Annotated in this window: 38 protein-coding genes and 1 pseudogene; 10 read left to right on the plus strand and 29 right to left on the minus strand. The window is 68.8% G+C overall.

The window, feature by feature from the left end; translation table 11 throughout:
• Both BB334_RS10525 and BB334_RS10530 read left to right on the plus strand, forming a co-directional pair.
• Window positions 1-647 (plus strand): polysaccharide deacetylase family protein (locus tag BB334_RS10525; RefSeq protein ID WP_198531228.1); only part of this gene is annotated, 647 nt, incomplete at its 5' end.
• Window positions 648-662: 15 nt separating this feature from the next.
• The gene (locus tag BB334_RS10530; protein ID WP_068808278.1) at window positions 663-1,892 is read left to right on the plus strand and encodes a carboxylate--amine ligase; all 1,230 of its coding nucleotides are present in this window, start codon (window positions 663-665) and stop codon (window positions 1,890-1,892) included.
• Here BB334_RS10530 and BB334_RS10535 read toward each other — a convergent pair.
• The 14 genes from BB334_RS10535 to BB334_RS10600 form a co-directional block, all read right to left on the minus strand.
• A complete protein-coding gene (locus BB334_RS10535) occupies window positions 1,872-3,209 on the minus strand; it encodes a putative O-glycosylation ligase, exosortase A system-associated (RefSeq protein WP_068808280.1) in 1,338 nt (445 codons plus the stop codon). The genes BB334_RS10530 and BB334_RS10535 overlap by 21 nt on opposite strands.
• Complete coding sequence (locus BB334_RS10540) at window positions 3,202-4,365, minus strand: glycosyltransferase family 4 protein (RefSeq protein WP_083200393.1); 1,164 nt, start codon at window positions 4,363-4,365, stop codon at window positions 3,202-3,204. Before BB334_RS10540 ends, BB334_RS10535 begins: the two co-directional genes overlap by 8 nt.
• Entirely contained in the window at window positions 4,362-5,603 is a 1,242-nt protein-coding gene (locus tag BB334_RS10545; RefSeq protein WP_068808282.1) for a TIGR03087 family PEP-CTERM/XrtA system glycosyltransferase, read from the minus strand. Before BB334_RS10545 ends, BB334_RS10540 begins: the two co-directional genes overlap by 4 nt.
• Window positions 5,596-6,801, minus strand: a complete 1,206-nt coding sequence (locus BB334_RS10550) for a TIGR04063 family PEP-CTERM/XrtA system glycosyltransferase (protein WP_068808284.1) — start codon at window positions 6,799-6,801, stop codon at window positions 5,596-5,598. The genes BB334_RS10545 and BB334_RS10550 overlap by 8 nt, the downstream gene beginning before the upstream one ends.
• Window positions 6,802-6,806: 5 nt before the next feature.
• Complete coding sequence (locus BB334_RS10555) at window positions 6,807-8,735, minus strand: XrtA/PEP-CTERM system amidotransferase (RefSeq protein ID WP_068808286.1); 1,929 nt, start codon at window positions 8,733-8,735, stop codon at window positions 6,807-6,809.
• Window positions 8,736-8,759: 24 nt separating this feature from the next.
• Window positions 8,760-9,920 carry a TIGR03088 family PEP-CTERM/XrtA system glycosyltransferase gene (locus BB334_RS10560; RefSeq protein ID WP_068808289.1) on the minus strand — a complete coding sequence of 387 codons (1,161 nt, stop codon included), beginning with the start codon at window positions 9,918-9,920 and terminating at the stop codon, window positions 8,760-8,762.
• Window positions 9,917-11,464 (minus strand): exosortase A, encoded by a 1,548-nt coding sequence (gene xrtA / locus BB334_RS10565; RefSeq protein WP_232756716.1) that lies wholly within the window; start codon window positions 11,462-11,464, stop codon window positions 9,917-9,919. Before xrtA ends, BB334_RS10560 begins: the two co-directional genes overlap by 4 nt.
• Before the next feature lie 13 nt (window positions 11,465-11,477).
• Window positions 11,478-12,527 carry a FemAB family XrtA/PEP-CTERM system-associated protein gene (locus BB334_RS10570; protein ID WP_068808293.1) on the minus strand — a complete coding sequence of 350 codons (1,050 nt, stop codon included), beginning with the start codon at window positions 12,525-12,527 and terminating at the stop codon, window positions 11,478-11,480.
• Window positions 12,528-12,549: 22 nt separating this feature from the next.
• Window positions 12,550-13,404 (minus strand): XrtA system polysaccharide deacetylase, encoded by an 855-nt coding sequence (locus BB334_RS10575; RefSeq protein WP_068808297.1) that lies wholly within the window; start codon window positions 13,402-13,404, stop codon window positions 12,550-12,552.
• The gene (locus tag BB334_RS10580) at window positions 13,401-14,480 is read right to left on the minus strand and encodes an XrtA/PEP-CTERM system-associated ATPase (protein WP_068808300.1); all 1,080 of its coding nucleotides are present in this window, start codon (window positions 14,478-14,480) and stop codon (window positions 13,401-13,403) included. The genes BB334_RS10575 and BB334_RS10580 overlap by 4 nt, the downstream gene beginning before the upstream one ends.
• An 11-nt stretch (window positions 14,481-14,491) precedes the next feature.
• A complete protein-coding gene (locus BB334_RS10585; RefSeq protein WP_158014400.1) occupies window positions 14,492-16,057 on the minus strand; it encodes a TIGR03016 family PEP-CTERM system-associated outer membrane protein in 1,566 nt (521 codons plus the stop codon).
• Window positions 16,058-16,085: 28 nt separating this feature from the next.
• Window positions 16,086-17,021 (minus strand): XrtA-associated tyrosine autokinase, encoded by a 936-nt coding sequence (locus BB334_RS10590; RefSeq protein ID WP_068808306.1) that lies wholly within the window; start codon window positions 17,019-17,021, stop codon window positions 16,086-16,088.
• A 12-nt stretch (window positions 17,022-17,033) separates the two neighbouring features.
• Window positions 17,034-18,581 (minus strand): XrtA system polysaccharide chain length determinant, encoded by a 1,548-nt coding sequence (locus BB334_RS10595; RefSeq protein WP_068808309.1) that lies wholly within the window; start codon window positions 18,579-18,581, stop codon window positions 17,034-17,036.
• A gap of 89 nt (window positions 18,582-18,670) precedes the next feature.
• Window positions 18,671-19,249 (minus strand): XrtA/PEP-CTERM system exopolysaccharide export protein, encoded by a 579-nt coding sequence (locus BB334_RS10600; protein ID WP_068808916.1) that lies wholly within the window; start codon window positions 19,247-19,249, stop codon window positions 18,671-18,673.
• A 277-nt stretch (window positions 19,250-19,526) separates the two neighbouring features.
• On the opposite strand from BB334_RS10600, the gene BB334_RS10605 reads away from it, so the two are divergent.
• Both BB334_RS10605 and BB334_RS10610 read left to right on the plus strand, forming a co-directional pair.
• The gene (locus BB334_RS10605) at window positions 19,527-20,297 is read left to right on the plus strand and encodes an N-acyl amino acid synthase FeeM domain-containing protein (protein ID WP_158014401.1); all 771 of its coding nucleotides are present in this window, start codon (window positions 19,527-19,529) and stop codon (window positions 20,295-20,297) included.
• 78 nt (window positions 20,298-20,375) lie between these two features.
• The gene (locus BB334_RS10610) at window positions 20,376-21,782 is read left to right on the plus strand and encodes an MBL fold metallo-hydrolase RNA specificity domain-containing protein (protein ID WP_068808313.1); all 1,407 of its coding nucleotides are present in this window, start codon (window positions 20,376-20,378) and stop codon (window positions 21,780-21,782) included.
• 1 nt (window position 21,783) lies between these two features.
• Here the strand turns inward: BB334_RS10610 and BB334_RS10615 are convergent, their stop codons facing one another.
• Genes BB334_RS10615 through BB334_RS10625 form a run of 3 tightly spaced genes read right to left on the minus strand, consistent with a single transcriptional unit; the run spans window position 21,784 to window position 24,978 of the window.
• Entirely contained in the window at window positions 21,784-23,166 is a 1,383-nt protein-coding gene (locus BB334_RS10615) for a sigma-54-dependent transcriptional regulator (RefSeq protein WP_068808316.1), read from the minus strand.
• Between the two features lie 2 nt (window positions 23,167-23,168).
• Complete coding sequence (locus tag BB334_RS10620) at window positions 23,169-24,728, minus strand: sensor histidine kinase (RefSeq protein WP_068808319.1); 1,560 nt, start codon at window positions 24,726-24,728, stop codon at window positions 23,169-23,171.
• The gene (locus tag BB334_RS10625; RefSeq protein WP_068808322.1) at window positions 24,721-24,978 is read right to left on the minus strand and encodes a PP0621 family protein; all 258 of its coding nucleotides are present in this window, start codon (window positions 24,976-24,978) and stop codon (window positions 24,721-24,723) included. Before BB334_RS10625 ends, BB334_RS10620 begins: the two co-directional genes overlap by 8 nt.
• Window positions 24,979-25,078: 100 nt before the next feature.
• Here BB334_RS10625 and mtnA point away from each other — a divergent pair, with 100 nt between their 5' ends.
• Window positions 25,079-26,155, plus strand: coding sequence for an S-methyl-5-thioribose-1-phosphate isomerase (gene mtnA / locus BB334_RS10630; RefSeq protein ID WP_068808329.1), 1,077 nt, complete (start codon window positions 25,079-25,081; stop codon window positions 26,153-26,155).
• Entirely contained in the window at window positions 26,152-26,808 is a 657-nt protein-coding gene (locus tag BB334_RS10635) for a class II aldolase/adducin family protein (RefSeq protein WP_068808332.1), read from the plus strand. Before mtnA ends, BB334_RS10635 begins: the two co-directional genes overlap by 4 nt.
• 4 nt (window positions 26,809-26,812) lie before the next feature.
• On the opposite strand, the gene BB334_RS10640 is transcribed toward BB334_RS10635, so the two are convergent.
• Together BB334_RS10640 and BB334_RS10645 are read right to left on the minus strand one after the other, a co-directional pair.
• On the minus strand, window positions 26,813-27,679 hold the full coding sequence (locus BB334_RS10640; protein ID WP_068808335.1) for an NAD(P)-dependent oxidoreductase: 867 nt from the start codon (window positions 27,677-27,679) through the stop codon (window positions 26,813-26,815).
• Between the two features lie 11 nt (window positions 27,680-27,690).
• The gene (locus BB334_RS10645; protein ID WP_068808338.1) at window positions 27,691-28,569 is read right to left on the minus strand and encodes an NAD(P)-dependent oxidoreductase; all 879 of its coding nucleotides are present in this window, start codon (window positions 28,567-28,569) and stop codon (window positions 27,691-27,693) included.
• Window positions 28,570-28,661: 92 nt separating this feature from the next.
• Between BB334_RS10645 and ybiB the strand changes: the two genes are divergently transcribed.
• Window positions 28,662-29,579: a DNA-binding protein YbiB gene (gene ybiB, locus BB334_RS10650; protein WP_068808341.1), complete on the plus strand. Its 918-nt coding sequence runs from the start codon at window positions 28,662-28,664 to the stop codon at window positions 29,577-29,579.
• A gap of 19 nt (window positions 29,580-29,598) precedes the next feature.
• On the opposite strand, the gene BB334_RS10655 is transcribed toward ybiB, so the two are convergent.
• Both BB334_RS10655 and BB334_RS10660 read right to left on the minus strand, forming a co-directional pair.
• Window positions 29,599-30,480 carry a pirin family protein gene (locus BB334_RS10655; protein WP_068808344.1) on the minus strand — a complete coding sequence of 294 codons (882 nt, stop codon included), beginning with the start codon at window positions 30,478-30,480 and terminating at the stop codon, window positions 29,599-29,601.
• A 55-nt stretch (window positions 30,481-30,535) separates the two neighbouring features.
• Window positions 30,536-31,135: an FMN-dependent NADH-azoreductase gene (locus BB334_RS10660; RefSeq protein ID WP_068808347.1), complete on the minus strand. Its 600-nt coding sequence runs from the start codon at window positions 31,133-31,135 to the stop codon at window positions 30,536-30,538.
• Window positions 31,136-31,251: 116 nt separating this feature from the next.
• Here BB334_RS10660 and BB334_RS10665 point away from each other — a divergent pair, with 116 nt between their 5' ends.
• A complete protein-coding gene (locus tag BB334_RS10665; protein WP_068808350.1) occupies window positions 31,252-32,148 on the plus strand; it encodes a LysR family transcriptional regulator in 897 nt (298 codons plus the stop codon).
• A gap of 199 nt (window positions 32,149-32,347) precedes the next feature.
• Window positions 32,348-32,851, plus strand: a complete 504-nt coding sequence (locus BB334_RS10670) for a disulfide bond formation protein B (RefSeq protein ID WP_068808353.1) — start codon at window positions 32,348-32,350, stop codon at window positions 32,849-32,851.
• Window positions 32,852-32,870: 19 nt separating this feature from the next.
• Here the strand turns inward: BB334_RS10670 and BB334_RS10675 are convergent, their stop codons facing one another.
• From BB334_RS10675 to BB334_RS10710, 8 genes are all read right to left on the minus strand, one after another.
• Window positions 32,871-33,092, minus strand: a complete 222-nt coding sequence (locus tag BB334_RS10675) for a YgaP family membrane protein (RefSeq protein ID WP_068808356.1) — start codon at window positions 33,090-33,092, stop codon at window positions 32,871-32,873.
• On the minus strand, window positions 33,089-36,355 hold the full coding sequence (locus tag BB334_RS10680) for an efflux RND transporter permease subunit (protein WP_068808359.1): 3,267 nt from the start codon (window positions 36,353-36,355) through the stop codon (window positions 33,089-33,091). Before BB334_RS10680 ends, BB334_RS10675 begins: the two co-directional genes overlap by 4 nt.
• A gap of 15 nt (window positions 36,356-36,370) precedes the next feature.
• On the minus strand, window positions 36,371-37,420 hold the full coding sequence (locus tag BB334_RS10685; protein WP_068808362.1) for an efflux RND transporter periplasmic adaptor subunit: 1,050 nt from the start codon (window positions 37,418-37,420) through the stop codon (window positions 36,371-36,373).
• A 131-nt stretch (window positions 37,421-37,551) separates the two neighbouring features.
• The gene (locus BB334_RS10690; protein ID WP_068808365.1) at window positions 37,552-37,941 is read right to left on the minus strand and encodes a sirohydrochlorin chelatase; all 390 of its coding nucleotides are present in this window, start codon (window positions 37,939-37,941) and stop codon (window positions 37,552-37,554) included.
• Window positions 37,942-37,959: 18 nt separating this feature from the next.
• The gene (locus BB334_RS10695) at window positions 37,960-38,817 is read right to left on the minus strand and encodes a tRNA threonylcarbamoyladenosine dehydratase (protein ID WP_068808368.1); all 858 of its coding nucleotides are present in this window, start codon (window positions 38,815-38,817) and stop codon (window positions 37,960-37,962) included.
• Entirely contained in the window at window positions 38,775-39,740 is a 966-nt protein-coding gene (locus BB334_RS10700; protein WP_068808372.1) for an MBL fold metallo-hydrolase, read from the minus strand. The genes BB334_RS10695 and BB334_RS10700 overlap by 43 nt, the downstream gene beginning before the upstream one ends.
• 81 nt (window positions 39,741-39,821) lie before the next feature.
• A complete protein-coding gene (ssb, locus tag BB334_RS10705) occupies window positions 39,822-40,322 on the minus strand; it encodes a single-stranded DNA-binding protein (RefSeq protein ID WP_068808375.1) in 501 nt (166 codons plus the stop codon).
• A 55-nt stretch (window positions 40,323-40,377) separates the two neighbouring features.
• A complete protein-coding gene (locus tag BB334_RS10710; RefSeq protein ID WP_068808378.1) occupies window positions 40,378-41,562 on the minus strand; it encodes an MFS transporter in 1,185 nt (394 codons plus the stop codon).
• Between the two features lie 128 nt (window positions 41,563-41,690).
• On the opposite strand from BB334_RS10710, the pseudogene BB334_RS18000 reads away from it, so the two are divergent.
• Window positions 41,691-42,257 (plus strand): annotated as a pseudogene (locus BB334_RS18000) (excinuclease ABC subunit UvrA); the annotation flags it as partial.

The following is a 42,257-nucleotide window of genomic DNA, read 5'->3' on the forward strand; positions in this document are numbered from 1 at the left end:
ACAAGCCCTTCAAGCGCCAGCACCTGATCCACTACTCTCGCGAGGAACAGACGGCGCTGATGCGGCGCGGCCTCGCGCTGCTTGCCGAGGCGGGTAACCGTGAGATCACCGCGTTTCGGGCCGGCAGTTTCGCTGCGAACGCCGACACCCTGACTGCCGTCAAGGCATGCGGCCTCGACGTCGATTCCAGCCTCAACATGCTCTATCCGTATTCCGGCGAGGACGTTCGCGCAGAAGGTGATTTCTACTTCCCGCGCGAGCGAGACGGGCTGAAACTGCTGCCAATGACGGTATTTCGCGATGGATGGGGGAGCCTCCGCCATGCGCAGATCGGCGCCTGTGGCGTTGCCGAGCTTTGCCATGCGATCGAGAATTCAGCCGACCGCAATCACCCCTGCTTCACGATCCTCTCCCACAACTTCGAGATGCTTCGCGCCGGCGCAAGCCAGCCGGACCGCGTCGTGGCGGGCCGCTTCGAAAGGCTGTGCCGCTTTCTCGGCGAAAATCGCGACAGCTTCCCGACTGCCGGGCTCCGATCAATGCCCCCACTTCACGACATGCCTCGTGATGCAAGCCTCGCCGACGTGGGCCGACTCGCGACCCTCCGGCGCTTTGCCGGGCAGGCCGCGCGGCGGCTCCCGTTCTGACCCGCAAGGATTTCGATGACCGAAAACTCCCTCCAGACCGATCTGCCCTGCTTCGTCCTCGGGATAGAGACACAGATCGGGGTCGGCGTGATCCGGGAATTGGGCCGCGCCGGTGTTCGCGTCGTCGGCCTCGCCAGCCGCGAACGATCGATCGGAATCGCTTCCCGCTACCTCGAGCGCGCCGTGGTCGTCGGGCACGCACGTAACGACGCACTCGTGCGGCGCATCCGCGCGCTAGGCGAAGAGTACGGCGGTGCGATCCTGCTCGGCATCTCGGAGACCGACCTGAAGTGGCTGATTGAGAACCGGGATGCTTTCGGCCCGGTGAAGGTGATCGCACCCGAAGCCGAGACTTTCGCCCGTGTGCTCGACAAGGCCCGGACCCTCGCGCTGGCCGAAAGCGTGGGGATTCGCGTGCCGCGCACTCGCTCAGCACAGAGCCTGGAGGAATGGGAGGCAGCCTGCGAGGACCTCAACTATCCGGTGGTGGTGAAATGGGCTGATCCGATCGCCGCCATGCCTCTCCTGCATGGCCACGGTCTCACCCTGCAGAAGTTGGAATACGCCGCCGACGCCGCGAGCCTGCGCAGGATCGGCGAGCGCTTCGCGGTGGCTGGGATCTGGCCGCTCATCCAGGAATACTGCCCGGGGCGGGGCCTCGGACAATTCTTCTTCATGCACGAGGGTACGGCGATCCGGCGCTTCCAGCATCTGCGCATCGCAGAGTGGCCGCCCGAGGGCGGCTTCTCGAGCGTGTGCGACGCGGTGCCGCTATCCCGGCATCAGGCGCTTCAGGAGCGCTCGATCGCGCTGCTGCAGGCGATCGGCTGGGAAGGCTGCGCGATGGTGGAGTATCGCCTGGACGACGCCACCGGGGATGCGATGCTGATGGAAATCAACGGCCGCTTCTGGGGAAGTTTTCCGCTCGCGGTCCATGCCGGGGCCGGCTTCGCGAGCCTCTCTTATCACGTACAGGGACTTGGCCGCATGCCGCCATTGCCGCCGCTGAATGACGACCTGCGCTGCCGCATGGTGTCGACCGAGCTCAAGCGTCTGGTTCGGATCGTTCTGCAGCCCGGCCGGATCCGGGATCCCTTCTTCAAGGTCCAGCCTCGCCAGGAGCTCTGGCGCTTCGCCAGCGACTTCTTTCGCCCGAGAACGCGCTACTACCTCTGGGATCGGCGTGATCCCGGGCCGCTGCTCGCCGATCTTCGCAACTACGCCCTACGCCTGTTGAAGCCTTGACGCAGGCGGCGTGGCGAGTCGGTCGCCCACGAACACGGGAATGCCGAGGATCCGGCGCTCCGAATCGCCAGCGAGTTCACGCTGCCAACCCCTGCTCTGCACCCACACCCGGGCGGCGACGGTGAGCGCCATGAGGTTGTAAGGCAGATCGAAGTAAGTGAGGCTGAGGAAGGCGCCTCCCACTGCGAAACCGATCAGGGACACCTGGATCATCGAACCGAGTTGAACGCACCATTCGGTTTCGGGTTGGGCCCGTCCATGCTTGCGTAGCCAGCCGGCGCTCATCCAAGTGGAGATCCACAGGCATATGTAGATGAACAGTCCGGGAAAGCCGTGCTCACCCAGCATGTGGAAATAGATACTGTGGGCGGACACGATCATCGTCGGGTCGGGTGCGTACATGCTGTAGACGAAGGCGTTGTAGATACTGAAGCCCCCCCCGAAGAGGTTCTCCTTGGCAATATTGAACGCCATCCACCACGCGTTGATGCGGCCCATTGCCGAAAGATCCTCCTCGTAGGTCTGCATCGTGCCCATACGCTCCCACCATGTGTCCGGCATGAAGGAGAGAAATACGACCCCACACGACAACAAGATAACCGCGGTTGCGAGCTTGTTCTTCCCCCGCCACCAGAGCAGCGTCAGCATCGCCGTGACGGCGAGCAAGGCGCCCCGCGACTGCGATCCGAGGATCGACGCACCGCAAAGCACCATTGCCGCCGTCATTGCATGCTTCTGCCAAGCCTTCTCCAGCGTAGTCTGCAGGAAGCGGAGCATTGGGACGGTCATGATCAGCGCTACCGCCAGGGAATTGTTCTCTTCCAGATACGAACCCGATGGGCCGCGGACGTGGAACGCGCCTCCGGTGGATAGCGTGAAGATGCCGCCCTTGATGCCGAAGAACGCCACCGAAAGGGTCAGCACCCATGCAAATACCATCATTTCCCGCTTGGTGCGGATCAGCATCAAGGTGACGAGCACCATGAGGTCGATCTTCAGCACCTTTTCCAGCATGCCGAGGCTCGAGGCAGTATCGAAGGCGAACACGGTGGTGATGCACATCCAGCCGATCAGAATCGCCAGCCAGGTCACGGGCGCGCCGATGAAGGGATTTCGCTTTTCCTTCGACGCGAGGAGCCCGACCAGGGTGCACACTGCGATGAACATCGCCACCGGCGCATCGAACATGAAGCCGTATGCCATTCGGTGAGGATTCATGATGCTGATCCAGGTCCACATCATTGCGCCGACGAACGGGTGCCTGAGCGCCATCAGGCCGCCCGGGACGATGATCAGCAACAGGATCAGGTCACGCATTCGAACTCATCCTCGAAGTAATAGGACCACGGCCAGGGCGGGCGACCGACCGGTACACGCGAAGCCACTGTTCGCGAACGGTGGGCCAGGCATACGCGGCCGCGGCCTTCAGGCCGGCATCGCGAAGTCCGGCGGCCAGCGCGGGTTCGCGAAGGACGCGAACCGCGGCCACCCCCATGGCCTCCGCGTCGCCGACCGGCACGAGCAGACCCGACACGCCATTGTCCACGATGTCCGGGATCCCGCCGGCGTCGGTGCTGACCACCGGCACCCCACTGCCGAACGCTTCCAGAATCGAGATCGGCATGTTGTCCACCGTGCTCGGGTTGAGCATGCAGTCGGCCGAGGCGTAGAGCGCCGGGATGTTCGCGTTATCGACACGACCACAGAAATCGACGCTACCCTCGAGCGCCAGCTCGGCAACCAGTGCCTGCAGCCGGCCCAGTTCGGGGCCGCTGCCGGCGACGGTGAGCCGGCCGCCGGCGAATGCCTGCCGAACGATCGCGAAGGCGCGAATCGCGGTGGGGATGTCATAGATCGGCTCGAGGTTGCGAGTGACGATCAGGTGGGGCGCATCGCCGAATGGCGGGCGCTCCACGGCGCTGAAGCGGGACAGGTCGACGATATTGGGAACGATCGTCGCGTCCAGCCCGTGCCGGGCGAACACGCGCTGCAGGAAGCCAGACGGCGTGACACGCGCATTTGCCCTCGCGAGGGTCGCCAGCACATGGCGCGGCGCCCGCGAAAAGAAACGGTCGGCGTTGCCGCCCCGGTAATTGATGATGACGCCGGCGCCCCTCGCGCGGCCGATCCAGGCCGCCGGCGTCGCGAACAGATGCCAGGCCCAGCCGGAGTTGGCGAGGATGTGCATGACGTCCGCCCGTCCCGCCGCGACCCAGAGCCGATACAGATAGGGCAGCAGGCGGAACACCGCGCGCAACACCGGAATCCGGCCGATCCAGCGTGGTCGGTAGGGCGGATTGTGGCGCACGAGCTCCACCACGACCCCGTCCTGACGGAGCAGGCGGACGAGCTGCTCGCACTGGTTCGCCATGCCGCCGGAAGGCGGCGGGAGCGGACCCACGATGCACACCGCAGGCGTATCGGTACGCTCGGATGTGCTTGCGGGAGGGGAGGTAAGGCTCGAAGTCGTCATGCTGCCTGATGGATGTGCCCGGCTGCAGCAGCGCCGGTCGCGAGTAATTCGTCGAGCAGGCCAAGATGCGCCTGCCAGCTGTAGTTCTTCAGCACGCAGTCGCGCGCCAGCTGACCCATATGCTGCCGCCAGAGGCCATCCCCCAGCAAGCGTACGACCCCATTGGCAAACGCCTCCTCGCCCTCCGCGACCACGCACTCGCGACCGTCCTGCGCGGCAAGCCCGACCGCCGGCGCCGCGGACAGGACGACCGGGCGCGCCATCGCCATCGCCTCGAGCACCTTGTTCTGGATGCCGCGCGCGATACGCAGCGGCGCGACGACGACATCGGCGTGCGCGAGGTAGGGGCGCACATCGGGGACCGTACCGGTGACGGTGACGGCCTCCCCGGCCAGGTCGAGCACCGCCGGTGCGGGGTTCATGCCGACGATCCAGAAGCGGACGTCGCCAAGCCGCGCCCGGATCGAGGGCAGGATGTCCTTGGCGAACCAGCTCACTGCGTCGATGTTGGGCCAGTAATCCATCGCGCCGGTAAAGAGAACGACCGGACGGCCGGCCGGATAGGGCGAATCGAACCCGGCACCGGGTGCGAAGTAATCCGCATCGACGCCGTTCTGCATGACGCGGATCCCATCACCGGCTTCAGGCGCCGCGCGCCGGAAAAGGTCGGCCTCGGCCTCGGTCACGAACAGACTGCTGTCCGCCCTGCTCGCTGCGGCACGCTCGAAGGCGAGCAGCCGCGCCCCTTCTCGCCGGTACAACCACGACAGCGGCCAGGGTCGATCGGCAGCGTACTGCGACCACTTGGCGGAATCGACATCGCAGAAATCGACGATCGCACGCTCCAGCCGCAGCGGCGCAAGATACTGCGCCATCGGCCCGGAGAAGGCCACCGCCTGCGCGATGCGCTCGCGGTTGACCGTGGTGCGCACCCACTCGGCGAGCCGGGCGTCGCGGTAGTAGGGAAGACTTAGCGCCTCGCTGCCGAGCAGCGCCGACAGGCTGGCGACGCGTTTGAGCCGGGGGTTCAGCTCGATCGCACACACGTCCTCGCACCACGCCTTCAGCCGCTCCACATGGACGCGGTCGTCGGGGTGATCGACGAAGGTGCCGAGGAACACCCTGTGGTGCCGCGCGAGCTGGCGCAGGATGTTGAACGAGCGCACCTTGTCCCCCTTGTTCGGGGGATAGGGGATGCGGTGCACGAGGTAGAGGATTGGCGGGCGAACGTCAGTCAACGGTAACTCCGGCGAGGCGGCGATAGACCGGCGCATAGTTGGCGACGCTGTTCTTCCAGTTGCGCACCCGCTCGACGAAATCCCGCCCCGCCGAGCGCATCATCGGCCAACGTTCGCGATGCGAGAGCATGTCGCCGATCGCCGCTGCAAGCGCGTCGGCACTGCCCGCCTTGAACAGCTTGCCGGTCTCGCCGTCGCGGATCAGCTCCTTGTGGCCGCCGACGTCGGAGGCCACGAACAGACGCCCCTGCGCCATCGCTTCGAGCGGCTTGAGCGGGGTAACGAGCTCGGTGAGGCGCATCGAGTGACGCGGGTAGGCGAGCAGGTCGATCTGATCGTAGTAGCGGCTCACCTCGCTGTGCGGCACTCGACCGGTGAAGACGATCTTGTCGGCCACGCCGAGCCGCCGCGCCTGTGCCTTGAGGTTCGCGTCCTGCGGACCGCCGCCGACGAGCAGCAGACGCAACTCGGGGCGCTTTTGCAGCAGCGCGGGGAAGGCGTCGAGCAGCAGGTCGAGGCCCTCGTAGGCGTAGAAAGACCCTACGAAGCCGACCGTGGTGCAGCCTTCCAGGCCGAGCTGACGCCTGAGTTCGGGGTCGGGTTCTCCGGAGAGTTGGAAGCCTTCCACATCCACCGCATTCGGAATGACGGTGACCTTTGCCGAGGGAACGCCGCGGGCGACGATGTCCGCGCGCAGGCCTTCGCAGATGGTGAAGGCGTGCGAGACGCGCTTCAACGCCCAGGTTTCCATTGCGCGCGTGGCGCGGTAGCGCAGGCTGCCTTCGGCGGTGCTGCCGTGGTCGACCGCGGCGTCTTCCCAGAAGGCGCGGATCTCGTACACCACCGGAATGCCGAGGCGCTTGCCGACGCGGATCGCCGGGATGACATTGAGCACCGGGGAATGGGCATGCAGCACATCGGGCTTGAGCTCGCGGGCGAGCTGCTCCAGCCGGGCTTCGGTGATGCGCATGAGCCGCAATTCGTTGATCCCCGCCGGGCCGGCCTCGGGCACCGGACAGCGGTAGAAGCGCAGGCCATCGACCTCCTCGACCCAGGTCGCCGTCTCACCCTGCTTGGGCGAGGTCAGGTGGAACGTCTCCCAGCCCAGCGCCCGCTGCTCGCGCAGGATGGCCGCGGTACGGAAGGTGTAGCCGCTGTGCAGTGGGATGGAGTGATCGAGGATATGAAGGATGCGCATGAGGCTCAGGCGTATTCGGTTGCGGCGGGCGACGGCGTGTTTTGACTCTGGTTGTTGCGCAGGAAGGCTTCGAACATCAGCAGGGTCCACAGCGGCGCGCTGTAGTCGCGCGCGCCCGACTCATGGGCGTCGACCAGATGCTGCAGGTAGTTCCGGTTGAAGATGCCGGTGGCGGCGAGGGTCTCGCCCAGCACCGCATCGCGCATCCGCTGCCTGAGCGGACCGCGGAACCAGCGCGCCAGCGGCACGGCAAAGCCCTTCTTCGGCCGGTAAAGCACCTCGTTCGGCAGCAGCGGCTCCATGGATTTCTTGAACAGGTACTTGCCCTCGGCACCCCTTATCTTGAGCGAGGACGGCAGGCTGGCGAGCCATTCGACCAGCGGGTGGTCCATCAGGGGTTCGCGCACCTCGAGCGAGTGCGCCATGCTGGCGCGGTCGACCTTGGTGTTGATGTCACCGACCAGATAAGTATGGAGGTCGAGGTACTGGACGAGCGCGAGCGGGTCGTCGGTTTCCGCATTCGCGGCATGGCGACGGAAGACTTCGAGTGCGTCGTAACCGCCGAGGCGGCGCTGGAAATCGGCCGAGAAAAGCTGCGTACGCATGTCGCCGCGCAGGATCGAGACGCTGTGGAAGTAGGCCTCCACCGAATCGCGCGCGAGCGCCTGGAAGGTGGTCTTGGCGCGGAACACCCGCGGCGCCCAGTCGGCCTTCGGGTAGACGCGGCCGAGCAGGCTGAACAGGGGCTGACGTACGCCGTCCGGCACCTTCTCGCGCAGCCGCTCTTCCATCATGAAGGAACGGTAGCGCCGGTAGCCGCCGAAGCTCTCGTCGCCGCCGTCGCCCGACAAGGCCACCGTGACCTTCTTGCGCGCGAGCTGACACACGCGGTAGGTGGGGATCGCGGAGCTGTCGGCGTAGGGCTCGTCGTAGAGCGCGGCCAGGGTGTCGATGAGGTCGAAGTCGTCGGACTTCACCGTCTCGAGCAGGTGGTTGGTGCGGTAGCGGTCCGCGACCATCTGGGCGAACTCGGACTCGTTGAACTTGGGATCGTCGAAGCCGATCGAGCAGGTGTTGACCGGCGTGTCCGACAGGCCCGCCATGACGGCGACGACCGCGCTCGAATCCACCCCACCGGAGAGGAAAGCGCCAAGCGGCACCTCGGAGATCATGCGCAGGCGCACCGATTCGCGCAGGCGCGCGGTGAGTTCGGCGGTGGCGTCTTCGAGCGAGAGCGGGTTGTCGAGGGTGAAGCGTACGTCCCAGTAACGCTTCGGCTCGGCCAACGGCTCGCCGCGGCGGATGCAGAGGGTCTCGCCGGCGCCGAGCTTCTTCGCGCCGACGAAGATCGTGCGCGGTTCGGCGACGTAGCCGAGGGCGAAGTACTCCTCCACCGCGAGCGGGTCGAGCTCCCGATTGAGCCCGGGGTGCTGCATCAGCACCTTCAGCTCGGAACCGAAGGCGAGCGTGCCGTCGTCGAGCAGCGCGTAGAACAGTGGCTTCACCGCGAGACGGTCGCGCGCCAGGAAGAGGGTGTCGCGATTGCGGTCGTACAGCGCGAAGGCGAACATGCCACGGAAGCGCTGCACGCAGTCTTCGCCCCAGGCCTCCCAGGCATGGACGATGACCTCGGTGTCACTGTGGGTGTGGAAGACGTGGCCGAGCGCCTCGAGCTCCGGCACCAGCTGCTGGAAGTTGTAGATCTCGCCGTTGAACACCACCGCGACCGAGCCGTCCTCGTTGAACAGGGGCTGCTGGCCGGTGGAGAGGTCGATGATCGACAGCCGGCGATGGGCGAGCGCGACGCCGGGTTCGAAATGGAAGCCGCCTTCATCGGGCCCGCGATGGAACTGGACGTCGTTCATCCGCTGCACGAGTTCACGCGAAAAGTCGCGCTTGCCGCGAGTGTCGAAAAGTCCTGCAATGCCGCACATGCGCAAATCCTCGTGTTCGTGTGCTCAGCGCCCGCGACGCACCGCGGCGTCGAGCTGGGACTGATAGAGCGTGGCGTAGCGTTCGATCATGCGATCGAGACTGAAGCCGGCCTCGATGCGCTCGCGTCCCGCCCTGCCCTGCTCGATGCGCTTCACCGGATCGGCGGCGTAGTGCAGCAGGGCGTCGGCGAGCGCTTCGGCGTCGCGCGGCGGCACCAGGGTGCCGGTTTCGTCCTGCACCACCAGTTCGCCGTTACCGCCGACCGCGGTCGCGATCACCGGCAAGCCGCAGGCCATGGCTTCGAGGATGGTGTTGGATATTCCTTCCGACTGGGAAGGTAGCACGAAGACATCGAGGCTACGCATGACGTCCGGCACGTCGCGGCGCTCGCCGGCGAGCCAGATCCGATCGCCGACGCCAGTGCGTGCGATCTCGGCCTCGAGCTCGCGGCGCAAGGGACCGTCGCCGGCGATCACCAGCCGTAGCGGAGCGGCCGCGTCTCCGCCCTTCTCGATCGCGCGCGCGAAGGCGCGCACCAGGGTAAGCTGGTCCTTGACCGCCTGCAGCCGGCCCACGGTGCCGACGATCACCTCGCCGACGCGCTGGAAGGGCGACTCGTGCAGGCCTGGCCGACCGGGCGCGGGGCTGAAGCGGACGCTGTCGACGCCGTTGCAGATGCGCTCGACGCGCGAGGGCGCGACGCCGACGCCGTCGATGAGGTAGCGCTCGATGTGGCCGGAGAGCGCGACGTAGCGGCTGACGAAGGGACGGTAGAGCCGCCGGATCAGCCGGAACTTGCGCCGCTCGCCGTGTGGATCGGAGACATCCCAGCCGTGCTCGCCATGGACGCGCACCGGCACCCTCGCCGCCCACGCCGGCACCACCGCCTCGAGCGCGGCGAGGTTGCGGGTGTGCACGATCGCCGGCCGACGCTCGCGGAACAGGCGATACAAGGCCGGATAGAGCTTGACGCCATGCCCTGGGGGCTTGTGCAGTGAGACCAGCTCGACGTCGGGACGGGTGATGCGCTCGCAGAATGCCGGAACGCAGTCGGTGAGTGCCACGACCATGTGGCGGAAGCGCTCGCCAGGCATCCGATTGATGAGATTGACGACACCGTTCTCGAGACCGCCCACGTCGAATCGGTACAGCACATGCGCAACCAGTGGGCGCGAATCGCTCATCGGCGCGCCTCGACGCCCGCCAGCATCGCCTCGATCGCCGGGGCGAAATCTTCGATGAAGGCTTCCGCGACCACCCGGCCGTCCTCGCCGTACTCCGCTGCGGGAACGGTGATGGCGATCACTGCGGAGTCGTCCTTCCGCGCGGTGAGCCGATCGAGCGCCAGCAAGGCCTTAGCGAGGTAGTCGTTGTTGATCACACGCCCGTTGATCCAGTACCAGCTCAGGACGCGCTGGTGGTTGTCGCCACGCTTCAGGATCGCCTCGCGCACCGGCCCGACCGCAACGCGGGTATCGACCGTGCGCAGACGACGCCAGCCCGAACCCTCGCGCCCGTTGAGGGTGTTACCGAACATCACCATTTCCTCGCCCTGGCGCTGCTCCGCGTAGTAGGCGATGTAGAGCGCAGCCTGCGCGCCGTCGGCACGTCGATAGAGTTGGTACAGCTCGCCACGGTGGCCGCGGAAACTCGGCTGATACGCCAGCGCCTCGCCTTCGACCGCCTGCCAGCCGTCCACGGCCGCAGGTGCGGCGAGCGCCACCGAGAAGGGTTCGACCGGCTTCTGCAGTTGCGACGCCAGCAGGGGAAAGAACGCGATCGCCGCAGCCGCGGACAGCAGCGTGAACCAGCTTCGCGGCGCGACGGGCGCCGGCGATACGGTTGCCGTCGGCGTGGCAGGTGCACCCTCCCGCCAGAAGCTGCCGATCCAGAACATCACGAAGATGACGATGCCGAAGAACACCCAGCCATAGACGATGTGGATGAAGCCTTCGACGAACTCGTTGCCGAAGGTATAGCCGACCATCACGGTGATGTAGGCACGGATCCAGTTGGCGACGATGGGCACCAGCAGCGCGACCAGCATGAACAGCAGGCGGCGCTTGAGGCTGGTGTAGTTCAGGTAGGCGTACAACGAGCCCACCATCAGCGAGGCGACCATGTAGCGCAGGCCGCTGCACGCCTCGACGACCGACCAGCGACCATTGGGCACGACGAAGAACAGGTTTTCCTGAAAGACCGGAATGCCGGTCGCCCTGAGCGCGAACACGGTGAATTCCGCGGTGTAGTGCATCAGCGTCGGCAGCAGGAATTCGCCGACCGGCACGGCAAAGAACAGGAAGAGCAAGGGGAAGGCCAGAACCCGTGCCAGCCGCCAACCGATTGCGGCGACGAAGCTGACGACCAGCAAGGCGGTGAGCGCGAAGTGCGCCAGCGACGCCGCGCTCACGAGCTCGGCGAGGAGCCAGACGAAGCCCGCGGCCGCGATCGCCATCACCATCGCGGGCGCCGGCATCGGGGACAGCCCGCCGACGAGCTCGCGCTTGCGCCAGACCAACCACAGGAAGATCGGCAGCACCACCAGACCGTGGGCGAAGGTATCCGAGCGCCACCAGATGCCGGCCATGTCGGCCGCGGTGGGCCAGTACCAGCCGACCACCCAGACGAAAGTGGCGAGCAAGACCGCGACCACGGCGAGAAAGCCCTGCATCCGCATCCCCTCGAAATTCGTTGCGATGTCCGCCCGCATCACTGCCTCATCCTGCATACCCCGACGCTCCTCAGCCCAAATTTCGGACGATGTGCGGCCCGAGCGTGTTCGCCACGCCGAGCGGCAGCCGCTTCCACAAGGCGATGAAGAGCCGGTACTTGGGGTTCATCGGGTTGTTCTGCGGCACGCCGTCGCGCTTGTAAAGGCGGTATTCGTAGGACAGTGGCTGCGGCTCGAAGCCCCAGTTCTTCTTGAAGCTGTAGGGGCCGGTGCCGACCTTGCTGCGGCCGTAGTCGAACACCTTGCAGCCACGCTCGCAGGCGCGGCGCATGACTTCCCAGTACTTGAAGTCGTTGGCCGCGAACTCGCGCGCGGCGAGGTCGTCGCCCGCATAGTAGGGCAGGATCTCGTCGCGGAAGTAGAAGCTGAGCACGCTCGACAACGGCCGGCCGTCGGCATCGGTGACGGTGAGCACCTCGCAGTCCTCGCCGAAGACTTCGTGCAGGCGGGCGAAGAAGCGCTTGGGCAGCGCCGGCGTGCCGTGGCGGCGCACGTTGTCGGCGTAGAGCGCGAAGAAGCGCTCGACGTCGTCATCAATTTGGGCGACCAACCCGTTCTTGATGCCCTTGCGCACCATCGCGCGCTGCTTGCGCGGGATGGCGAGCATGTTGTCCTCGACCTCGGGCAGGATCTCCTTGCGGAAGGTGACGTAGAGCTCCTGCTGCGGCCAGTCGGCGTGGCGCGGCTGCAGGTTGCGGAACTCGAGGTGCTGCACGCCCAGCCTGCGCGCGAGGGCCTCGGCCTCCGCCTCGAGCAGTGCGACCGCGTCGGGCTCGGCCTCCGGATAGGCGGCAATGCCGCCATACACGCAGAAGGGCAGCGACACCAGCGCGTGACCGAACAGCCAGCTCTTGACCTCGGCGAGCGGCAGCACGGCGACGATCTCGCCGGCGCGCTCGGCGAACAGGTAGAAGGTGCGGTGGCGGAAGATCTCTTCGGTGATACCCTGCCAGGCCGACAGGTGAAAGAAGGTCGCCTGCGGGCAGGCACGCACGAAGGCGTCCCAGCGCACGGCGTCGGCAGGGCTGAAGGTCTTGATCTGAAGCGGCAGTCTGTCCATGCGTTCCTCCACGGCTCCGCGCTCAGGCGGCGTCGCGGAACACTTCGTCCGCGCGGCCCCAGGCGAAATCCGCGAGCAGGCGCTCGAGCCGGCGCTCGGTCCGCTCGAGGTTGATGTAGTGGCGGAAGCGGGTCTTGGCGCTCGCCTCGCGCACCCGCGGCTGCTCGGGATCGATTTCCCACGGGTGGAAGTAGAAGATCGCCGACCGGCCGTCCTCGCGATTGACCTTGGCGATTTGCCAGCGCGACACCTGGTAGGGCAGCAGGCGGAAGAAGCCGCCGCCGCCGGCGGGCCAGTTGCGGCCGAGCCAGCGCATCGTGCTGACCGGGACCTCGACCAGGCCGTTGTCCAGCCGCCAAGGGAAGCGCGGCGCGTCCGGGATGCCGTAGTGGTCGTGCTTGACCGGGTACACGCTCGAGCTGTAGCGGTAACCGGCTTCGGCGATGCAGTCGTGTGCCCACAGGTTGCCCAGGCCGATCGAGAAGCTCGGCGCGCGGTAACCATGAACCGCCTGGCCGCTGATGTCCTCGAGGACCGCCTTGGCGAGCACGATGTCGGCGCTGAAGGCCTCGGGCGTGAGCGCGCTCGCACGCTGGTGGCCGTAGCCGTGGCTCGCGATCTCGTGGCCGGCGTCGGCGATGTGGCGGATCAGCGCCGGATAGCGCTCGGCGAGCCAGCCGAGGGTGAAGAAGGTGGCCTTCGCTTCATGGCGTTCGAGCAGGGCGAGGATGCGCTCGACGTTACGTTCGACGCGGCAGGGCACGCTGTCCCACTTCTCGCGGGGAAAATGCGGCTCGAGGGCGGACACCTGGAAATAGTCCTCCACATCGATGGTGAAGGCGTTGACGATGCGCGATTCCGGCTGCTTGGCGTTCATGAGGTCTTCTCACCCGGCGTGTTCTCTCGGCGGCTGGCCTGCAACACCTGATTGAGGATCTCGAGCGCGGCCGACAGCGAATGCTCGAGCCGCGCGATGCGCGCCTCGATGCGCTGGACGTCGAAGTTCTGGGCCAGGCTGGCGACCTGCGAGGCGAGCTCGGGCGGCAGATCGAGCGGCGGCAGATCGTCGAATTCGGCGAGTGTCTGCATCCGGCGCGCCGCTTGCGCGCTGCCGTTGGCCGGCACGCTCGCGCGCGGCGTGGCGAATTCGTGCTTGAGCTCCTCGACCACCTCGGCCACCGCCGCCTCGTCGATCTCGTGACGGTCGGCGAGGAAGGCGCCGAGCAGCAGCCGGTCGCACAAGGTGTTGATCTTGCGCGGAATGCCGCCGGTGAAGGCGAAGATGGCCTCGAATGCACCGGGGCCGAAGGCGGGATCGCCCTCCCAGCCGACATGGTGCAGGCGGTGCTCGATGTAGGCGCGGGTCTCGTCGGCGTCGAGCGGGCCGAGGTGGTAGGTGGCGATCACGCGCTGGCGCAGCTGCTGCATCGCCTCGCCCTGCATGATGTCGCGGAACTCGGGCTGGCCGACGAGGAAACTCTGCAGCAGGGCGTGGTCCTCGAGCTGGAAGTTCGACAGCATGCGCAGCTCCTCGACCGCCGCGTGGCTGAGGTTCTGCGCCTCGTCCACCACCAGCAGCGCGCGCTTGCCCGCCGCGGTGGTCTTCACCAGGAAGGTTTCCAGCGCGAGCAGCTGCTCGGCCTTGTCGAGATTGCGGGTGGGCAGGCCGAAGGCGGCGGCGACCATGCGCAGCAGGTCGCCCGGTTCGACCTGGGTGCTGACCAGGTGGGCGGCGACCACCTTCGACGCGTCGAGGCTCTCGAGCAGGCTGCGCACGATGGTGGTCTTGCCCGCCCCCACCTCGCCGGTGACGACGATGAAGCCCTCGTTCTGGTGCAGCCCGTACTCGAGATAGGCCATCGCCCGCCGGTGGCCGCGACTGCCGTAGTAGAAAGCCGGGTCGGGGTTGAGCTGGAAGGGCTTGGCGCGAAGCTTGAAGAAGGATTCGTACATCGGTTCTCGGCTCAGAAACGCATCGCCAGCGTCGCGGTGATGGCGTTTTCGGTGAAGTCGTTGAAGCTGGTGCTGCTGTTACCGTCGCTTTCGGTGCGCTGGTGGCTATAGCTCAGTTCGCCCGTCGCGTCCGGACTCAGGCGGGTGACGAAGCCCACCCTCAGCCAGGTCCGGTCGGCCTCGAGATCGCTGAACTGCTCGCTCTCGCTGCCCTCAGCCTTCTCGCGGCTGATTGAGGCATTGATCGCGGAAAGGCCGGAGAGACGGTGCGTCAGGGACAGGGTGAGCGAGCTCGTCCTGACCCTGCCGAAGATCGCGAGCTCGTCCTCCGGCCGGTCGCCGATGAAGCTCCCGCTGAGCGTGTTGAGGCGCTCGCGGTCCGAGTTGTCGTAGGACAGGGTCAGGACGTTGCGCGCGCCGATCAGCGACAGCGCGGCCCGCGCGGCGCGCTCCAGGTAGTAGAGGTTGCTGCGCAGCGGATCGAAGTTGCCGCCGATCGATTCGTACAGTTCCACCAGGCGGCGCCGGCGGTCGGCCTCGTCAGGATAGAGCGCGACGATGACGGGATCGTTGAACAGCGCAAGCAGGTTCTGGAAGCGCGGATCGAGCAGGAAGCCACCGGCCAGCGTCTCGAGGTTGGACTGGATGTCGCGGGTGAAGCTGAGCTGCCAGTGCGAGCTCGGCAGGTATTCGAGGCGCGGCATACGGTGGTTGAACTGCACATCGTAACCGGTACCGAACAGGCGGTCCTCGACGGTGGCGCTGAGCGAGGTGCGGCTGTTCGGCGTCCAGTCGAAGCCGCCGCCGTAGATGCTGCCGCTTTCTTCGTTGCCCGCGTAGTCGTTCCGTTCGTAGCCTGCGATCCCGCGCAGCCGCAGCTCGGGCATCAGGCCGAAGAACACCGTGGCGCGACCGATCTCCTCGAGGGATTCCTCGCTGTTGAGACCGTCGTATTGGGTGTCGGTGCGGGAATAGGCAAGCCCCCAGCCCACCCGGCCGAAGGCGGTCGGATCGGACAGGCCGGCATTCCACTGATCGACCCGCTCTTCGGCCAGCTCGCCGCGCGCGCCGTCATACCACCGCGCGAGGTAACGAGCACTGCCGCGCCCGTTCTCGCCGAAACCGAACTCGATCCGCGGCCCGATCGAGAAGACCCGCTGCTCGTCGTTCTTGTCGGTCGCGAGCGGATCGCCTCGCGAGCGGCCCGAGAAGCTCGAGGTGTTGTCACGGCTGATCGAGGCATCGGCATCGATGAACAGGAAGTTCTCGATCGCCTCGTAAGTCCCGGCCCCGCTCAGTTCGATGAAGCTCTGGCTGCGGTCGCTGTCTCGCGAGGCGAACAGATTGCGGACGCGCTCCAGATTGCGCAGGCGCGCGCTGAATGCGCCGGTGGCGCGCCCGCTTTCGCGCACGACCTCGACCCCGGGCGCGATCTCGAACACCCACTCCGGCCCACCACCGCCGGACGAACCGCCGCTGTCAGTCCAGGTGACACGCGTGTCGAGCGTCGGGGTGAACTCGTTGGTCTGGGCCGAAGCCGTCGCTGCCGCGCTCGCCGCCAGCGCGAACACCAGCACGCGCAGCCGGCTTGGGCGCCGAATGGCCTCAGGCCGCTTCCGAATGCGTCTTGTGGCCATACCCGTATCCGTAGCCGTATCCGTAGTAACTGCCAACGGCCTGCTGCCGACTCTTGTTCAGCATTAGCAGCTTGATCGGGCAGACCTCGATCGTGCCCAGGGCCTGCCGCACCGTGGCGTGTGTAGTGCGTTCGGCCTCGACCACCATCACCACCTGCCCCATGCGGGTGGCGAGCACGCGCGCCTCGGTGGTGACGAGCAGCGGGGGCGAATCGAAGATGATGATCCGGTCGTGGTAGCGACTCGCCATCTGCTCGAGCAGGCGCGCCATCGACTCCGAAGCGAGCAGCTCGGTCGCCCGTACGTGCGGCATCCCCGCCGGCAGGATCGACAGCTTCTCGACGTTGGTCCGCAGCAGCACCTCGCTGAGATCCGACACCTCGCCGGAGAGCACGTCCATCAGGCCGCGCTCCTTCGGCAGGCCGAGTTGCTTCAGCACCGAGGGCTTGGAAACGTCGGCGTCGACCAGCAGCACCGTGAAGTCGAGCTCCATCGCCATGCTCATCGCCAGGTTGATCGCGCTGAAGGTCTTGCCTTCGCCCGGCAGCGAGCTGGTGACCATGATCAGGTTGCCGTTGCGGATCGCCGCCGCCCCGGTCGCGGTGGCGTTGCGCAGCAGGGGCCGCTTGATCACGCGGTATTCCTCGGCGATGGTGCTGCGCGGCTGATCGGGGGTGACCACTCCGCCCATCGCCAGCCGTGCGAGGTCGATGTCGACCTGGCGCGACCGCACCGGGTTGTGGTCCTGGACCTGGACGCGCGGCACCGCCGACGACTGCGCATCCTGGGTGGACCGGCTCTCGGCCTCGACTTCGGCATGGACGGGCGGCAGCTCGGCAGGGCTTTCGCCGGAGGCCTGCTTGAGCTGGTCGAGTCGTTGTACCGCTTTTTCGATAAGGCTCATCGTCGTGCTCCCTTAACCCTGGATCAACTTGATCGCCATCGTGGCGGCAGCCATCGCCGCCACGAACAGCACGACACTCGTGCCGAAGATCATCAGCCCACGCGAACGCTCCCGCACACGCTGCGGCGTCGACAACATGGACACCGTGCCGAGCACCGGCAGCCCCAGGACCTCGCGGAGCACACGGCCGTCGGTGAAGGCCGGCCGCAGCTGGCTGATGAGGAAGGTCAGCGCGAAGCCGGCACCGAGGCCGAGCAGGCCGATGATCGGGATCAGCACCATGCGGTTGGGCTGCGACGGCGCGGTCGGCAGCGCCGGCGGATCGATCACCCGGAAGTCGGCGACGCCGCCACGCGCCCCCATGTCCACCGAGATGTTGGCCTGCTCGCGGCGCTGGACGAGGCTGTCGTAGTTCTGCTTGTGCACCGCATAGTCGCGGTTGAGCTGGGCCATCTCGGCCTCGATCTCGGGCAGGCGTTCGGCCAGCCCGCGCAGGCTGGCGAGGCGCTCGTCATACTCGGCGACGCGGGCGATCAGCGAGGCGACCCGCGCCTCGGACTCGGCGAGCGCGAGCTTCATCTGCTGGAAAACGGGGTTACTGTTGAGGGCGCCGAACTGCGAGCCGCTACCGGCCGCGCGCATCGCCTGCACCTGCTCGAGCTTCTGCGCCTCGAGTTCCTCGATGACGCGCCGCGTGCCGCTGACATCGGGATGCTGTTCGGTGTAGCGCAGCAGCATCTCGTCGAGATTTCGCTTGAGCGTGTCGATGCGCCCGTCGATCTCCGGGATCGAGACGCCGATGGTGGACGACGCCTCGGGCAGCAATACCGGCTCCTCACCCACCAGTTGCCGACGCAGGGAGTCGCGGGAATTCTCGGCCTCGCGCAGCTCGAGCCGCGCCGCCTGGGCCGCCTGGCTCAGCGCGGCGATCTGGCTGACGTAGTCCTTCCCGCCATCGCCGAGCAAGCCCATGTTCCGCAGGCGGAAGTCCTTCAGCCGGTTCTCCGCGTCCGCCAGCTTCTTCTCGTAGCCCGCGATCTGCTCGTCGAGGAAGCGGCGCGCCGACTCGGTGTCCTGCTGCTTGCGCCCCAGGCCGGACTCCACGAACAGCGACACCAGCGACTGCACCACGCGCTGGGCACGCTCGGGCCGAGTGTCGGCATAGGCAAGCGTGAAGAGGTTGTCCCGACCGGTGGAACGGATCTGCAGTTCCTTGCCGAGCGTCGCGATCATCGCCTCGCGCTCCTCGGGGGTTCGCGTCTCGTGGTCGAGGTCGGCCATGGTGATCAGCTTCTCGATGTTGGGCCGGCTGATCAGGGTGCGGCTCAGGACCGCGACCTGCTGATCGACGTTGGGCTGGACCGCCAGGCCGGACATCAGCGGCCGCAGCAGGGACTGGGTGTCCACATAGATCCGCGCCGTCGATTCGTACTTGTCGGGCATGGTCGCGACCACCGCAGTGCCGACGATGCCGATGATCCAGGCCAGCGCCAGCCCCCACCAGCGAAAGCGCCACATGCCTCGGAGGTAGACGACCAACTGCGATACAAGCTCTTCCATGATTGCTTACTCGTGCAGCCGAAGACCCGTCCGCCGCTGGCGCGACGGGCGTCCGGAATTGAGGGAGAGTCCGGGACGACGAGCGTCGGTCAGAACCAGCTCTGCGGGATGATCAGCACGTCGCCCGGCCGCATCTCGACATTGGCCGAGACGTCGCCGCGCTTGACGAGGTCGCGGATGCGGACGCTGTACTGCTTGTTGCCTTCGCCGGTACGCAGGATCGTGGCGCTGTTGCCGTCGGCGAACTCGGTCATGCCGCCGACCGCGATCATCACGTCCAGGAGGGTCATCTTCTGCGTGTAGGGCAGGATCTTCGGATCGGTGGCCTCGCCGACCACGCGGATCTGCTCGCTGTACGGACCGACGAAGTTGGTGACGACGACGGTGACGACCGGTTCGCGAATGAACTTCTCGAGTTCCTTCTCGATGTCGCGCGCGAGCGTGCTGGAGTCCTTGCCGAGCGCCGGAAGGTCCTCGACCAGCGGCGTGGTGATCTTGCCGTCGGGTCGCACCGGCACCGACATCGACAGTTCCGGGTTGCGCCACACCACGATATTTACCGTGTCGCCCGGGCCGATCACGTAGCTGTATTCGGCATCGGACGCGGCAACGGGTGCCGGCGGATAGGAGGAGGCGCAGGCCGAGAGCAGGCTTGCGGCCAGCAACATTGCGCCGATCTGCCCGGATTTTTTCAGCTTGGTTGCCGCCTTCTGTTGCATGGTCGAATCATCCCTGGTTGCGAACTACCGTTATCATAGCGTGAAGATCTGGCTGAAATGCTACGAAGATACACATCGATAAGCTGCGCACAATTACACAAAGGGTTACAGCTAAGCTGACATTACGAAGATAAAGTGCGTCGTCTTTGCAGGAAACTAATTGGTGCATTCAGTTCATGTGAACCTCGCCGGAACCCACCGTTACGACTACCGGAACCCAATGTCGATGAGCAGCTCGACCTCCCACCTTTTCGACCCCCCCTTCCTCACCGACCCTGAAGCCTCGCCTTGGTGCTTCAGTGCGCGCGCGGGCATCCTGCCGCTGGCGCCACGCTCAGGCAGGCTGAACTCGAACTTCAACCTCGAGCGCGACGGCTACCGCATCCTGATCGCGGACGAGAAGCACGAGCTCAAGACGCACATCTCGCGACTGATCGAGCGCATGTACCAATCGCGCGGCCTGATGAGCTATCACACCGAGCTTCCCGAGCACGACGGCCATACGACCATCGTGGCGTGCAAGGACGACCACCCCTTCGCGACCCTGGCGCTGGGGCTCGAAACCGAGGACGGACTGCTCGCCGACGTGCTCTACCGTAAGGAAATCGACGCGGTGCGCGCACGCGGCGGCAGGGTTTGCGAGGTGAGCCGGCTCGCGATGGACCCCGAGCACGCGTCGCAGGAAGTTTTCGGCTCGATGGTACAGGTCCTCTACGTGCTCGTGCGCATGGTCCACCGCCTCACCGACATCTTCATCGAGGTTCACCCGCGGCACGCCGCGTTCTACAAGCGTCTGCTGGGCTGTCGCGTCGCCGGCCCCGAGCGCACCTGCCCCCGGGTGGGCGCCCCCGCGGTGCTGATGCATCTGCCGGGCGCCACGATCGATGCCCTCTTCAGCGACCCGAACGCACGCGACCACGCGACCCGCAGCCTTTACCGCAGCTTTTCGGCGCCGGCGGAGCTCTTCTCCCTGCATCGCCAGCTCGTCGGGCACTGAGCATCGCGCGCGGGCATCCGCGAAGCGATTCGGCATTACGTCATTGGCATCGATGCCAGCCCTTTATATGATGTCGACATGGATACCGACATCGTTCACCACGGCGCCCGCGACGGCGTCACCGGCTCCTGCCATCAGCTCTTCTTCGGCCAGGACAGCCTGCTGATCGACTGCGGCCTGTTCCAGGGCGCGGAGACCTCCCCCGACGGACGCAATGCGGCCGACCAGCTCGAGATCGACTTTCCGGTGGACCGGGTGCGGGCGCTGGTTCTCACCCATGTTCACATCGACCACTGTGGCCGCATCCCATGGCTGCTCGCAGCCGGCTTCAAGGGCCCGATCCTGTGCAGCGAACCGTCCGCCAGGCTGCTGCCGGTGGTGCTCGCCGACGCCTTCGAGATCGGCGTCACGCGCAACCAGGCCGTGGTCGAGCGCTACCTGCGGCTGGTCGAATCCCGCATCCGGCCGCTGCCCTTCAAGACCTGGCACACCGTGCATGCCGACGCCGCGGGCAGTTGCCGCATTCGCCTCCAGCGCGCCGGCCACATCCTCGGCTCCGCCTATGTCGAGTGCGACGTCGCCACCCCGGCAGACGCGGCACCGCGCCGCGTCCTGTTCTCGGGCGACCTCGGCGCGCCCCACTCGCCGCTGCTGCCGGCGCCGAAGCCGGCCTGGCGCGCCGACACCGTGGTGCTCGAGAGCACCTACGGCGACCGCAGCCACGAGAACCGGCGCAGCCGACGCGAGCGGCTGCAGAAGATCGTCGAGCAGGCGCTGGACGATGGCGGAACGGTGATCATCCCCGCCTTCAGCATCGGCCGCACGCAGGAGCTGTTGTACGAATTCGAGGACATCCTGCATCGCCAGCGGCGCAAGCCGGGCAAGTACGCCGCGCGCTGGGAAAAGCTGCCGATCTTCCTCGATTCGCCACTGGCCCAACGCTTCACCATGCTGTACCGCGAGCTGGCGCCCTTCTGGGACGACGAGGCGCGAGCGCGTCTGCGCGCGGGTCGCACCCCGCTCGCGTTCACCCAGCTACGCGCGATCAGCGAGCACGACGCGCATCTCGCCAACGTGCGCCGGCTGTCACGCAGCGGCGAGCCGGCGATCGTCATCGCCGCGAGCGGAATGTGCGCCGGCGGCCGGGTGGTGAATTACCTCAAGGCGATGCTCGGCGATCGTCGCCACGACGTGGTCTTCGTCGGCTATCAGGCTCGCGGCACCCCAGGCAATGCGATCCAGACCTTCGGTCCGCGCGGCGGCTATGTGGATCTCGACGGCGAGCGGATCGACATCCGCGCCCGCATCCACAGCCTGAGCGGCTACTCCGCCCACGCCGACCGCGACGATCTGACCCGCTTCGTCACCCGCATGCGCCACCTGCCGGGCGAGGTGCGGCTGGTGCACGGCGAGCGCGGGGCGCGCGAAGCGCTCGCGGCGCAGCTGCGCGCGGCCACCGGCGAGCAGGTTCGGGTGGTGATCTGAGTCAGTCCTGCCCGGGAAGCACCAGCCCCCACTTCTGCAGCCGGTAGCGCAGCTGGCGCGGCGTCAGGCCCAGGCTGCGCGCCGCCGCCGCCAGGTCGAGCCGCTGCTCGCGGAGAGCCTCGAGCAGTGCGCGACGCCGCGTCTCGGGATCCGAGTCGGCGCCCGCGGGTGGGGCCGCCGGCGCGGGCGCCGCGTTCCGGGCAGCCGATTGCAGCGCGTGGATCGGGCCGAGGTCGAGATCGCCGACGTCGAGCTCCTCGCCCTCGCTCAATGCGCAGGCGCGCTCGAGCAGGTTCTCCAGTTCGCGCACGTTGCCCGGAAAGGGGTACTCCTGCAGCAGGGCGAGCGCGGCCGGCGTCAGCCGCCGCGGCGCACCGCCCTCGCGCTCGGCCAGGCGCGCGAAGATGTGTTCGGCGAGCTCGGCGATGTCCTCGGGGCGCTCGCGCAGCGGCGGCACCCGCAGGGTGATGACGTTGATGCGGAAGAACAGATCCTGACGGAACCTGCCCTCGGCCACCAGCTGGGCAAGGTCGCGGTGGGACGCCGACAGGATGCGCACGTCCACCGCCTCCTCGGCGTGCGCGCCGACCGGGCGCACGGCCCGCTCCTGGATCGCGCGCAGCAGCTTGACCTGCATCGCCAACGGCAGCTCGCCGACCTCGTCGAGCAGCAGCGTGCCACCGTTGGCCGCCTGAAAGAGGCCTTCCTTGTCGGTGCCGGCGCCGGTGAAGCTGCCCTTGAGGTGGCCGAAGAACTCGCTCTCCATCAGTTCTGGCGAGATCGCGCCGCAGTTCACCGGGACGAAGGGGCCGCTGGCGCGCGCCCCGAGGCTGTGGATCAGGCGGGCGATGACTTCCTTGCCGGTGCCCGATTCGCCGTGGATGAACACCGGCGCCTGGTTGCGCGCGAGCTTCTCGATCTGCGCGCGCAGGCGCTGGAGCGCGTCGGAGCGCCCGATCAGGCCGCGGCCGCTGCTGCGCACCGCTACCCTGGGCTCGAGCCTGAGCGCGTTGCCGACGAGGCCGCGCAAGGCCTTGAGCTCGACCGGCTTGGTGACGAAGTCGAAGGCGCCGAGCTTGAGCGCGCGGATCGCGGTCTCGATGCTGCCGAAGGCGGTGATCACCGCCACCGGCAGGCCCGGCCGATGCGCCTGGATGAACTCCACGAGCTCGAGGCCGTCTCCGTCGGGCAGGCGCATGTCGGTGAGACAGAGCCGGTAGCTGCATTCGGCGAGTCGGGCGCGCGCCTCCCCCAGGCTGCCCGCAGTGTCGCAGCCGAGGCCCATGCGCAGCAGCGACAGCTCGACCAGCTCGCGGATGTCCTCCTCGTCGTCGACCACCAGCACGTCGTTGCGCGCGGGCGGATTGCGGCGCTCGTTCGCCATGCTCAGCTCCGTCCGGTGAGCACGAAGTCGGCGCCCGGCGCATCCGGCCCCGACTCGAGCCAGGCGTCGTTCGCCCCGGCGAGCTCGCGCGCGATGTAGAGGCCGAGGCCGGTGCCGCGCGCGTGGGTGGTGAAGAAGGGTTCGAACAGGTGTGCACGCACGCGTTCGTCGAGCCCGGGGCCGTCGTCGCGCACGTGCAGCGCGACCCGCCCGCCCATCAGCGCGCGCGCCACCACCTGCACCGCGCCCGGCGTGCGCGAGCAGTGGCGACAGGCGTTGTCGAGCAGGTTGTCGACGATCTGCTGCAGGTGGGCACGATCGAATTGCAGGCTCAGGCCCGCGTGGATGTTGGCGACCACCAGCGCCCGCTCATCGGGGCGGCGAAAGCCCCGCTCCTCGAGCACGTCGGCGATGAAGGGCTGCAGCGGGATGGTCTCGGGATGCGGGTGCTCGCGCCGGCCGAGGGCGAGCACGTCGCGGATCATGTGCTCGATGCGGCGGGCATTGTCACCGACGATGCGCAGCAGCCGCTCCTGCGTCTGTTGCCGGCGCTCGTCCTGCAGCAGCTCGGCGGCCTGGGTCACCGCTGCCAGCGGATTGCGGATTTCGTGCGCCATGCTCGCGGTGAGCCGACCGAGGGCGGCGAGCTTGGCCTGCTGGGCATCGCGCTGGATGTCCTCGAAGTCCGTGAGATAGATCAGGACGTCACCGTCGGCTGCGGCGCCCGTCTCGCCGCATACGGTGCGGCAGCGCAACAGGCGGTCGGCCGGGCCGAGACGCAGCAGCCGCCCCTTGCTGTCGCAGCAGGTGGTGAGCACTTCCTCGAAGTTGGGGTCGCAGTCGGTCAGCAGCCGACCCTCGAGGGCACCGACCCCGAGCAGCGCGCGTGCCTGCGGGTTGGCCTGGCGCACCCGCCCGCCGGCGCTGGCGACGACCACGCCATCCTGCATGTCGCGGATGATGCGCTCGTTGACCGCCTGCTGCTTGACCAGCGCCTCGCCACGCTCGGCCGCCAGCGAGGCGTTGGCCTGCGCACGCCGCGCCAGCAGATGGGACACCAGCGCGATGCCGAAGAAGCCGGCGCAGAAGAGGCCCACCTGGAAGAAGTCGCCCGGCCCGCCGCCGGCCGCGTGCCGCCAGGCGTTCTCGAACAGCACCGCCAGCGTCGCCAGCGCGGCGAAGAACATCACCATCCGGCCCTCGGCGACGAGGCCGCCGCCGGCGAGCACGATCATCATCAGCACCGGCATGCCGCTGCGGTACCCGCCGCTGGTCCACATGATCACCGCCAGCGCGGCGATGTCGATCACGACCTGCAGCGCAATCACGCGCTCGCGGCCGAGGCGGCGGCCTGCATCGGGGAAGCCGAGCGTAAGGATCGCGCCGAGATAAGCGAAGACCGCGGCGGTAAACACGCCGGGGTGCTCGCGCCCGAGACCGAACTCGGCACCGGTCACCAGCAGGATGCCGGCGAGGACGAGTCGATAGAGATTGAAGAAACGCAGCGAGGCCTGGCGTGAGCGTTCGATGCCGGCCTGGCTCAGGACGGCAGTGTCAGGCATTGCGCCGCGGACCGGCGCGGCGGTGCGCCTCGCTGCAGTAGAAGCCGGTGTCGTCGCTCACCCCCTCGGTTTCGGGCACGAGCAGACCGCAGTGGGCGCATTCGACGATGCGCTCGGGGAGCGCCTCGCGCCGCGTCGCACCGGTCTTGTCGGCGCGGTCGTCGCGCCGCGCCTGGCCGAGACGCGACAGCATGCGCCGCACCCACCAGATGCCGCCGAGCGCCAGGAAGAAGAGCAGCAGGTTACGCACGATCGCCGGATACCATTGGAGCGAGGAATGCGCAATTTTAGCATGCTGCCCCGCGCGATCGGCCTCGCGGCCGCCCCGCGAAGCCCCCTAGAATGAAGCCATGTTCACCCAGCCCATTCCGACCCTGCGCCGCGACGGCGATGCCCTCGCGATCCTCGACCAGACCCTGCTGCCCTGGCGCAGCGAGATCCGCCGCCTCACCACCGCCGCCGGAGTGGCGGAGGCGATCCGCTCGATGCAGGTGCGTGGCGCGCCGCTGATCGGCGCCACCGCTGCCTACGGCGTGGCACTCGCCCTCGCCACCGAAGGCGCGGACGACGCGGTGCTCGAGCGCACGATCGCGCTGCTGGGCGCCACCCGCCCGACCGCGGTCAACCTGCACTGGGCGCTCGCCCGCATGGCGCGCGTGCTGTCGCCGCTGCCGCCCATTGCACGGGCGGAGGCGGCCTGGCGCGAGGCCGCGGCGATCGTCGACGACGACGCCGCCACCTGCGACGCGATCGCCCGCCACGGCCTCGCCCTGCTCGAAGCGCGCCTCGTCGCCCGCGGCGAGGGACGGCCGCTGCGCATCATGACCCACTGCAACGCCGGCTGGCTCGCCACCTGCGGCGCCGGCACCGCGCTCGCGCCGGTGTATGCGGCGCAGGCCGCGGGCCATGCGGTCGAGGTGCTGGTGAGCGAGACCCGGCCGCGCAACCAGGGCCTGCTCACCGCCTGGGAGCTGCGCGAAGCGGGCGTGCCGCACGTACTGATCGCCGACAACGCAGCCGGCCTGCTGCTCGCCCGTGGCGAGGTCGATCTGGTGATCACCGGCGCCGACCGCATCGCCGCCAACGGCGACGTCGCCAACAAGGTCGGCACCTGCCTCAAGGCGCTCGCCGCGCACGCTGCGGGCGTACCGTTCTATGTCGCCGCGCCGCACTCGACACTCGACTTCGACTGCGCTTCGGGCGCGTCGATCCCGATCGAGGACCGCGGCGCGGACGAGCTGTGCCGCATCCGCGGGACCGACGAGGCGGACCGCATCGCCACCCTGCGCCTGGCGCCGGCCGACACCCGGGTGGCCAACCCCGCCTTCGACGTCACCCCGGCCGCGCTGGTGAGCGCGATCGTGACCGAACGCGGCGTCGCCGCCCCGGGCGAGCTCGACCGCCTCTATCCGGAGCGGCAGCGATGAACGCGAGCCCCGCCCAGCGCGCCGCCCTGCTCGCCGCGGCGCGCGGCCTGACCGACGCAAGGCTCAACGTCGGCACCGCGGGCAATGCCAGCCTGCGCCTGGCGCGCGGCTTCCTGGTGACGCCGAGTGGAATGGCAGCCGAGGCCTGCACGCCGAACGACATGGTGGAGGTCGACCGCGACGGGAGTGCCGGCGGCCGGCGCGCGCCTTCTTCGGAGTGGCAGCTTCACCGCGACATCTACGCCGCCTTCCCGGCGGCGGGCGCGGTGCTGCACGCCCACTCGCCCTTCGCCACCGCGCTCGCCTGCCAGCGACGCGAGATCCCGCCCTTCCACTACATGATCGCCCGCTTCGGGGGCAGCACGGTGCGCTGCGCGCCCTATGCCACCTTCGGCACCCAGGCGCTGTCCGATGCCGCGGTGGCGGCGCTGCAGGACCGCAGCGCCTGCCTGCTCGCCAACCACGGCATGGTGGTCCATGGTCGCGATCCGGCCCACGCGCTCGCGCTGGCGATCGAGTTCGAGACCCTGTGCGAGCAGTACTGGCGCAGCTGCCAGCTCGGCCCCCCGGCGCTCCTGAGCGCGGCCGAGATGGCGGAAGTGGTCGAGCGCTTCCGCTGGTACGGCAAGCCGCAGGCGAGTGGCGGGCGCTGAACGCTCAGGCCATGCGCTCGAGCACGCGCAGCAGGCTGGCGGTGTCGTCCCGCCCCCAGCCGCAGGCCATCAGCGCATTGAGCTGCTGCGCCACCTGACCGGCGATCGGCAGCGGCGTGCCGCTGCGCACCGCCTCCTCGATCAGCAAGCCGAAGTCCTTGTGGTGCAACCGGGCCTCGATGCCGGGGACGAAGTCGCGCGCGACCATGCGCTCGCCCATCACCTCCAGCACCCGCGATGCCGCAGAACCGCCCATCAGCGCCTGCCGCACCGCGGCGAGATCCACGCCGTGCGCCTGCGCCAGCCGCATCGCCTCGGCGCAGGCCTGGATCGCGGACACCATCACCATCTGGTTGCAGGCCTTCGCCACCTGGCCGGCGCCGACCGGGCCAATGTGCACGATCGTGCGTCCCATCGCCTCGAGCAGCGGCCGCACCGCCTCGAGCGTCTCCCCCTCGCCGCCGGCCATGATCGCCAGCGAGGCCTGCTCGGCACCCACCGCCCCGCCCGAGACCGGTGCGTCCAGCCAGCGCACCCCGCTCTTCGCGTAGCGGGCGGCGATCTCGCGCGCGGTCGCGGGCGCGATCGTGCTCATGTCGACATGGATCGCGCCCGGCGCGAAGCCGGCGATCAGGCCGCCCGAGCCGAAGGCGAGCGCCTCGACGTCGGCGCCGGTGGTGACGATGGTGAACACCACCTCGCTGCGGGCGGCGAGCGCCGCCGGGCTCGCACAGCGCGCCGCGCCGGCTGCGACCAGCGCATCGGCCGTCTCCGGCCGACGCGCCCATACCGCGAGATCGTGACCTGCCGCGAGCAGGTGGCGCGCCATCGGCGCCCCCATCACACCCAGGCCGATGAAGCCGACCCGCATCCCCGCCCCGCTCATTCTTCGGCTCCGCTCATGCGCTCGAGCAGGCGCAGCATCGCGATCGAGTCGTCCTCGCCCATGCCGCTGCCGACCACCGCGTTGAACAGCTGCGCGGTCGCCGCCGAGGCGGGCAGCGCAAGGCCGAGCCGGTGGGCCTCCTCCATCACGATGCGCAGGTCCTTCTGGTGCATCCACGCCTTGAAGCCGGGCTTGAAGTTGCGCTCGAGCATGCGCTGGCCGTGGTTCTCGAGGATGCGCGAATAGGCGAAGCCACCGAGCAGGGCCTCGCGCACGCGGGCGGCATCCACCCCGCTGCGGGTGGCGAAGTTGAGCGCCTCGGCGACCGCGGCGACGCCCACGCCGGTGAGGATCTGGTTGCAGGCCTTCGCCACCTGGCCGGCGCCCGCCGCGCCGATCAGGGTGACCGACTTGCCCATCGCCTCGAACAGCGGCTTCACCGTCTCGAATGCGGCGGCGTCGCCACCCGCCATGATCGTCAGCGAGCCGGCGACCGCGCCCACCTCGCCGCCGGACACCGGCGCGTCGAGCGCGACCACGCCCTTCTCCGCGAGCGCCGCGGCGATGCGCTGGGCGGCGGCGGGCGCGATCGTGCTCATGTCGACATGGATGTGGCCGGCGCGCGCGCGCTCGGCGACCCCGCCCGGGCCGAGGGTGACCTGCTCGACGTCGGGTGCGTCGGCCACCATGCTGATCGTCACCGGGCAGCGCTCGGCCAGCTCCGCGGCGCTCGCGGCATCGCCCGCGCCGGCCTCGAGCAGCGGCGCCATCGAGGCGCGGCGCCGGCTCCAGACATGCACGCTGTGGCCCGCGCGGATGAGGTTCAGCGCCATGGGACGGCCCATCAGGCCGAGTCCGATGAATCCGACTTCCATTGCAAAGACTCCTATCGACTGGGGAAAACCCGTGGGCGGGAAAGCGGCGCGCGGGGCTACCCCGGGCGTGGCGGTCCACGCATAATGCCGCGATGAACTATGGCCCAATCATCAAGGAAATCGGCCGCGGCGCAAAGGGCTCGCGACCGCTCGACACCGCTACCGCGGCTGCCCTCTTCGGCGACGTGCTCGACGGCCGCGTACCCGGGCTGGAACTCGGCGCGATCCTGATCGCGCTGCGCATCAAGAGCGAGACGCGCGACGAGCTGCTCGGCTTCAAGCAGGCAATGGATGCGCGCGTCGCCCGCGTCGAGGTACCGGCGGGGCCGCGCTGCGTGGTGCTGCCGACCTACAACGGCGCGCGCCGCCAGGCCAACCTGATGCCGCTGGTGGCGATGCTGCTCGCGCGCGAGGGGGTGCCGGTGCTGATCCAGGGGCGCCACGATTTCGAGACCCGCGTGAGCCCCTTCGATCTGCTCGCCGAGCTCGACCTGGTGCCGGCGGCGGACGCCCCTTCGGCTGCGGCCCAGCTGGCCACCGGGCGGCTCGCCTGCATCGCGGTGGACAAGCTGCTGCCGGGGCTGGACGCCCTGCTCGCCCTGCGCCTGCGTCTGGGCGTGCGCGCGAGCGGGCACACGATGGCGAAGCTGCTCGACCCCTGCCCGGGACGCAGCGTGCGGGTGGTGGCGGTAACCCATCCCGAATACCTCGTGCGCATGGACGAGTTCCTGCGCGCCGACGGCGGCCGCGCGCTGCTGCTGCGGGGCACCGAGGGCGAGATCTACGCCAACCCTCGCCGCTGCCCCGAGCTCAAGACCTATGCCGACGGCGCGGCGCGCATCGCGGCGGCAGCCGAGGAAGGCGGCGCGCCGCCGCTGGCCGAATTGCCCGACGCACCGTCGGTGGCGGACAACGCCGCCCTGATCCGCGCCATGCTGGCGGGCGAAGCACCGGTGCCGGCGCCGATCGTCACCCAGGTCGCGATCCTCGCCGAGCTCGCACGCGGCTGAGGCCGCCGCCGCGCCAGCTTCAGCCCTCTGCCAGGCAGCCGTCGCGGAAGTCGGCGAGCGCCTGGTAGATCTCCTGCTCGCTGTTCATCACGAAGGGGCCGTACTGGGCGATCGGCTCGGCGAGCGGCCGGCCGGCGATCAGCAGGCAGCGCGCCTCGCCGGCGGCCTCGATGATGACGCCGTCGCAGGCCGGATCGTTGGCGAGGATCGCCATCCGCTGCGCCGGCACCGCGGTTCCGGCCACACCGACCTCGCCGCGATACACATAAAGAAAGGCGTTGTGCGCGGGCGGGATCGGCTGGACGAAGCGCGCGCCGGCCGGCAGGTGCAGGTCGAGGTAGAGCGGCGCGCTCGCCTCGCGCTGCACCGCGCCCGTCACGCCGTGGCTCTCGCCGGCGATCACGACCGCCTCGACGCCCTCGGCGGTGCGCAGGCGCGGCAGTTCGGCGGCGCTGAAGTCGCGGTACCACGGTGCACTCATCTTTTCGCGCGCGGGCAGGTTCAGCCACAGCTGGAAGCCCTCCATGACGCCGTCTTCCTGCTGGGGGATCTCCGAGTGGATCACGCCGCGGCCGGCGGTCATCCACTGCACGCCGCCGTTCTCGAGCAGGCCCTCGTGGCCGGCGCTGTCGCGATGAAGCATGCGGCCCGCGATCATGTAGGTGACCGTCTCGAAGCCGCGGTGCGGATGGTCGGGAAAGCCGCCGATGTAGTCGTCGGGATCGTCGCTGCCAAAGGCGTCGAGCATCAGGAAGGGGTCGAGGCGGCGCTGCAGCGGCTGGGTCAGCACCCGGGTGAGCTTCACCCCGGCGCCGTCGGAGGTGGCGCGCCCGGCGACCAGGCGCTCCACTCGGCGGGATTCTGCGACCGTCGCGGTCGCGGGCATCGGACTGCTCGTCATGGCGGATCTCCTCGCGGTGCGGAGGCGGCGGACGCCGCCTCCGGACGGGCCGGACTCAGGCGAGCGCGGCCTCGATGTCGGCGCTCGCCTCGGCGAAGCCCTGCTTGGCCGCGTCCTCGCCCATGTTCAGGCCTTCGGCGTAGATGAAGCGGACGTCGGTCATGCCGAGAAAGCCCAGCACGCTCTGCAGGTAGGGCGTCTGGGTGTCGGCCGGGGTGCCGCGATAGCGGCCGCCACGGGCGAAGGCGACGAAGACCTTCTTGCCCTTGAGCAGCCCTTCGGCACCGTTCTCGGTGTAGCGGAAGGTGACGCCGGCGCGGGCGATCGCGTCGATCCAGTTCTTGAGCTGGACCGAGATGCCGAAGTTGTACATCGGCACGCCGAGCACGAGCACGTCGGCGGCCTCGACCTCGGCGATCAGCGCATCGCTGGCGGCCACGCGCGCCGCCTGCTCGGGGGTGCGCTGCTCGGCGGCGGTGAACAGTGCGCCGAGCGCGGCCTCGTCGATCACCGGCGCCGGGTCGCGGGCGAGATCGCGCTGGACCACGCTCGCCTGCGGATTGGCCGCCACCAGTCGGGCGACGAGGTCGTTGGCGAGGACGGTGGAATTGCCGGCCTGGGAGCGGGCGCTGCCGTTGATCTGCAGAATCTTCATGCGGTGTTCTCCTGGAAGGGGTGTGGCACGATGGCCGGAAATCGATCTACGGACTGAAGTCTAATTGAGATCTATTCTCGGATTAACCCGGCATTCCGGATAAGATTGTCTCGCTCATGGAACAAATCGATCCCAACGACCTGTTGATCTTCTCGGCGATCGCCAGGGCGGGCAGCTTCAGCCGCGCCGCCGAAAAGATCGGCATGCCCAAATCGACGGTGTCGCGCAGGCTGTCGCTGCTCGAGAACAAGCTGGGCGAACGCCTGATGCAGCGCACTACGCGGCGGCTGACGCTGACCGAGTTCGGCGAGGCCCTGCTCGATCATGCCCACCAGGTGGCGGCCGAGGTCGAGGCGGTAGCGGCGCTTGCCGAGAGCCGCCAGGCGCGCCCGAGCGGCCGGCTGCGGGTGTCGATGCCGAGCGACTTCGCGAACCTGCTCCTGGTGGACATGCTGGCCGCCTTTGTCGCCCTGCATCCGGCCATCGCCCTCGAGCTCGACCTCTCGCCGCGGCGGGTGGACCTGCTCGGGGAGAACTTCGACATCGCCCTGCGCATGGGCGAGCTGCCCGACGACGCGACGCTGGCGGCGCGCCGCATCGCGGCTCTGCCGGTGGGGCTCTACGCCGCGTCCGCCTACCTCGCCGAGCATGGCGAGCCGGCTTCGCCGGACGCGCTCGCCGCGCACGAGGCGCTGCGCCTGCTGGGCCGCAACGGCGAAGCCACGCCATGGACGCTGATGCGCGGCGAACGGCGCTGGCAGGGCGTGCCGCCCGGGCGCACGAGTGCGAACTCGCCCGAATTGCTGATCCGGCTTGCCCGCGCCGGCGCGGGCATCGCGGCGGTGCCCGACTATTTCGCTGCGCCGCATGTGCGCGCGGGCGAACTGCGCCGGGTACTGGCCGACTGGTGCCTGCCGACCCACACGGCCTGGGCCGTATTCCCCGGGCGCCGCCTGATGCCGGCGAAGACGCGGGCCTTCCTGGAGATGCTGGTCGCGGCCCTCGGCGGGTAGACGCGGTAGCAGCGGCGACCGGCGCGTCCGGGCCGTGTCGCGGCGTTCGCCGCTCCTACCACGCATTGCCCGCCGCGCGTCGTGTAGCAGCGGCGACCGCCGCGTCGTCGCCCTCGCGAGTGCCCGCCGCCGGCGCTGTGGCGGGCCGGCGGCGAGCGGATCCACTAGAATGAGGCCTTTCGCCTCACCGGAATCCTCGATGCTCCCCAGCCGTTTCCGCGCGCTGCCCGCGCGCACGCTGTATCTCGCCCTCTTCGCCGTGTGCACCGGCCTGCTCGGCTTCGGCCTCTACCTGCAGCACGTCGTCGGTCTCGAGCCCTGCCCGATGTGCATCATGCAGCGCTACGCCTTCGTCACCGTGGCGCTGATCGCGCTGGTCGGCGGCCTGCACGGCGCGGGCAGCCGCGTCTATGCGGCCCTGATCGGCATCGCCGCGCTGGCCGGCGGCAGCATCGCCGCGCGTCAGAGCTGGATGCAGCTCAATCCGCCGATGATTCCCGAGTGTGGTCCGGGCCTGGAATTCATGCTCGAGAGCTTCCCGCTCGCCGACGCGCTGCCGATGATCTTCCGCGGCGCAGGCGACTGCGTCGCGGTCGACTGGACCTTTCTCGGCCTGTCGATCGCGAACTGGTCGCTGGTGTGCTTCAGCGCGGTGGTGGTGTTCGCCGCCTGGATGCTGATACGCCGGCGCCCTACCCTGTAGACACGCGGTCGCGGCGGTCTCAGGCGCGGCGCGGCTTCTCGTCCTGCACGCCGAACTTGTGAAGGATGTTGACCAGCGGGCACAGCCCGGTGAAGGCGCTCTGGAACAGGTTGAGGCCGACGAAGCCGGTGACCCACAGGAAGTGCTTGCTGACGAAGAGCGGCGAGGCCTCGACGCCGAGCGCGAGCGAGATCAGGACGAAGGCGCCGGCGAAGGCGCGCACGTATTCGTTGGTGGTCATGCGGGAGTCTCCTCGGAGGGTTGTTGCAGGCGGGCGATGCGGCCGCGCATGGCGGCGTAGTAGAGCACCGGGATCACCACCAGGGTGAGCACGGTGGACACGAAGATGCCGAAGATCAGGCTGATGGCGAGGCCGTTGAAGATCGGATCGTCGAGAATGAACACCGCCCCGATCATCGCCGCGAGCGCGGTGAGGCCGATCGGCTTGGCACGCACCGCCGCGGCGCGGATCAGCGCCTCGCCGAACGCCATCCCTTCGGCGACCTGCTGATTGACGAAATCCACCAGCAGGATCGAGTTGCGCACGATGATGCCGGCGAGCGCGATCATGCCGATCATCGAGGTCGCGGTGAATTGGGCGCCGAGCAGGGCGTGACCGGGCATCACGCCTACGATGGTGAGCGGAATCGGCGCCATGATGATCAGCGGCACGAGATAGCTGCGGAACTGCGCCACCACCAGCAGGTAGATCAGGATCAGGCCCACCGCGTAGGCGGCACCCATGTCGCGGAAGGTCTCGTAGGTGATCTGCCACTCGCCGTCCCACTTCAGCTGGTAGGCGGCGTACGGGTCCTCGGGCGGGTTGATGAACCACTCGCCGAGCGTGCCGCCCACTCCGGGCGCGCCGCCGAGCGCCATCTCCCTGACCCGGGAGCGGATGTCGAACATGCCGTAGAGCGGCGAATCGAGCGCGCCGCCCATGTCGCCGGTGACATACACCACGGGCAGCAGGTCCTTGCGATAGAGGATCTGCTCGCGCTTCGTCTCGGCCACGGTCACCAGTTCGGAGATCGTCACCCGCCGCCCGTCGCCCGCGCGCACCTGCATCGCCAGCAGGTTGCCGACTTCCGACTGGCGCACCGCCGGCAGCTGGATGCGCACCGGGATCTCGTACTTGTGCTCGCCGCCATGCACCGGTGTGACGTTCTCGCCCGACAGACCGAGGCGCACCACCTCCACGATGTCGGCCTGGGCCACGCCCATGCGTGCGGCCTTCGCCTGGTCGACCCGCAGCAGCAGCTTGGGGGCGTCCTCGTCGACCGTGTCGTCCACGCCGACGATGTCGGGCGTGGTCTCGAAGGCGGCACGCACCTGCTTCGCGACCGCCAGCTGCCCGTCGTAGTCCGGGCCGTAGATCTCGGCCACGATCGGCGACAGCACCGGCGGCCCGGGAGGCACTTCCACCACTTTGGCGTTACCGCCGTTGCGCCGCCCGATGGCGGTGACGGCATCGCGCACCGAAACCGCGATCTCGTGGCTCTGGCGGTCGCGCGCGCGCTTGTCGACCAGGTTGACCTGGATGTCGCCCTGCTCGGGGGCGCTCCTGAGATAGTACTGGCGCACCAGGCCGTTGAAGTTGATCGGCGCCGCGGTGCCGGCGTAGGACTGCCAGTCGGTGACCTCGGGCACGGTCGCCAGATGGGCGCCGATCTCGTTGAGCACGCGCGCGGTGTCTTCGAGCGGGGTGCCGACCGGCATGTCGAGCACCACCTGGAATTCGCTCTTGTTGTCGAAGGGCAGCATCTTCATGACCACCAGCTGCACCACCGGCAGCGCCAGCGAGGCCGCGATCAGTGCGAACACCCCGAGCCATAGCAGCAGCCGGTTGCGCGCCCCACGGCGGGCGTCGAACATCGGCGTCATCACGCGGCGAAAGAGTCCGTCGAGCCGCCGGGTCATCTTGTCCTCGCCGCCGTGGTGATGGGCGTCGACGCGCTTCAGCATCTTCTGCGCCAGCCAGGGCGTGACGACGAAGGCGATCACCAGCGAGATGAACATGCCCATCGAGGCGTTGATCGGGATCGGGCTCATGTAGGGCCCCATCAGGCCGGTGACGAAGGCCATCGGCAGCAGCGCCGCGATCACCGTGAAGGTGGCGAGAATGGTGGGCCCGCCGACCTCGTCCACCGCCTTCGGGATCAGCTGCCACAGCGGCGTGTCGGGCTCGAGCGTGTGCCAGCGGTGGATGTTCTCGACCACCACGATCGCGTCATCGACCAGGATGCCGATCGAGAAGATCAGCGCGAACAGCGACACCCGGTTGAGGGTGAAGCCCCAGGCCCAGGATGCGAACAGGGTGGCGGCAAGGGTGAGCGAGACCGCGATGCCGACGATGATGGCCTCGCGCCCGCCGAGCGCGAAGAACACCAGCACCACCACCGCGGCGGTGGCGAAGGCGAGCTTGCCGATCAGCTGCGCCGCCTTGTCGTCGGCGGTCTTGCCGTAGTCGCGGGTGACGGTGACCTCCACGCCTTCCGGGATCAGGCTGCCGCGCAGGTTGTCCAGGCGCTGGATTGCCGCCGCGGCGACGTCGGCGGCGTTGGCGCCCGGCTTCTTCGACAGCGCGAGCGTCACCGCGGGGAACAGGCCCTGCTGTTCGATGCCGCGCTCGCCGGCTGCGGCGCCGGTGCCGAACCAGACGTACTGCGCGGGCTGATCCGGGCCGTCGACCACCTCGGCGACGTCGCGCATGAACACCGGACGGGCGTCCTGCACGCCGACCACGAGGCCGCGCACGTCCTCGGCCGACTCGATATAGGTGCCGGTCTCGACCAGCAGCTCGCGGTTTCCGGCGACCAGGCTGCCCGCTGGCTGCGCGGCGTTGGCCAGCTGCAGCGCGGCGCGAAGGTCCTGCGCGGTGACGCCGTGGGCGTTCATCCGCTCGGTGTCCATGTCGACCCGGATCACGTGGCCCGGACCGCCGATCGTGCTCACGTCGCGGGTGCCGGGCACGCGCTTGAGCTCGGTCTCGGTCGCGCGTGCCACCTGCTGAAGGTCGAAACCCGCGCGCCCGGGATCGGCGGTCCACAGGGTGAAGCTGAGGATGGGGACGTCGTCGATACCCTTCGGCTTGACCACCGGGGTGCCGACGCCGAGTTCGGGCGAGAGCCAGTCGGAATTCGAATGCACCGTGTCGTAGAGCCGCACCAGCGCGGTCTGGTTGGGCACACCGACCTCGAACTGCACGGTGATCACCGCCATGCCCGGGCGCGACACGGTGAACACGTGCTCGACCTCGGCCATGCGCGACAGCACCTGCTCCGCCGGCCGTGCCACCAGGGCCTCCACGTCGCGCGCGGACGCCCCCGGGAAGGGCACCAGCACGTTCGCCATGGTGACGTCGATCTGCGGCTCTTCTTCCTTGGGCGTGATCAGCGCCGCGAAGACGCCGGCGAGCAGCAGCATCAGCGCGAGCAGCGGCGTGATCGCGTTGCGCTGGAAGGCGGCCGCGGTGCGGCCGGAGATACCGAGACGGGACGCCATCGTCGCCTCCGTGGCTCAGCGCGCCGCCGCGCCGCGCACCTGCATGCCGGCGCGCACCGGATCGAGGGCGACCGTTTCGTCGCCCTTCAGGCCGGCGAGGACCTCGATCGCGCCGTCGGCGCCGATCACCCGGCCGAGCCGCACCTGGCGCAGCGAGAAGCCGCCCTGCCCATCCGAGACATAAACGGCGGTCAGCTCCCCGCGCCGCAGCACCGAGGCGGCGGGCAGCACCACCCGAGGACGCTCCCCGGTAAAGAAATGTACCCGTGCGAAGCTGCCCGGCAGCAGGCCGCGCGCGTCCGGCGGCAGTTCGACCCGCAGTCGCACGGTGTGGGTACGGGCATCGGCCGCCGGCAGCACGCTCACCCCCGCGGCGTCGAACCATCGTCCGCTGTCGGGAAGCTCGACACGGGCGCTCAGCGGCGCATCACCGAAGCTCGACAGACGCTGCTGCGGCAGATCCACCACCGCGCGCATCGAGGCGGGATCGTAGACGGTGAGCAACGCGCGGCCGGGCTGAGCCATCTCGCCGCTCTCGATGTGGCGCGCAGCCACGAGGCCGTCGAGCGGCGAGGCGATCGCGGTATAGCCCTCGACCGTCGCGGCCTGATCGCGGCTCGCACGCGCCGCACGCAACTGCGCATCGGCCGCATTGAGCCGCGAGCGGGCGGCGTCGAGTGCCGACTGGCTGAGGAAGTTCTTCGCCACCAGGCTGCGCGCGCGCTGATGCTCGGCGCGGGCATTGATCGCGTCGGCCTGAGCGGCGGCGACCTGGGCATCGGCGGCGGCCAGCGCGGACCCCGCCTCGCTCGCATCGATACGCACCAGCATCTGGCCCTGGCGCACGCCGTCGCCGGCATCGACCGCGAGCTGCACGATGCGGCCCGGCACCTGGGCAGCCAGCGTGGCCTGGTGAACCGCCTCGATGGTGGCCTCGGCCGACAGGGTCGAGGCGAGCGACTGCGGCTCGAGCAGGAGCGTGGGGACGGGCGTGCCTTCGGCGACAGCCGGCTGGTGGGCCATGACCGCGATCGCGAGGAGGAGGTGTCGCAACAGGGCTTTCATAAGAATTAGTATATTCTTATATTTGGTAGAAGAAAACGCTCCCCGCGCCCGCACGCCGCGGGCAGGCCTTCGGCGTCAGGCCTCGCGACTCCGCAGCGAGAATGCCCGCCCGGCCCCGCTGCGGATGTCGATCAGTCCAGGCAGGCGCGCGCGTAGGCCGCCATCGCCGCGATCACGCCGTCCGCCTCGCCCGCCGCCGGCGCGAGGCTGATCTCGCAACCCGGGTGGGCGCCACGCACCGCCTCGAGCATTTCCGGCAGGTCGCGCTTCAGGTGACCGCCCTGAGCGAGGAAGATCGGCACTACGGCGATCCGCTCCGCCCCGGCCGACACCACTGAATCCACCGTTTCGGCGAGGGTGGGCGTCATCAGCTCGAGGAAGGCGAGCTCGACCGGGGTGGCGGGGTCCTCGGCGAGCATCGCCTCGCGGATGCGGCGCATGGGGCCGGCCCAGGCGGGATCGCGGGCGCCATGCCCGAAGAGGATCACCGCCCGTGCGGCGGTCTGCTTGCCATCGTTCATTGCTGCGCTCCGCTGGATTCAGGATTGGCGGCCGACGTCGAGCAGGCGCTCGATCGCCCGTGCCGCTGCGAACATGCCCACGCTCGCCGTCATCGCCATGCTCGAACCATACCCCGCACAGGCGAGGCCGTGTGGACCGCGTGCGGGCGTGGCTTCGCCGGCGCCCGGGATCTCGACGTCGAGATCGCAGGCGGCGCGCACCGGCATGCGCAGCGGCTCGACCGAGAACACCGCGGTGATTCCGAACTTCTTCTTCGGATCGCGGCTGAACCGGTGCTCCTTGCGGAGGCGCGCACGGACCTTCGAGAGCAGCGGATCCTGCACGGTGCGGGCGAGATCGTCGACCCGGATCGACGCCGGATCGGTCTTGCCGCCGGCGCCGCCGGCCATCACGAGGCCGAGTCCGCGCGCCTGGCAGGTGGCGGCGATCGCGACCTTGGCGCGGACGTTGTCGATCGCGTCGATCACGACGTCGAAGCCGACGAGCAGTTCGCCCGCGTTGTCGGGAGTGAGAAAGTCCTCGACCACGCGGAGCCGGCACAACGGGTTGATCGCGCCGATACGCTCGGCCATCGCCAGCACCTTGGCCTGACCGAGGGTGTGCTCGAGCGCATGCACCTGGCGGTTGATGTTGGATTCGGCGACGTGGTCGAGATCGATCAGGGTCAATTGCCCGACCCCACTGCGCGCGAGCGCCTCCGCGGCCCACGAACCGACGCCGCCGATGCCGATCACGCAGGCGTGCGCGGCGCCCAGGCGGCGGTGTGCACCCTCGCCGTAGAGCCGGTCGATGCCGCCGAAGCGGCGGGCGGCGTCGACCTCGAAGGCAGCGCTCAAGTCGGCACCGCCTCGGCGGCACGGGCGTGATCGAGCCATACGCCCAGGCCCTGCGCGTTGAGGTCGAGATCGTTGCGCAGGAGTTCGAAGAGTTCCGCCTCGGGCAGTGTCCAGCCCTGGCGCTCGGCCTCCTCGCGGATGAGCTCCTCGAGTCCGGCGAGGATCTCGATGTGGCGCGCCACGCCGTGGCCGCGCGCGGCGCGCGCCACGGCGACCATGGTGTCGATCAGCCGGTGCATGTCGGCCGCCAGCCGCTCGACCTCGGTCACGCGGCTGAAGTGGGTGAGGTACATCGCGCTCGGCAGGTAGTCGAGCATGCGGTCGATCGAACCGTGCAGCGCCGCCGGGTCGAACTGGGTCGGCGTGGTGGTCGGCAGCACCGAGGGCCGGCCTTCGACATCGAGTTCGCGGTAGGACAGGCCGAAGGTGTCGCCGGTGAAAAAGGCGCGCGCGCGCTCGTCCCAGATGCAGACGTGGTGAAGCGCGTGCCCCGGGGTATCGAGGATGCGGAAGCCGCGCTCGCCGAGTCTCAGCGCCAGGCCATCGGTAGCCGGCTCGATGCGCTCGGGATCGACGCCCACCAGCCGGCCGTAGAGGGCGAAGGCGCGCTCCGGCCCATACACCGCGGCCGTGCCTTCCCACAGCTTCGAGGGATCGACCATGTGGCGGATGCCGCGAGGATGGACCAGGAGCTTCGCCGCGGGCAGCGCGCACATCAGGCTGCCCGCACCACCGGCGTGGTCGAGGTGGATATGCGTCAGCATCACCCACTCCACCGCCTCGGGCGCCACCCCGAGGCGCGCGAGCGCGGTCAGCACCCGCGGCACCGAGGCGTTGGTGCCGGTATCGACGACCGCGACCCGCCCCTCCTCCACGATCAGATGGATGGCCGCCAGCTGCGGCCGTTCGTAACCGGAATCCAGCGCGTAGATCCCATCCGGATGGGCGATCAGGTCGTCCACGGCGACTCCTTACGGCTCATGATCTCTTCGGATCCTCAGGCGCGCAGGGGGTTCCCGCGAGCCGCGTGCAAGCATCCGGTATCAGAACGGGATGTCGTCGTCGAAATTGCCGAAGTCGTCGGCGCGCGGGGACGCCGGCTGCGCCGCCGGCTGGGGCGCGGCCTGCGGACGCTGGGGCGCGCGTACCGGCGCCTGCGACTCGTATCCACCGCCGCTGTCGCCGCCACGCATCGGTGCGTCGCCGCCTTCGCGACGGCCGAGCATGCGCATCTCGTCGCCGCGGATCTCGGTCGTGTACCGGTCCTGGCCACTCTGATCCTGCCACTTGCGGGTGCGCAGGGTGCCCTCGATGTAGACCTGGCTGCCCTTGCGCAGGTATTGCGCGGCGATCTCCGCGAGCTTGCCGAAGAACACCACACGGTGCCATTCGGTCGCCTCGCGCCGCTCGCCGGTGGTCTTGTCGCGCCAGGTCTCGGTGGTCGCGAGGCGGAGGTTGCAGATCGCGTCGCCCGACGGAGCGAAGCGGCTTTCCGGATCGGCGCCGAGATTGCCGATCAGAATGACTTTGTTGACGGATGCCATTCGGTTCTCCTTTGAATGCAGAGGCGCGCCCCTTGGGATGCCGGGCGCGCCGGGTTCAGCCCCGCGTGGCCGCGGGTGCCGCGCGCAGCGGTGGCGGGTTCATCGTCGCCGCCAGGGCCAGCCAAAGCAGCGCGAGCACGCCGCAGGCGAGGCTGACCGCGCCCGCGCCGTACTGCTGGCCGAGCCAGCCGCCGACCACGCCGCCGAGGAACAGGCCGACCGACTGCAGCGTGTTGTACACGCCGAGCGCCGTACCCTTCGACGCCGGCGGCGCGATCCGCGAGATCCACGACGGCTGGGTGGCCTCGAGGATATTGAAGGCGACGAAGAAAAGCGTCAGCAGCAATGCCAATGGTATCAGGGCGTCGCCGACCAGGTAGAGCCCGAACTGGACCACCGCGAGCAGCAGCACGGCGGCGTTGAACACCTGCTTGAGGCGGTCGTGGCGCTCGGCGATGATCACCGCCGGCACCATGACCACGAAGGACACCAGCACCGCAGGCAGATAGACCTTCCAGTGATCGGCGAGCGCGAGCCCGCCACCGGCGACCAGCGCCGCCGGCACCATGACCCACATCGTGGTCTGGATCAGGTGCAGCGCGAACACGCCGAAGTTCAGCCGCATCAGCTGGCCGTCACGCAGCACGCCGAGAAAACTGCCGGCGTTGGCGCGCGGCACCGGCGGTGCCGCCGGCACCGCCCACAGGATGACGCCGATCGCACCGAGCGCCAGCGCGGCGGTGAGCCAGAAAATGCCGTCCATGCCGACGGCCTGGTAGAGCAGCGGCGCGGCGACCATCGACAGGGCGAACACGAGGCCGATGCTCGAACCGATCATCGCCATCACCTTCGTGCGATGCTGGTCGCGGGTGAGGTCTGCGGCGAGCGCGGTGACCGCGGCCGAGATCGCGCCCGCCCCCTGCAGCACGCGTCCGACGATGATCATGTAGATGCCGTCCGCGAGTGCGGCGACGACGCTGCCGACGAGGAAGAGCAACAGGCCGAAGACGATCACCGGCTTGCGCCCGAAGCGGTCGGATGCGGCACCGTAGGCGATCTGGAGGAAGGCCTGGGTGAGGCCGTAGGCGCCGATCGCGAGCCCGACGAGGGTGAGATCGTCGCCGCCGGGAATGCCCTTCGCGTGCACCGCGAACACCGGCAGGATCAGGAACAGGCCGAGCATTCGCAGGGCGAAAATCGCCGCCAGGCTCATGCCTGCGCGGCGTTCGTCGGGCGTCATGGAATCGGGCTTGGAAGCGGACATGCGAAAGGCAGCCGGGGCGCGGGGATGAAAGAGCGAGATTCTAGCATTGGCCCGCCCGGCCCTTCCCTCTTATAGTGATGGGTTCCAGTCTGGCCGAGCCGCTCATGGACGAAATTCGCATTCGCGGTGCCCGCACCCACAACCTGAAGAACGTCAGCCTCGATCTTCCGCGCAATCGTCTGACCGTGATCACCGGGCTGTCGGGCTCGGGCAAGTCCTCGCTCGCTTTCGACACCCTCTATGCCGAGGGCCAGCGCCGCTACGTCGAGTCGCTGTCGGCCTACGCGCGCCAGTTCCTGCAGTTGATGGAGAAGCCCGACGTCGACCTGATCGAGGGCCTGTCACCGGCGATTTCGATCGAACAGAAGGCGACCAGCCACAATCCGCGCTCCACCGTGGGCACGGTCACCGAGATCCACGACTACCTGCGCCTGCTCTACGCGCGCGCCGGCACGCCGCACTGCCCCGAGCATCCCGAGCAGGCGCTCGAGGCGCAGAGCGTGGCGCAGATGGTCGACCACGTGCTCGCCCTCGAACCGGAAAGCCGGGTGATGATCCTCGCGCCGATCGTGGCGGGGCGAAAGGGCGAACAGGGCGACCTCTTCGCCGAGCTCCGCGCCCAGGGCTTCGTGCGCGTCCGGGTCGATGGCGAGGTGCATGAGCTCGACGCC

It is taken from the genome of Thauera phenolivorans (assembly GCF_001696715.1).
GTDB classification, from domain to species: domain Bacteria; phylum Pseudomonadota; class Gammaproteobacteria; order Burkholderiales; family Rhodocyclaceae; genus Thauera; species Thauera phenolivorans.

Bases quoted from the DNA above. Each gene is read 5' to 3' on its own strand.
- BB334_RS10530 (WP_068808278.1), top strand. From the start codon at position 663: ATGACCGAAAACTCCCTCCAGACCGATCTGCCCTGCTTCGTCCTCGGG.
- BB334_RS10535 (WP_068808280.1), bottom strand. From the start codon at position 3,209: ATGCGTGACCTGATCCTGTTGCTGATCATCGTCCCGGGCGGCCTGATG.
- BB334_RS10540 (WP_083200393.1), bottom strand. From the start codon at position 4,365: ATGACGACTTCGAGCCTTACCTCCCCTCCCGCAAGCACATCCGAGCGT.
- BB334_RS10550 (WP_068808284.1), bottom strand. From the start codon at position 6,801: ATGCGCATCCTTCATATCCTCGATCACTCCATCCCACTGCACAGCGGC.
- BB334_RS10555 (WP_068808286.1), bottom strand. From the start codon at position 8,735: ATGTGCGGCATTGCAGGACTTTTCGACACTCGCGGCAAGCGCGACTTT.
- BB334_RS10560 (WP_068808289.1), bottom strand. From the start codon at position 9,920: ATGAGCGATTCGCGCCCACTGGTTGCGCATGTGCTGTACCGATTCGAC.
- xrtA (WP_232756716.1), bottom strand. From the start codon at position 11,464: ATGCAGGATGAGGCAGTGATGCGGGCGGACATCGCAACGAATTTCGAG.
- BB334_RS10570 (WP_068808293.1), bottom strand. From the start codon at position 12,527: ATGGACAGACTGCCGCTTCAGATCAAGACCTTCAGCCCTGCCGACGCC.
- BB334_RS10575 (WP_068808297.1), bottom strand. From the start codon at position 13,404: ATGAACGCCAAGCAGCCGGAATCGCGCATCGTCAACGCCTTCACCATC.
- BB334_RS10580 (WP_068808300.1), bottom strand. From the start codon at position 14,480: ATGTACGAATCCTTCTTCAAGCTTCGCGCCAAGCCCTTCCAGCTCAAC.
- BB334_RS10590 (WP_068808306.1), bottom strand. From the start codon at position 17,021: ATGAGCCTTATCGAAAAAGCGGTACAACGACTCGACCAGCTCAAGCAG.
- BB334_RS10595 (WP_068808309.1), bottom strand. From the start codon at position 18,581: ATGGAAGAGCTTGTATCGCAGTTGGTCGTCTACCTCCGAGGCATGTGG.
- BB334_RS10600 (WP_068808916.1), bottom strand. From the start codon at position 19,249: ATGTTGCTGGCCGCAAGCCTGCTCTCGGCCTGCGCCTCCTCCTATCCG.
- BB334_RS10605 (WP_158014401.1), top strand. From the start codon at position 19,527: ATGAGCAGCTCGACCTCCCACCTTTTCGACCCCCCCTTCCTCACCGAC.
- BB334_RS10610 (WP_068808313.1), top strand. From the start codon at position 20,376: ATGGATACCGACATCGTTCACCACGGCGCCCGCGACGGCGTCACCGGC.
- BB334_RS10615 (WP_068808316.1), bottom strand. From the start codon at position 23,166: ATGGCGAACGAGCGCCGCAATCCGCCCGCGCGCAACGACGTGCTGGTG.
- BB334_RS10620 (WP_068808319.1), bottom strand. From the start codon at position 24,728: ATGCCTGACACTGCCGTCCTGAGCCAGGCCGGCATCGAACGCTCACGC.
- mtnA (WP_068808329.1), top strand. From the start codon at position 25,079: ATGTTCACCCAGCCCATTCCGACCCTGCGCCGCGACGGCGATGCCCTC.
- BB334_RS10635 (WP_068808332.1), top strand. From the start codon at position 26,152: ATGAACGCGAGCCCCGCCCAGCGCGCCGCCCTGCTCGCCGCGGCGCGC.
- BB334_RS10640 (WP_068808335.1), bottom strand. From the start codon at position 27,679: ATGCGGGTCGGCTTCATCGGCCTGGGTGTGATGGGGGCGCCGATGGCG.
- BB334_RS10645 (WP_068808338.1), bottom strand. From the start codon at position 28,569: ATGGAAGTCGGATTCATCGGACTCGGCCTGATGGGCCGTCCCATGGCG.
- ybiB (WP_068808341.1), top strand. From the start codon at position 28,662: ATGAACTATGGCCCAATCATCAAGGAAATCGGCCGCGGCGCAAAGGGC.
- BB334_RS10655 (WP_068808344.1), bottom strand. From the start codon at position 30,480: ATGACGAGCAGTCCGATGCCCGCGACCGCGACGGTCGCAGAATCCCGC.
- BB334_RS10660 (WP_068808347.1), bottom strand. From the start codon at position 31,135: ATGAAGATTCTGCAGATCAACGGCAGCGCCCGCTCCCAGGCCGGCAAT.
- BB334_RS10665 (WP_068808350.1), top strand. From the start codon at position 31,252: ATGGAACAAATCGATCCCAACGACCTGTTGATCTTCTCGGCGATCGCC.
- BB334_RS10670 (WP_068808353.1), top strand. From the start codon at position 32,348: ATGCTCCCCAGCCGTTTCCGCGCGCTGCCCGCGCGCACGCTGTATCTC.
- BB334_RS10675 (WP_068808356.1), bottom strand. From the start codon at position 33,092: ATGACCACCAACGAATACGTGCGCGCCTTCGCCGGCGCCTTCGTCCTG.
- BB334_RS10680 (WP_068808359.1), bottom strand. From the start codon at position 36,355: ATGGCGTCCCGTCTCGGTATCTCCGGCCGCACCGCGGCCGCCTTCCAG.
- BB334_RS10685 (WP_068808362.1), bottom strand. From the start codon at position 37,420: ATGAAAGCCCTGTTGCGACACCTCCTCCTCGCGATCGCGGTCATGGCC.
- BB334_RS10690 (WP_068808365.1), bottom strand. From the start codon at position 37,941: ATGAACGATGGCAAGCAGACCGCCGCACGGGCGGTGATCCTCTTCGGG.
- BB334_RS10695 (WP_068808368.1), bottom strand. From the start codon at position 38,817: ATGGCTCGATCACGCCCGTGCCGCCGAGGCGGTGCCGACTTGAGCGCT.
- ssb (WP_068808375.1), bottom strand. From the start codon at position 40,322: ATGGCATCCGTCAACAAAGTCATTCTGATCGGCAATCTCGGCGCCGAT.
- BB334_RS10710 (WP_068808378.1), bottom strand. From the start codon at position 41,562: ATGACGCCCGACGAACGCCGCGCAGGCATGAGCCTGGCGGCGATTTTC.